We start from the raw sequence: 44,438 nt of genomic DNA on the forward strand, positions 1-44,438 counted from the left end.
GACAGCGAGTGCAGTACCATCGAGGAACGAACGAAACTGCGGAAAAGTGATAATTTCAGGCAGTATTTTAAAGAAATAGGGAAGCTTACAGAAAAACATTTCGAAATCATTTCTGAAAGCGAGTCCCCCAAAGGGATATATACGGAAAAATTCATTAAAGCGGTCAAGTACTCTCACAATCAGTGGGAAAAATTCACCAGAATCCTGGAGGACGGCTCTATTCCTCTGGATAACTCGGCCGCCGAGAGAGCTATTCGTGACTTTGCAGTGCTGAGACATTCAATGCCCAGCGGATTTGGCTCTATCGAGGGAGCGAAGTCCACGGCTGTGTTCTCATCATTTCACGAAACCTGCAAAACCCATGGAATCGACCTAGAAGATTACCTTGAATTTCTGTTCAGATATATGGGGATTCACAGAGACGAACTGAAAGATGAATCGCTGTCTGATGAAAGAAGAAATGCTATTCTTGAGCAGGCAATGCCGTGGAAATTTAAGAAGGCCTAAAGTACTGACTTTAGACCTAATACGAAAAATATTTTCGGGGTGGTTAAAAGTTGCACAGCGTTGTATCGAGACAAACGTCAAGGTATGCGGGCGGGAGTGTATGTAAGCGGGGAATTATCCGGCACAGAAGGGGAGTTTTGGGGGAGGGGACAAGGCAGCGTAAATGTCGCCTTGCTTTCTTTTTGACGGCCGGAAGAGTTTTGAATGGAACTGTTGTGTGAAAAGCTGCTGAGTGGCTTTTTGGCCAAACAGATCACAGAAGCAGCACTAAAAAGTGGTCAAAAAAATAAACAATTGTAAACTTGTCGCAAAATCTATGACTTTGAGTTGCCGGTCGAAAAAATTAAGGACATATCATGGGAATCAGACTCAGTTTGTTGGCATTACCTTTGGCATTAACACTATCAGGGTGCAGTAGCGTAATGAATGCTGCGGGTTTACCGTATCTAACGCATGAACAGTACGCATTATTCGACTCAATTTGCAAGGAAGCTGAAAAGAATGAAGGCAGAGCGAATGATATGCACGCAAATAAAACCGTTGTTTCAGCGCAAGGAGTCTTCAAATCTGAAAGATCTGTGGGAACAACTGAGTATAGACCATACCTTGCCTTTGAAACTTATTATTACAATGTGAACTTGTTTATAGGCACTGAAGATGACAGCTGGAAGCAATATGATAACGGCAAGCTTGTCGATTCAGGTGATCGGTTAGTCAAAAGCATACGCATAAATACTTCGTTTCGCACTGTGACTGGCAGCAGAAGGGCGATTTGTGACATAGAAACTACACCTGTGGCCAAATAAGCAGTAATTTTAAAATCATGACACTAGCCGACAGCCCCAAACTGCCGGCTCTTTTTATTTCTACACTCCCAGTTTGTCATTAACCTCGTCCGCCAAACTGCCCATTCTTTCAAATAGCCAGTTTCCCGGACAACTCTTTCTAGCAAACCACCTGTGAACGGTCGTATGTTTCCTAGATATCCGGGGATTGCAATTGAAAAAGAAAATGTTCATTTTGATTCCGCAAAGAGGACATCTCTGCTCTTCAGGATGTACCTTATCAGGGATATCAATTTTCTTAATGAGGGGATTGTTCTCAAGGTCGTCAAGATTCATGACGTTACGGCTTCCGGTGTTACGGCCTTTTTTGGGAGTTGTATTACCAGAAACCCCGGCATTGGTACTACCATTACTGGAAGCATGATGATCAGACAGCTTCGTTTTTTCCCCATTATCAGATGTTTCTCCTAAGTTCCCATCTTTGTCAGAAGAATTAAGACCCTGTATTTCATTATCCATTCCGGCAAACAAATCGATAACACCGTAATCGTCCGGCAGTTCTTTCAGATTGATACCCAGGGCTTTTTTCAGTACTTTTTGAAGCCGTTCGCTATTACCAACTTTGAAATACTTTCTGATCATCATGTTGATGCGTGTTACAGCATGATCCCAATCATCTCTGACCTCGCCGGCATATTCAAGAAGCTCCAGAAACAGTGTAATTATCTGAACATTGCCGTTTTGCGCGGTCAGGATAGTCTTGAGAATCTCTGCCCGGGATTCTCTGGACTCCGCTCTAATAAGTTCAAGTAATGCAAATGACAATTCCATATAACACCGGATATCTGGATGAGACATTGCAGCGCCTTTAATTATATAATCTTTTACGCAAAATTGATATAGATATTCTACGATACAGGATGTATGCAAATCTATTATCTATAGATTTAATGTATCCAGCTCTTTGGTGTAATGCTTTGGATCGATTGTAAGACCGTTCAAAAGCCATCTAAGCTGTCTGGAAGTAATTTCTCTGGCTTCGTCGGCATCTTTGGGCCATTTCAGGGATCCGTCTTCAAATCTTTGTATTAGGTCTAAAGTGCTGACTTTAGACCTAATACGAAAAAAATTTTTCCGAAGGCCGGGAAGCGAACAAAATGAGGGGGAGTCTGAAAAGGTCAGGGAATCAGCAACTTGAATTCCAGAGAGCGATCTGGTGAAGCGTATATATTTTTGGTGGCTTATGGAAAATTTATGCTTTAATCCATATCAAAGAGTAAGATGCCGGCGGTTGACGATCAATCAGGTTGTGGGATAATGACGATGACAGAGCCTTTCTGCGCTTCAATAGCGAACCGGGGAAAGGCCTTTTAGAGGTGATGGTCAGATTCAAAGGTGGAGCAGAATGCTGAAGTCTATAGGTATTGGAACGGAATTATTTCACGAATTAGTTGAAAGCAACAGTTATTACGTGGACAAGACTCCTTTTATCAGAACTGTTTTTAAAGACAATACCTCGAAAGTCATGCTTATCACCAGACCGAGGCGTTTCGGTAAAACGCTAACCATGTCCACCTTCTATGACTTTCTGTCTCTGAATACCGACAATCCCGGCGATGTATCACTTCAGGAAAAATGGTTCAAAGACACCAAAATCTTTGAGGATAGGGAATTCTGCAGTAAGTACATGGGGAAGTTTCCGGTTATTTTCATTTCACTGAAGTCCGTGTCAGGAAGCGAGTTTGAACAAGCTTATTACCAGCTGGGCTGTGTCGTTTTTGACTTATACAGTACATTCAGCTATCTGGCCAAAAGTTCTAAACTCAGTGATGCAGATAAGAAAATTTTTAACGAGATCGCCTCTGATAAAAATTTTATCTGTAATGTCGGCAATAAAAATAAAATAACCGATTCACTGAAAAACCTGCTGAGGTTTCTTTACACACATCACGGCATTAAGCCCATTTTGCTTATTGACGAATATGACGTTCCGATTGCCAAAGCGGCCCATAACGGCTACTACAAGGAAATGATTGACATCATAAGTCCGTTCTTAAGCAATGCCTTAAAAACAAATACGTATTTGGACAGAGCCGTGCTTACCGGCTGTTTAAGAGCTGCCAAGGAAAGCATTTTTACCGGGCTCAATAATCTTCTGGTCTGCTCGGTTCTTGAGGCCGGAAAAAAGGATATTTCAGAGGGAATAGGGTTTACCAAGGAGGAAACCCAGAAAGTTCTTTCATACTACGGACTTTCAGACTATTACGAAGATGTGAAAAACAATTATGACGGGTACCATTTTGGAACCACTCATATGTACTGCCCGTGGGATGTCATGAACTTCTGTGATGACAACCACAGAAAACTGAGTAAAGACAGAAATCTCATTCAGACCGGCAACTACTGGATAAATACCAGCGGTAACGATGTTATCGAAGAATTTATGGGTTTTATAGAGCCGGATGACGTTGACAAGATGCAAAGCCTTCTGGACGGGGAATCCATTACCGCGGAGGTAAGAGCGGCGCTGTGCTACGGAGATTTAGAGAAACACGACATCAATGATTTCTGGACTCTGCTGCTTTATACCGGCTATCTCACCTTTGATCCGCAGTACAGATCCGCTAACAAACATGAGTGCCGGCTGTATATTCCGAATGAAGAAATCAGGGATTGCTTCAAGTCGAAAATCATGGATTTCTATAAAAATGACAGCGTTATGAGGAATAGCACCGGCAATCTGATAAAAGGATTTTTCTCGGGGGACGCCGGATCTGTCGAGGACTGCCTTAACGAGCTTCTGGCCAAATATGTGTCCATAAGAGACTTCTCCGTCAATGCTCCGAAGGAAAACTATTACCACGGCTTCATGAACGGATTACTGGCAAACGGCACATCGCTCATTGAAGAGCAGAAATCCAATTTTGAGTCAGGAAACGGCTATATCGATTTGATAATCAAGTCTCTGAAGAACAGAGGCGTTATCGTAATTCTGGAACTTAAACAGACTGCTGATGAAAATGAAGACAAGTTTCTGATTGCCGAGGATGCCATCGCTCAGATAATCAGAAAGAAATATGCCGACCCGTATGTCAAAAGAAAGGATATTAAAGCAGTTCATTCCTACGGCATCTGTTTCTGTAAAAAGGAATGTACTGTTGCGGGCAAAAAACTGAAATAAAATGTTCAATCATGGCAACTGAATCAAAGCAACCTGATCAGTCAAAGACCGACCAAGCTGCCAAATGATTCAATCCTTCTTGTAATACGGCGACGTATATCCCGCAGCCTGCAAAATCAGCCCTTTAGCCCATGGCGGTGTACGTCCCATCTCTTCGCACAATGCTTCCAGGCTTTTGGGGTCGTAGCTCTCAATGCGTTCCCACCTCTTGGCGGTTCCCACTCCTTCGTAGGTAACACTCTCCCCGCCGAACTGGTTCATGCCGAGGCGAGGCTTCACGTAGGCAAGATTTCTGCCGGAAGGCAAAGTGATGAAGAGCATGCTGATTCTGCAGGTAAATGCAAGCTCGTGGGTTTCAGCGGTGGTGCGTTCAGTGATGGCCTTCATAACAGCATGGTCTACTGCCCACCAGAACTTCACGATATTAGGGTTGGAGTTCCGCCATGCGGTAACCAGGGGCTGCAGTTCGGAGGTTGTAGCGTTTGAACATCTCCCACTTGTCGGGAGCATGCCGGGGGAGATTGCGGGTTCTGCCGCCGTTGCTCTGAGTGGGAGCGCAGGGCTTACAGAACCTTTGTTCCGCAACTGATCCCTGTAATTCTTAAGATTCAATGAGCGATACGTTCAATTCACATAAGTCTTGAACGTTTTTTTTACCTTTGAAAACTATTTAGAAATTCACTATGCATACACATGGATATGAGGTATAATGTAAATCATGTGATGGCAATGCATAGGCACAGCTATGTTTCTGACGGAAAAGAAAAACTCTAACGGGCTTTATTACCTCTATTTGATGGATAGCTCATGGGATCCTGCGGCAAAACGGACAAAAATCAGGATTGTTGAAAGTTTCGGGAAGGTTGATGATTTTAAAAGGGAAAAACCGGCACAATATGCGGAACTTGTTGAAAAGTACGGAAACAAGAAGAATCGTTATCAGGCTGAAAAGGAACATGCTCTCAGAAAGTTTATAAAAGATGGAGAGCAGGCATCCGAAAGCCTGGATCTGCTGTCAGGGGTAAAATATCTGATGCCTCAGAGAATCGCCCATTTGGTTATCAGAAGACTGTGGACAGACACGCTGCAAATGCCCAAATTCTTTGATTACCTGATCAGTTACCAATCTATTGCAGCCGAGTACAGCATTTCGGATATTGCTTTGTATTTTTCCATGCTGAAAATGGTTTATCCCTCGTCGTATCTGGAAGGCATGGAGATCAGTCCGCGGTTCCTCGGAGATCCGATGTCAGATACTTCAATGGACGACGTATACCGTTGTCTGCATTTGCTTTCCGACTACAAAGACAGCATCATGAGGCATTTGAACAAAAGGATTGATGAAGAAGTGCCAAGAAAAAAGTCCCTGCTGTTCTTTGATTGCACGAACTGTTATTTTGAGACCCCGTACAATGATATTTTCTGGAATCGCAGAAAAGCCCAGCGTATCCTGCGAAAACTTCTCAGAAAGGAAGACAATTCATTGAAGGATCTTTCAAATAAAGATCTGAACCAAATTATTGATAATGATCCCTGTTTAACGGCAAGGCTTGAACAGATCATAGATTCCTTCGGAGAACCTGTGAGAATGCACGGGCCAAGCAAGGAAAAACGGAATGACCTTCCCCTTGTATCCATTGCTCTTGTGGTGGATGAGCATGCCATTCCCATTGATTTCAAGGTGTTTCCGGGCAATGTGGCAGAAACCTCGACTATGATTGATATTGTCCGGGCTCTGAAAGAGAAGCATGGCATCAGCAATGCCATCCTGATAGCGGACAGCGCGCTGAACGGAACCAAAAACCTGAGCAAGCTGCTTGACGAAAAGATCGGATTTTCTGTTGCAAAATCAGCGCTGTCGTTCAGCAAAGACATAAGGAATTCAGAACTCAATCTCGGAACCTTTAAGCCTATAAAAGACGAAGCCGGAAACGATACTTCCGCGCTTTACAAAATAATCGACTATCACAATGTTAAATATGATCCCTCTGAAAGAGGTCAGAACGGAAGATGCGCTAAATACGCCATTGACTGCAAGATGATGATCACTTTCAGCGAAGACCGAAGGAAACGGGATCTGGCAGTGCTGGAAGAAAATATCAGCAGAGCTGTGTTAGCTGTGGACAGACATGAACAGATACAGCTTGCCACAAGCGGCTGGAAGCAGTTTGTCCTTACAGGCCCCTCTCAGCAAAATGATGAGACGAATAAGGGGACAAAACAGGATGAAACAGACAGCGGCAATCAAAACGGACAGAATGATTCAAAGGGAGGCTCAGATAAACAGGTATCGGCTGCCGCAAATAAACCGGATGCAGCCGATTCATCAAAAGATACGGACACTCATGATGAACAATCGGCAGAGACCCATTCAGACAAAAATGACAAACGTCAGAAAAAAAACAAACAGGGTGAGAAGGACAAAACAAAGAGCAAAGATAAATGTTCAGAAAAACAGATAGCTGCTGGGCCGCAGATAGCTGTTGCGTTGAATAAAGAATCCATAGAAAAACGCAGAAAGTGCGCCGGTTTTGCAGGGATTCTTTTCCATGAGCCGCCCGGAAGCAACATGAAATTAACAGCATCCTGCGTCAGCTCGCTCTATCATCAGCTGGTTCAAATTGAAGAATGCTTCAAAATCATGAAAAGCGACTTTGAAATCAGACCAGTCTATGTACGCGAGAAACAGAGCATTCAGGGACATGTGCTTCTGTGCATAATAGCTCTGATTATGATTCGGATAATCCAAAGAAAAATGGCCAAAGAAGGGTACAGCATGACTGCGCAGCAATTACAGAAACTTCTGCAGGAATTGCAGCTGATGGCATTGACATCAGACGGCCGGCATTTCATATATATGAACACAATGGAAGCTCATAAAAGAAATTGCCTGCGCAGCGCTGACAAGCCGGGCAAAAAAACTGCGGAGTATGATATCAGAAACAAACTCCTGAATATTCTGGGGTGTGAACTGGATGACATTAGCACACTGGAGCAGATCAGAAAGGGATTTAAAATTAAAAGCCTGAACAGATCTGAATATCAGAACGCTCTGATAAAAAAGTATTACTGCGCGACAGCTCCCTGACTGAGCTCTGATATGCATAGCAAAATTCTAATTTGATAATTGGACAGACTCCTTATCACATAAGGACTGTCCCTTCGTATTGTCGTCATTGGGTGCGGAACAAAGGTATTAGGGTTGGAGTTCCGCCATGCGGTAACCAGGGGCTGCAGTTCGGAGGTTGTAGCGTTTGAACATCTCCCACTTGTCGGGAGCATGCCGGGGGAGATTGCGGGTTCTGCCGCCGTTGCTCTGAGTGGGAGCGCAGGGCTTACAGAAGTAGCGGATGAGATCCTTTCCCTTGGTGAGTTTCTGCTTCTCAAGCCCCAGAACCGCGCCAACGCCTTCAAGGGACTGCGGGAGTCCCAGTGTTGCCGCCCACACCATGTCGCAGCGCCAGCCTTCCGGGCTGAGATAGGTACCTGAAGGAAGTCCGAGATACCGGGAGAGACAGATTCTCTCAAAGGACGCGTTGTAGCTGTGTTTGATGACCTTCTCGTCGGTGAGCGCCTTAAGAACCGGCACTTTCTCCCGTATCAAAATCTACATAGGCTCCGAGCGCACCCTGTGCCCGGAGAGCTTTTCTGTATCCCGGGTGCCGTCCGTTTCGGGGCGGAACCTTCAACCTTTGTACAGATAACGGAGAACCGGGAGGGCGGTTGCAGATTTTTTCAGGGAAAGTTCATGGGGGAGTTCAGGAATTTCAGGAACAGACTGTCAGGATGGGCGGAATGAGACATCGAAATACAGGTTTTGAGCGGATTCGCATGATGGAAACGCATTATTTCCGGGCAAACGCAAATACCAGGGAACTTCTCCGGTTTCGATATCAAAATATTGGGTAATCAGTTACCGCCCAAAAGACTGAGAATAGCCTGGGGCCTCTGATTTGCCTGAGCCAGTATGCTCTGAGATGCCTGCTGAATAATATTCTGCTGCGTCATGGAGGCTGTTTCGGCGGCAAAATCGGTATCCCGGATTCTGCTTCTGGCTTCGGACAGGTTTTCGGAAACGTTGCTTTGATTTCTGATGGCAGATTCGAGCCGGTTCTGTACGGCACCAAGCTCGGCCCTTTTGCTGTCAACAACTGCTATGAAGCTGTCCACCAGATCCAGAGTGCTTTGTGCGGATTCCGGAGTTTCAACAGAGAACAGGGTCTCAGGATCGACAGTGAGGGGTACAACACCAGAGGTGCCCAATGCGGTAATGTGCAATCCCCGATCCGGGTCATAAACCCGATTACCCGTTTTGTTGACAAAGGTATCACCGTCAACCTCGACCACGGTATCCTGGGCTTTGGAATAGAGATACCAGCCATCAGATCCGGTTGAGTGAACTCTGCTGTCTGAAGTAACACTGCAGTTAAATGCCCGGAGCTTTTCATCCCCGGTGGTGGTAATAGTGAATGGAGGGGCATAATCAGATCCTTTGGATGTTTTAAAGTATATTTCGGCTTTTCCACTGTAACTGTGTGTACCATTTCCATACATCCAGAAATTCAATGAAAGGCCTGGATGAGACGCAGACCGCAATTTACTATAAATATTATCGATGGTATCGCCTTCTTCTACCTGTATGGTTACATTTCTGGCGGAAGAACCGGAACCGTAGGAAACTGAAATGCTACCAGCTTCATAGGTAATCATTTCGTCTGTCAGTTCCCCGTTCTCATCCCTTTTCAGATACTCAATGTATTTACTGACATGAGTAATGTCACTCAGTGACTTTACCTTCACATCGTACTCACCTTCGGGGGCCAGCATATCGGCGTAAACAGAGAAAGCCGATGTTTGAGAACAGTCAACCTCTCTGACCAGTCCGCCTCTCAGAAGTCTGTCTTTTCCCAAATCATCAGCATTGTCGTAGAGCGTAAAAAAGACATCATCCAGTCTGAGTCCGGAAGTAAGATCCACGCTTACGGTCTCGTTGGCATTGGCACCTATCTGAAAAGCCGTGGGTTCGGTAAGAGTCTTGTTAAAGAGGTGAGTTCCCCCGTAGGTGGTATCCTCGCCAATTCTGGTGATTTCCCGGCACAGCTGGGTTACCTCCTCCTGAATGGCTTTTCTGTCAGCCTGGGAATTGGTGCCATTGGCAGATTGCAGAGCCAGCGTGCGGATGCGCTGGTACATACTGGTCATTTCCTCCATGGCTCCTTCGGCCGTCTGGCAGAAGGAGATCCCGTCCTGAGCGTTGCGGTTGCCCTGGTTAAGACCGTTTATCTGCGATGTGAGCCGGTCTGATATCTGAAGCCCTGCGGCATCATCGCCGGCGCTGTTGATCCGGAGACCGGATGCCAGACGCTTGTAGGCAGTATCCAGTGTTCCTGATGATTTGGAAAGATTTCTCCTGGCATTCAGCGATGAAACATTGGTATTTACAAACAAGCCCATTACTCAATCCCTCTCTTCGGAAAGATCCGCTTTGTTATCTGTTCATGCGGTTACGGATCTTGCAGTTTTTTTATAGTGTGATTTTCAGCCCGGGTATTTCTGAAATCCGTATTTCCATTCCCGGGGAACAGCAGAGCATATCTCCTGCGTTGTTTTTTATCAGGATTTTGCCGGAAATTGCACATGCCACGCGATACATGCAATCTTACCTGATCTGCGGACAAAAAGAGGAAAACTTTACCGTCTGTTAAAATATAGTTGATCGGCTTTGTGATTTTTTACAAACTTTGAAGGATATCTATCACCTTATACACTCTGATTTAGGTGATGTAAATGCAAGCTATAATGTTTTCTTGCGAGGTGTGTGTCTGCGATTTAATCCTTTTTATATCAGGAAGTCATGAGGTTTGTAAATTTTTGTGCTGTTGTGCATGTTAAATCATATCGGAAGTACCTTCGTAAAAATGCAGAACAGTCAGCAGTGTCTGAAAAAGATCGTAAAACGCTGTGTACAGGCTATGGTGACACTGTCTTGAATGATATTTAAAAAGACTGATGACATGCTGTCTGCCGGGAAGAGCACGGAATGATCTCGTCGTGGCCGGATGCCGGTGCTCCGGATTCCGGTAAAGAATCTCCGGCCGAACAGAACGGTAGAACAGAACGGTAGAACAGAAAAAGACAGATCGTTTTTGCAATCTGTCTTTTTCCCGAGTCATGTTTATCAGCATCCGGAGGCCGGAGTTCCGGTCCTCAGGATTTATTCGTCTCAGGCGTTTTCAACCTGGTTAAAGGCTGCTTCCACCGCACCGTCCTTGGTGTTGTCGGCCTTGATGGCGGTGTACTTCCAGGTGATCTTGCCGGCCACGATGTCCACGGTCTCGGTCGGGGCGGCGGCGTTGTCGGCAAGGGGAAGCACCACGTCACCTGCGGTTCCCGGCACCACGGTTTCCACCTCGGCTCTTACGATCTTGCAGTTTTCCATGGTTACCTTGTAAACGGGAACCTGGACTCCGGCAATGGCGCGGCAGACATTGAAGGTGACCTTTGCAATCTTCTGGCCGTTCATGCAGAACTGCTGGATCTTCGGGGAAGCCTTGTCAAGCAGGTGCACAAAGGTAAAGGGAGTGAAAGAACCTCTTCCGGAAACGTCCGTGGTACGGCCTTGGGTTACGTTCTGCCGAGAACCGTGCTTGAAGTTAACCACCTCAATCCATTTTGCGTGTCCCTTGTCAGCAGATTCGCCATCGATGCCGTCGAGTTTAATGAAGAAATCGGAAGCCATAACAGTATCTCCTCTGAATGAATGCTCTGAGAGCCGTCAGCCAGTAAGGCAGGTTTTATCAAAAACGTAGCGGCCTGTCAGAAAATCCCGCAAATCCGTGGTGATCCCCGGGAGACCGGGCAGATCCGGGACTGCGGCAGCCAGTGCGGCCAGGGCGGTCTCCGAAAGCTGACTCCGGTCCGTGGTGCTGAAATCCGGACAGCGGTTCAGAATGAAATCGGCAAATTCCGGAGAGGTTTCCCGGAGCAGTGCCGCCGTCAGAAGCTCCTGGCGGCTGTCAGCACCGCGGTGCTGTCCACTCCCGGAAGCTCCGGAGGCATGCGGTTTCAGGATCTCCGGAATCAGGGACAGCGGAATCCGGGACAGCCAGTGCTCCTTCATGGGATTTATGGCCACGCCCCGGGCTCCCGATACCAGATCAGTGCGGTTTTCCGGAGAGGCCAGATAAAGATGTCCTGAGGTTCTCTGGCCGTCATTAACCGGGTAGTTATCCCAGATAAAGGGCTTTCTGCCGATAATATCCCGGGCTCTTTCCAGGGACGCCAGAGAATAGCCGGAGCTCATTACCCGGTCACCGGTCCAGAAGATATCGGCTCTTGCGGGAAGATCCCGGGCGAAGTCCTCAAAATAGGTTTCGGGCATTTTTCCGAAAATCTTCTCAAGAATGGGATCCAGACTGTAGAAGCTGGGACAGGTGATAATGCGGACATTCTCCGGAAGCTCGGCGAGAATGCGTCTCAGTATGCGGTTCTGGGTTTTGCCGGCTTCCCGGGAGTCGATTCTGAGGTCGTCAAAGAGCACTGCCACGATATCCGGGGCAACAGTCTCAAAAAGCTCCCGGATGCGGGCGGATACAAGTCTGAGAACGTGCTCCTCGCCGGCCGCTCCGGAAGCCCGGAGCTCCGGGGGGCAGGTTCCGGAATCCATGGACACGGCATTGAGAGGGGTGAAGCCGATGCCGAAGGAAAGCCCGATGCTCCGGGCGCGGGCGGCGAGATCCCTGAGACTCTCAAGATATCCGGGAGGGTATTCCCGGAACCACTGTCTCCGGAGACAGGAATCCCCCTTCGGGGCATAGATATAGAAATCATAGCCCCGGCTTTTCAGCCAAGGGATAAAGCTCCGCCGGTCCTCCATGGTCCAGAAGGCGCCGTACATGCCTTCAATGACTCCCAGGGGGAAATCATCACCGGATGCGGAAAGCAGATTTTCGGATATGCTGGCAGAAGAGGGAGCGGCAGGGCCGGCAGCGGTTTGGGGTTTCATGAAGGATTCCTGCTATTTGTCAGAAGGGCTGGCCGGAGCCTGGGCGATGCGGTATTTCCGGGACAGTTCCACGGAAACCCGGTGAAACATGTTGAACACGGCATTGGTTTTCGGGGTGGGCAGGCCCTGTGCGTCGAGGAAGAACTCTCCCCGGAGCACAATTGCCTCGTCCCGCTGCAGGGCGTCGTTCACCTCCATGCCGTCCATGTATTCCCAGTCCTTTTTGATCATCTCATTGGCCATTCTGATGATTTCCTCCCGGGATACCGGGGCTTTCTGGGGGCGGGCGCTTCCGAAGATGCCGGTGCATTCCGTGTTTTCAGAAAAGTCTTCTTCATAAAGTGACTGTTCGCAGTCAGGGGTGTCAGTCATAGGAATTGTCCTTAAATTCAGTCCGGCACTGCTAAAAAACGGCCGGGGTGGAAAGATTATCCGGTCTGCCCCTGTCCGGGTCCGATCCGGTACCGCACAGGACTGAACAGGGCGGACGGAAAGGGGTGCCCTGGGGCTGATTCTATCACATTGCCGGCACCGTAAAGTGATTCCGGGAACAAATTCGGCAGTGTTTCAGTCCGGACTGTCCCGGGGGCGCCGTCACTATCAGTGTGAAAACTGGGTGTACAGCTTTCTCTCGATTTTCAGAAAGTGGCGGACGGCGTCGCTGTAGGCGTCGTCGATTCGCGGAAGCCCCTTTTCCTTGATGTCGATGAGAAGACTGCGATCGTCCTCAGAGAGGGCGTCCCTGGCGGCAATATACTGGGAAAGGTAGTGTCTTCCCAGATAGGTGTCGTACGGGAATACGGTGGCAATGGATCTCAGGATCAGCATGCCGGCCACCGGCAGCGGGATGAACTTCAGGGTGTTCTCCTCAAGAATGTCGCAGAACCGGTCCAGAAGTCTGACATCCCGGTAGGTTTCCAGAATGTCCCGTCCCGGGAGATAGGTGCCGGGATCCCGCGTTTCCCTGCCGCCGGAAAAATGCCAGAGTGCATACTGCTCTTCGGAGCCGTTTTCACGGATCAGAAGATGAATGCGGAAGGCCGGGTGCTCTCCGGCCTTTTCTCTGACTGTATTCAGAAACGCGGGATCCTCGCAGAAGATGTAGAGAAACTGATCGCTGGCGGCCAGCAGGGCTCCCAGCTCGACAATTCCCGAAAAGTCTGTGCCGGACCGCATGCGCTGATCCGCGATCAGGAGAAAGCGTGCCTTCAGGCTGATAATTTTTCTGGCAGGTCTGAAATTTCCGTGGCTGCCGTCCTTGCAGTTGTGTTCTGTCATTAGTTCTGTCCGCTGTCAGGTGATAAAAGGAGTCGGATCCGGAGCGTTTTCCGCCGGACACTGAATCTTCCGGAGAGTCTCCGGCCCAGAATTCTAGCACACCGGGCGGTGCCGGCGGAAAGGGGATGTGATTATTGTTAAAAAATGCCGGTGATATTAACCCAATACGGGAATTTATGGTATTATTCACGCTGAACGGGAGACCCCCTCCCTAATTTCGGGGGGCGGATTTCCTGCCGCAGAGAACTTGAAGTTTTCTGGAATAGATTAATGCAGAGCTGCCAGCCGCAGTTTTTAACCAGTTGATTACAGATTATGGATAATACCGAGATAACCGAAAAGGAAAACAACAATAACGCCGCCCCGGTTCAGGAAGACAATGCCGTTCAGGCGGTTCCGGAGGAGAGCGCCACCCAGCAAGCTCAGGAGGGTAATGCTGCTCCGGCTTTGGAAACTCCGGAGGAGAAGTCCCGGAGACTGGAGTCCGAGGCCAGGGCCAGAAAGGCTCTGAAAATTGCCAAGGTTCGCAGCGATGTTGATTTTCTGTGCGAGCATTTTCCGGTCAGCTTCGTAAAGGAAGGCCGTGAGGATCTGGCACCCCGTCCGCTTAAGATTGGTATTTTCAATGATCTTGTAGAGCGCATTGCCGCCATTGATCCGGAGTTTTCCAAGAGCAGAATCCGGTCCGCACTCCGGGTTTACACCACCCGCTGGAGCTATCTTGAATGCGTGAAGGCGGGGGCCGACAGAATCGATCTGGACGGCAATACCGTTGATACCGTATCTGAGGAGCATGCCGCCTTTGCTGCCGAGAAGTACCGGGAATCCCGTGAAAAGTATGAAGCGGTGCTGGCTGAAAAGAAGAAGAACCGGAGACCGGCCTTCAAAAAGAAGAATAATGCCGAGACCGGCGCTGACGGTCAGGAGCGTGATGGACAGCGGGACAATGACAGAAGCTCCGGCAAAAACGGCGATCGGAAATTCCTCAGAAGAAATCACCGCAGTTCCGGAAATGGCGACAGATCCGGCCGCAGACCCTTCCGTCAGGCTGATGGCTTCTCCGGACAGCAGCAGAATAATGACAAGCCTGCGGGAGCCAGACCGCGCGAGGAGTTTGCTCCGCTGCCTCAGGACAGCATTGTTCCGGGACTTGAGGTACGGGTGCTCTGGGGGAGCGGCTCTGTTCCGGCCACTGTCAGGGAAGTGGTGCGCGACAAAGTAACAGTGGAGCTTTCCATGGGCATGGTAGTAAAGGTTTCCTGTGACCAGATCGGGCAGAAGTAGGCAAAATCATTTGCTGTTTTAGTTTCTGACATGCGAAAATCTGCTATTCATTATGAATACCGGGTTTTCGCATTGTTTTCGTTATAGTTGGCCTTAAATTTTAATTAAGGTCTTACCAGGTAAGATGTTAGAAGGGACACTGCATGCTGCTGAATAAAATTGCATTGGCCGTAATCTTGGGAGTCTCCCTGTCGGGGGCAGCTTTCGCTCAGCCCAAAACTCCCGTGGAAAGCGATATTCCGTCGCTGAAGCCGGAGTCCAGACAGGATACCTCCTGTTCCAGAGTCAGAGGCTATTTCCTGCGTTCCCACTACAAGGGCGTGCATCTGGATGACAGTTTTGTGGATCAGGTCTATGACATGTATTTTTATAATCTGGACCGCTATCGGACGCTTTTTACCGAGTCCGAGATCAGAGCCTTCAAGAGCGAAAAGAAAAAGCTTTTTTCCGCTCTTGACAGCTGCCGGCTTGACTACCCCTACGAGATGTATCAGGCCTACATGAAGAGGCGTTTTGAAAAGTATTCCTACTATCTCGAGGTACTGAAAACAGACAGGTTTGATTTTTCCGGCAATGATACGGTAGCGGTGGATACCAGCAAGCTTCCCTACCGCCAGAACCTCGACGAGCTTAAAAAGTACTGGCGGCAGGTGGTCAGAAGCGACTATCTTAACCTGAAGCTTTCCGGCTTCACCGACGAGCGCATCCGCAAGAATCTTGCCAAAAGGTATGCCAGCATTCTCCGGAATATCGTAAAGGCCAAAAACGAGGATGCCTTCAGCGCCTTCGAAAATGCCTTTGCCAATGCCATAGATCCCCATACCAGCTATCTCTCTCCTGATGATTCGGCCAATTTCGACAATTCCATGAATCTTGAAATGGAAGGAATCGGTGCGGTGCTGATAAGCAAGGACGAATACTGCGAGATCGTTTCCATTGTTCCAGGCTCTCCTTCTGAAAAGAGCGGCCGGCTGAAGCCCAAGGATCGGATTATCGGAGTGCAGCAGTACAAGAACGGCCGTCCCGAGGAGATGGTGGATGTGGTAGGCATGCTGCTTACCGATATCGTTCCCATGGTAAAGGGGCCCAAGGGGTCGAAGGTCACTCTGCAGATCATGAGAGGCGACGGAGCCAGCGCCTCCTTCTTCAATGTGGATATTGTCAGAGATCGCATTCATCTTGAGGACAGCGCCGCCAAGGGCACCGTCAATACCATTGACGGCCGCCGGGTGGGGGTGCTGACGGTAAAGAGCTTCTACATGGGCCTGGCAAAGGACATGAAGAAGGAAATCGAAAAGATGAAGAAGGAGAATATCGAGGCCCTGGTGGTGGATCTGCGCTACAACGGCGGCGGTTCTCTCCCTGAAGCCATTGATTCCAGCGGGCTCTTTTTCAAGTCCGGGCCGGTGGTGCAGGTACGTGATGCCGTGGGCTATGTATCTCTGAACCGCGATGAAGACAACGTCTCCTACTATGACGGTCCTCTGGTGGTGCTGACCAACCGGCTTTCCGCCTCCTCCTCCGAGATCTTCGCCGGTGTTCTTCAGGATTCCGGAAGAGCGGTGATTGTGGGCGATACCACCTTCGGGAAAGGAACCGTGCAGCAGAGCCGGCCTCTGGATCGCATTTATGATTTTTACGACAAGCCCCTGGGCAGCATTCATTACACCATTGCCAAATTCTATCGTATCAGCGGTCAGAGCACCCAGCTCCGGGGCGTAGAGCCGGATATCCAGTTCCCGTCCTTCAGCGATTATGCAGATTTCGGGGAAAACAATGAGCCCAATGCGCTGCCGTGGGACAAGATTAAGCCTGCCAGCTACACCAGACTTGGGGATCTCAGTGCCTATCTTCCGGATCTCAGGAAGAAGCACGAGGCACGTGTCAGAAATGATCCCTACTATAACAAGCTGACCAGCGATTATGAGAATTTCCGCAAAAAGCGCAAGGAGAACGTCATCAGCCTCAACTATGATGTTCGCAAGGCGGAACAGGAAAAGGACAAGGCTGAAGCGCTCCGGGATACCAATGATTATCTGAAGTCCCTGGGCAAGCCTCCGGTCAAGAGCCTGGATGATCTGCCCTCCGACTTCAAGGGACGTGATACCCTGCTCCTGGAGGCTCAGCATATAGCTTTGGACCTGGCTCAGGATATGAAGTCCTGAATGCCGCCGGTATGACCGGCTTTTAAGGAGTAATCCCTGTAAACAGAGAAAGAGGCTTTTAAAGCCTCTTTTTCCGTTTCAGGGAGTCTGTTTCCGGTCATAAAAACTGTCCCGGGGGGTAAAGCGGAGCAGGCGCGCAATGGGGCCGATTAATTTGTTGTCAGATGTAAAAAACAATTGTTAAAATGCCCTGGGCATCAGGCTTTGTCTATGATCTTCCGTACGTTTGCCATTATCGGCGGAACCGGGAAGTGTTTTTTGCCGGGCGGAGTCAGGGCTTTTCCTGTTTTATTACTTATTTTTAATAACGGGGTTATTATGAAATATTCTTTTTCCAAGCTTTCCCTGGCAGTGCTGCTGTCTATGGGGATTACAGCATGCGGAGGCAGCAGCAGTAGCGGCAGTACTCCTGATGATGACGGTTCCCTGGAACTCAGACTTCAGGTTATTGACGGTTATGTAGAAGGAGCGGTCTGTTTCGGGGATGTGAACCGGAATGGCACTCAGGAGTCCTCTGAAGCCTGGAAAACCGCAGATGCTTCAGGCCTGGCAGTTCTGGAGATTCCGTACAGGGATCTTAAGGATGCTTCCGGAAACCTGGCCGATCATGTTCGCGTTATCTGCAAGGCGGTACGTTCCAGTGCTACAGATCATATCTATGGTGTTCCTGCGGCCCTGGCTAATGATGCAGTGTTTTCCCGGGAGGTCTTTTTTGACCGTGACAATACAGCAGCTGTCTATACTGTTACTCCCTTCAGCACTCTGGCAGATCTGCTTATTGCCGCCGGCGATCATGGTTCTCTGAAATCCGAGACCTACACTGCTTCGCTGGAGAGGGTGACTGCCGCTGCCGGGGTCTCCCAGTCCATTATCGCTACTGATTACAATGCCGACATTAACAATGCGGATGCGCTTCGGGCGCTGGTGGCGGGGGAGCTTCTGGTTCGGAATAATGTTCTGCCGGGAGATGCTGCAGATCTGGAGAGCAGGCTGGAAAGCTCTGCTGCTGATACCGTTATAGCCGAAATTGTCAGCTATAAACCGCTGATTGATTCTGTATATGCCAGTCTGGAAAACAAGGAAGGCATTACCGGTGCTGATGTTATTTCAGCCCTGAACAGCGCTTCTGCCGATACTCCGGAAGACAAGCCTGAGGACAAGCCTGGCGACACCCCTGAGGACAAGCCCGGCGACACCCCTGAAGACAAGCCCAGCGACACCCCTGAAGACAAGCCTGGCGACACCCCTGAGGACAAGCCCGGCGACAACCCTGGGGACCAGCCCGGCGATAATCCTGAGGACCAGCCTGGTGACAATCCGGAAGATAATTCCGAGGATGAAAAAGAGGATCCTTCTGACGCCACCCCGGTAAGCAAGCATGATCTTTTCAGCACCTATACGGGAGAATACGGCAAGAATACTGCTGACCCGGAAGCTCCGGCATTTAATGTCGAGGTTTATGTAAATCTCACGGATGCCTCCATTTCCCTGGATGGCGGAAAGACGTACCATGAGCTTCATGACGGGGATTCCCTGTACGGCGTTTCTCTTAAAAATACTGTAGATGCCAGTAACCACAACTATGTTACCGTAGATCTTTCCGGCGTAGCATTTCCGGGAGTGCGGGAGGTTACTCCCAGGATTGTTCTTTCCGGAAAACTGGAGAACGGCACCATTGAGTTTGCCGGCAAGGATAATGCCCAGATCGGCCTTGTTCTTAACGGAGTTGATATTTCCAGCGGCAATTATCCGGCCATTGTAGTGAGCCCCAAGACCGTCACGGCCCATGTCATTCTGGAGGGGGATAATTATCTTACCGATGGCCGCGTTTTCGGTACCGGGTACAGTTCCGAGAACGGCGTTGATTTTTATGATGATGCTGCGGTGTCTCCTGATGTGAACGATGAGGATCTGGTCAGAACCGCCAGATGGGGGCTGGGATCCAGCGACAACGGCACCCTGACCACCAAAGGCACGCTGCGGTTCAGCGGCGACGGCAGGCTTACCGTCAGTACCGCCTACAAGCACGGCATCTATGCTAAAAACCGCATTTATGTCTACGGCGGCGCCATTGGTGTCTACAACGAGGGCCAGCACGGACTGGTGAGCAAGAACGGCTTTGATATGTACGGCGGCACGGTATATGTGGAAGGTGCCGGCAAGCATACCAACAAGCAGAGCCGCGGCATTATCGTGTCCGGTGATGAAAGCGAGGCGGGCGCCGGGCTTGGCGGCATGACCTTCGCTGGCGGTGCAGTGACCATTAATACTGTGGGGAAGGCCATCAGTGCCAAGTGGGACATTGAGGAGGATGCGGAAACCACGGATTCTGAAGATGATCCGCTGCCCCGGATTAACATTACCGGAGGTACCTTCAGCATCACTACCACGGGCGCGGTAATTGATTCCGATACCAGCAATTACATCACCTACTATGACGCGGACGGCGTGGAGACCTATGAAAAGAAATCCAGCTCTCCGGAGGGCATCGAGGGCAAGCTCGGGGTTGCTATTTCCGGCGGCCGTTTCGTTATCAATACTACCGATGATGCTCTTAATGCCAGCAGGGACGGAGATGGCTTTATCAGTATCTCCGGCGGCGAGCTGTTCCTGAACTCCTCCGGAGGAGATGCCATTGACTCCAACGGGGATATCAGCATTTCCGGAGGGACAGTGCTGGCAGTATCATCGCTGGGCAGTGAGGACGGTCTTGACTGCGACGGAAAGCTTACCGTAAGCGGCGGTATTCTGGCCGGTCTTAGCGGTTCCAGTCATGAATATGCCAGCTCCGGTGCGGAAGGTACCACCCAGAATGTCTTTGTCGTTGGTTCCTCCTATCTGGGATCCCGGGAATCCTCTGTCGCAGTTACCAATTCCGCCGGAACTCCGGTATTTGCGCTGACTCTGCCGGATTCGTCCTTCAGTCTGGCTACCATTTCGGCTCCCGGACTGGCTGAGACCGATACCTACAGCATTCATTCCGGTGTTACCCTTACCGGAGGTGAGAGCTTCTTCGGTCTTTATACGGAAATGCCGGCATTTACCGGCGGCTCGGTTACCGGCAGCATAGAGACTAATGACAGCACTCATGTGTACACCGGCCTTTCCGGTGCCAACTCCGGAAAAGAGCCTCCGGTGAAGCGCTAGCCGGAAGCTTCAGGTTATCCGCCGGATAACACTGAGCCTGACATGCCTATGGGGGAGCTTTCCCGGAAATAATTATTCTGAGGTGAGCTCTCCCCGTCCCGGACAGATTCCTGAAGTTCCGGGGCACTGCCGGATGTCCGGTTAAAGCTGATTCCTCCCAGGAAACCGGTCAAAAATACATAACCGGCCGGAAACAGGATCCCTGAAGGTTCCTGTTTCCGGCCATTTTTTATTATTATCAGTCCGGTCCGGAATGATGGAATATGTCTTCCCGGCTCTGTTTATGGGGCCGGCAGACTTTTCCGGGCGGGCCTGTCTTTTTCGGAAAATTCAGCGGTCAGGAATAACGGGATTCCCGGTTTTCTGAATGGAAAGCTGTACGGAGAGGCCCTTTTAGCCGAAGAACATGGTTCCGATAATGATGGCTGCCACCATGGCCGCGAAGTCCGCAATAAGCCCGCAGGTAACCGCGTGCCGCACCCGGACAATACCGACGGAGCCGAAATAAACTGCCAGCACATAGAAGGTGGTTTCCGTGGATCCCTGCATTACCGCAGCGATGTGTCCGGTGAGCGAATCCACGCCGCTGGTATTGAACACGTCCAGCATGAGTGCCCGGGAGGCACCTCCTGAGAACGGGTGCATGAAAGCCACCGGAAGCGCGTCCACAAAGTCAGTGGAAAGCCCGGCTTTCGCCACGATTTCCTTGATTCCGGAAAGGAGCAGTGACAGCACGCCGCCGGTCCGGAGAAAGGCTACGGCGGTCAGCATGGCTACCAGATAGGGCAGAATGTCGATGCATACCCGGAAGCCGTCCCGGGCACCGGCGATAAACTCCTCGTATACCTTAACCCTTTTCAGGAGCCCGTAGGTCAGAAGTCCGCCGATAAAAAGGATCACGGTGCCGTTGGCGGCCAGTGAGGCCTGTGCCGCCATGGCCGTTCCGGCACAGAGAGACCAGACAAACACTCCGGCAACGAGTCCGATAAGTCCCCCCAGTGCCAGCAGCGCCGGAAGCCGGAACAGGCTGATTTTCTGAAAGGCCGCCACGGCCAGAAATCCCGCCAGGGTGGAGCAGGAGGTGGCCATAAGCACCGGCAGAAAAATATCTACCGGATCCGCGGCGCCGAATTTGCTGCGGTACAGAAAAACCGAGATCGGAAAAATAGTTACCGAAGAGGTATTGATGACCAGAAACATAATTTCCGGATTGGAGGCAACTCCGGGATGCGGGTTCAGGGTTTCCAGCTCCTTCATGGCGCGGAGTCCCAGCGGAGTGGCAGCATTGTCCAGTCCCAGCATGTTTGCGGCCATGTTCATGGTGATGCTGCCGATGGCCGGATGTCCGGCTGGTACCTCCGGCATGATAACCCGGAACAGCGGCGTCAGCAGGGCTGCTATCCGGGCGGTAAGGCCCGAGGCATCCATAATGCGGGAGATTCCCAGCCAGAAGCACATCATTCCCGTCAGTCCGATGACGATGTCAGTGGCGGTTTCGGCGGATTTCAGAAATTCCTGCAGCAGATCTCCGAGCGGGTTTCCGGAACCCTCTCCGAAAATGCAGGCCGAAAGACTTCCCAGAATTCCCAGAATTATCATTGCGGCCCAAATGTGATTCATCATGGCGAAATTTTCTCCCGGAGCGATGGAAATATCAGTACAGGGTTTTCGGGAGATTTCTGTATTCGTCGAACAGCCTGAGGCAGGCCTCCCGGTCCAGCGGCGTCAGAAGCTCCCGGAAGGCCCGGCGGTCTCCGAACATCCGGTCAAAGATTTCATCCCGGAATCCGATAAGCGCATTGTCGTGAATGGTAGCCCCGAAATAGACCTTTCGGATATTGGCCCACATAATGGCTGCCAGACACATCGGGCAGGGTTCTCCGGTGGTATAGAGCTCGCAGCCGGAAAGATCGTGGGTTCCGAGGCGCTTTTCGGCATGGCGGATGGCGGAAATTTCCCCGTGGCAGGTGGAATCATGCGCGACCAGTACCATATTGTGTCCCCGGCCGATAACCGTCCCGTCCCTGACCACCACTGCGCCGAAGGGTCCGCCGTGGCCGAGGTGGATTCCGGTACGGGCTTCCGCTATCGCCAGATTCATGAACGGGTTTAAGGCCTGGTAGTCGCAGGCGGGAATTTCCGGGGCGTCTCCTGTGGAGCTGCCGGAGTCAGAGAGCTGCTGTCTGGTCATAGGATGTTTCCTTGAATAGCGGGATTGCCGCGGAAAATATAGCCAGCTGCAATTTTAAGAAAATTTTGCACGGGAGGCAATTTTTGGAACAGCCCCTGAAAGGAGGCGGATCCCCGGTGCTGTTTTCCGGAAATCAGCAGTGTCCGCTTCCGGCCGAAAAGTCCGGCTCCCAGGAAAGGCAGAAAGAAGTAAAATAGGGGAGAAAGGGCTTTTTGTTCAGGAGGTGCCATGAGCAGAATTCTGGTTTCCGGGCTTTTTAATATGGAGACAGCCGTACGGATTCGCGGTTTCCCCGTCAGCTACTATCCCATTGACTATGATTTCTTTGGCGTAACCAGCTCTCTTTCCGGAGTGGCCTTCAATCTGACAAAGGCTCTGACGGCCCTGGGGGACACCGTGGTTCCGGTTTCCATGACGGGACAGGATGCCGCCGGGGAGCTGTTTCTTGGGGATCTTCGCGCTATGGGACTCCAGACGGATTATGTGCTTCCGAAGCTTAAGGAGACTCCGGCCTCCGCAGTGCTTTATGATGAAACGGGGCGGCGGCAGATCTACTGCGATCTTAAGGATATTCAGGATACCGCGTACGATTTTGACCGGAGCATTCTGGACGGTGCGGATGCGGTGGCTGCCTGCAATATAAACTTTTCCCGGCCGCTTCTGGATCTGGCCCGGGACACCGGAAAGCTGATTGCCACGGATGTTCATGTGCTTTCCGGCATTGACGACGCGTACAACCGGAACTTTATGGAGCACGCAGATATCCTGTTTCTGAGCGATGAGGGCATTCCTTCCGGGAAGGAGGATTTTGTAAGAGCTCTTGGAGCCCGCTACCATAACAGGGTGATTGTGCTCGGTATGGGCGACCGGGGGGCGCTGCTCCATCTTCCGGCGGAGAACGTTCTTCTGGAGCAGCCGGCCTTCGCCATTGGCGGGGTGGTGAATACGGTGGGAGCCGGAGATGCCCTGTTTTCGGCATACCTGCATTTTCATCTGAAGGGGCTGTGTCCGGAGGAGGCTCTCAGAAGAGCCCAGCTTTTTGCAGCTCTTAAAATCCGTGAAAAGGGGGCTGCCCGGGGCTTTGTCAGCGAGAAGGAGCTGGAGGAATTCCTGCGGGGCTGAAGCTTTTCCGGGCTTTATTCCCAGCTAGAAGCCTTCCCCGGCGCTGCCGGAGAAGGCGGGGGAAGGTGGCTACCGGTCAAAGCGGCATTTGGATCCCCGGTTCTTAACCAGCTTGTAGGGGCTGGTATTGAAGTTTTCCACGGAACCGCCGGCAGAAAATGACGCGTCGACGATTTTAACCTTCATGGTTTCCGGATCCTGGGGGACAATAAATACCTCCATTACCTCCGCCACGTGCTCCAGATTGTCATCTCCGGGGGCGACCTCGGCCCAGTCCGGAGCAGTCCGGCAGTAGATAGCTCCCTCCCGGAGCGCACACTGCCGGTTTACCAGCACTTCGGCCCCGCGGTACATGGAAAAGCATCCCGCCACATGATAACCCCCGTCGTTTTTCCTAATGGTTAATTCTCCCCGGGGGAGATCGATGGTATCACCGCCGTTCCGGAGATCAAAGTAGACATCGGCTCCCAGAAGCTTCTTCCCGACTTTGATGACGTAGGTGCCTTCCTGGATTTCCGGTGTCTTCTGGGTGTCCGCAGCGATCCGGGGTTCCTCCCCGGCAGCGGAAACCCCGGTCAGAGAGGCCAGGGAAAGTGACAGAACCAGAAAAAAGTGCCTGAACTTAAAATGATATGACATGACTGCTCCCGATAATTGTCCTTTGTGGTCGCGCATCCCCGGGCCTCTGTGCTCTCCGGATATTTCCTGAGGGCGCATTTGCTGCCGGCAGGGCTGTTTCCGGAGGATGCCGGCGCTACTATACATGCGATGCGCTGTTCTGGCAACCGGCGGCAGCAGAAAGCGGAAGCCCGGTCAGGAATCCGTCAGGGACGTTTTGCGTAACTGCTGTTTCCGCATTAGAATGAGGGCATGTTTCTGAACTCCGGAGGCCGCTCCTGCCGGAGTTGGTCTTTCCTTGCATATTTTCGCTGACAGAGGCTCTCATGACTCATCCCAATGCCCGCCGCAATGATCCCCCGCCTTTCCGGAAGTCCGTAGCTGTTCCGGTGCTTTCGCGGGGCGTCCTGCCAGCCCTGGCGCTGGGGCTGGCGCTGACCGGCTGCGATTTTGAAAAGCACCAGGATTATGCCGGCTATACCGGCAGGGTGGTTCCCGATGCGGAGCTTCCCCAGCCCTTTACGGTGCTTCATCAGGGGGATATCGGGGAGGGGGATCCGGAATTTATCCTGATGCCCGGACCGGAGACGGCCGCGGCTAACGGAACAGATCCGGAAGCGGGAGAACTGGAGTTTCTTCCGGACGGCAGCATCCGCTATGTCTGGCCGGGAACCTGGACCCGGGAAACGCCGGACTGTTCAGTGCCGGTTTATTACCGGAACCGGAATGGCGAAGACCGGGTCTGGCAGCTCTGGCTGTACGGGGATCCCCTGCACTGCCGGAACTGGCATTACCGGAACACCGGCACCTTCCCGGGGGATCAGCATGCTCCGGGACTCCCGGGTTTTGATCTCAATCTCTGGCAGCTTTCCGGAGTCAGGGACGCTGTGGGGGAGCCGCTAACCGGCAAGGGGGTCCGGACGGTAGTGTTCGACACCGCTGTGGATTCCGGACATGAGGATCTCCGGGCGGGGATTGTTTCATTCAGCAATGTTTCTCCGGAGGTGTCCCGGGCGTTTTCATATCAGCTTCAGGATGCCGCATATACAGACATGAACGGGGAGATGTTCCGGCATGGCACAGGAGTGGCTGGCATTATCGGGGCCAGGGCCGGAAACGGTCTTGGAAGCCGGGGCATTGCTCCGGATTCCGAAATCGTCTCCCTGTTTCTGCCGGAGCTCAGCTATTACCAGTCCCAGAATCACGGCTTCAGCACGAATGTCTACAGTGAGGAGAATCTTCTGGCAGAGCTTGTGCGGCATCGGGATTCCTTCCGGGTGGTGAACGAAAGCTGGAGCATGTCCGGGGCGGCGCGGGTATCTCCGGCCTCTCTCATGTATCTGGAAGCCCTGGCGGATTCCGGGGTTTCCGTTTCCGCGTCCTCCGGGAATTCCTTCAGCCAGAACACCTATACAGTGGAGATCCGGGAAATCACCGGAAACGGTCCCATAAGCCTGGCAGGCCCCTGCCGGGCCTTCGGGGTGAACTGCGGCTTCTGGCCGGGAGGGAACAACGGCGTTTCTCCGCACGTGATCCGTTCCGGGGCAGTGACCGCCTCCGGGCATATTTCTTCCTACAGTCCCATGTGCTTCGGCATCTGGATTGCGGCTCCCGGCGGGGAGTACGGTATTCAGGATGCCGAGAGAGCGGTGGTTACCACGGATGTCTCCGGAGCAGGGGCCGGATTTGCCAACCGGGTCTCCCGCAGCGGGCATACCGAATATACGGACTTTAACCGGACGCTGGAGGAATTCAATGTCAACGGCAACTACACGGATATCATGAACGGCACCTCTGCTGCGGCTGCCATGACCAGCGGGCTGCTGACACTGATGTACCAGGCGTATCCGGAGCTCAATGTCTGGCAGGCCCGGTACCTTCTGGCCGCCACAGCCAGAAATGACAGGGATTTTCCGGAAATGGCGGATGAGCCGGCCAGTACCGGCACTCTGGGCATAAATCTCCGGAGACATTATGAAAGGGGGCCGGATATTGTCTGGAATCCCGGGTGGATTGAAAACGCCGCCGGCTACCGCTATCACGGACGGTTCGGCTTCGGAATTCCGGATGGCACCAGTGCGGTGTCCCGGGCGCTTTCCTGCGACCAGGATCCGGAATGTCTTCTGAGAAGGAACCCGCCGGAGGCCGGGGAAAGCTCCCGGGTGTCCTGCCAGGCCAGAGCGCCTCTTTTTCTGGGGGCCTACGGGAATACCTACGAATGCACGGCGGGGGATCTCAGAAGCGATTCCGGGGCCTCCCTGGCAGGAAGGGAGATCAGCATTGAAACCGCCGGCTTCAGTATTGATGCCCTGAAGTTTCAGGAGATCACCGGAGGCAGCAGCGTTTCGGAGCGTCCGGCACCGGAGGAAATGGCACGGGAGCTCCGGGATCGCGCAGTGCTGGATCCGGAGCTTTTCTGCCGTGACGCCACCATGTATTTTGCAGAAAGCCGGAACGGGGATATCACTCCCGACAAGTACCAGCAGAAGCTGACTTTGCAGATTGAACTTTATTCTCCGGCCGGAACCCCGGGGATTATTAAAAACTACTGGTCGAATTTCATGGGAATCCGGGGGTACCGCGACGAGACCGGACGGATTATTCCCTATGATTCCGGGGCGGGGCGGTATGATTTCCGGATCGCGAGCTTTTACGGAGAAAGGCTGACGGCACCTGAAAATGCATCCTGGCAGATTCGGATTCATTCCTTCTGTCCGCTGGATCTGGCGTATCTCCGTGATCATCTCCGGGTTGCCTTTGACTACTATGAGCGCTAACGGAGAGAGCGTTCCTATGAATACATGGCGGCATTAATGTGTTATAATCACAGGAATGGGGGATGCCCGGGCAGCCCTGAAGCGGAGTCCTGTCCTGGCAGGAATTCGGATTTGTTCCCCGAAGAATTTAGAGCGTTTCCCTGAAGAAACGCCTTCCCGGCTGCGGCGGGCTCCGGAAGCGGAGGTGTTCCCTGCAGCGGGGGAGAATAATTTTTTCCGGAGCCTTTGCTTCGGATCTATGTCCTGGATCTCCCTGACGGGAACTGTACAGGACTCAGAGAACAGAACCGGGAGGTTTTCGATGGCTGGTGTTTCCAGACCGTGTTATATTGTCGACTGGCGTGATCTTTCCGCCTCTGAGCTTATGGAAAAGCTTCAGCCTCTGATGTCGGACAGAGATTATTCCATTTTTATCGTTAATGACAGAAATTCCGAGGAGGAGCTGACCGGCCTGAAAAAGATTATCGGCCCTTACAAGCAGATAATTCTGATTCAGCGCGTTTCTGATTCCTCTCCCTATGCCGCCATCTGCGACGGTTTCCGCGAGGCCAATACCCGGGGCTTTTCGCATGCCTACCTCTGGGTTCCGGAATGTCAGCTGGTGCACGAGGATGTCATGGCTATGTGGAGTCTGGCCCAGGAGCATCCGGAGAACATTATTGCCGGAGTAACCCAGCTTTATATTGATCCCAGAACCAGAAGAGAAAGGATCAAGCTCAAGTGGTACAAGCGGGATCTCAAAGTTATCAAGAATTTTAATTTTGAGGCGCCGGTGCGCATCTACCCGGTGGGAATAGCCTATGAGTGCATGCAGAAGCATAATCTGGGCACGCTCATTAATTTCCATGCCGAGCTTTTTATCCGCCTCTGCTGGGCCGGAGTGCACTACTCCATGAAGGTGTCCAGAGCAGTGTATGTCAAGAAAACCGAACCGGAAGCTTCCCGTTTTGCCGATTGCGTTAAAGAGTTCCGCAATCAGTTTAACTTCTTCTATGAGAAGGTTGCTCACAAAAAGGATGTGAAGAACAAGGTTCTTTTCTGATCCGGTAACGACGGCGGCAGCCTGGCTGGCTACCGCTATTTTTTTCCCGCTTTTTTCCCACTGCCTCCTGATGATTTACTGCATAGACCTGGACGGGACTCTTATTCCCAATGACATGTCGGTGACCTCCTTTGTTTCCGTTATCAGAAAAAATCCCCTGATGCTGTTTCCTGCTTTGTGCTGGTTTCTCAGAGATGGCGGGAGACGGGCCTTTCTGAAATACCATATTGCGCAGCACTACAGCTTTGATCCTGCGGCTCTCCGCTGGAACCGGGAGCTTCTGGATTTTTTAAGAAAGGAGGCAGAGGTTCCCGGAAACGAGATCTATATTGTATCCGGCAGCACCGACGAAATTGTCAGAAAAATCACGGCCTATCACGGGTTCTTCAAAGGCGGCTTCGGTTCTACGGCCAGGGTGAATCTGGTGGGAAAAAACAAGCTGGCGTTCATAAAGGATAAATTCGCCGGACAGGAGATCTGCTATGCGGGCAATTCCCGGACGGATCTCCGTGTCTGGTGCGGTGTTCCCCGCGGGATTGTGGTTTCTGACAGCCAGCAGCTTATCAGTGAGGCCCGGGCTCTTACCGGGGTGCTGCGGGTGTTTCCGGGAAGCTGGCAGCAGACATCCCCGAACAGTACCGGGGACGCCGGTCAGAGATAGCTCCCCGGTTCGCATATAGCGTCAGGTGGTGTTTGCAGGAGAACCTTATGGCCCGACCAGGAATCTCTATTACTCTTCTTGAACGGCGGGGAGCCTGTCCCTGCCGGCATCGGCATCAGCCCGGAGACACCTTTGACTTTGATACCGAGAGAGGAAAGCTTTGTCCTCTGGCAATGCATGTGGCCTTTATCTATGCCGATATTCTCCGTTATGGCGGACGTGTCCCCGGCGAGCCTCCGGGAACTGCCAGGTTCTGCTGTCCCGATCCGGATACCATGAACGTGTTCAGACTGGAGATCCGGGAGGCGCACGCCCGGCCTCCTTCTTCCGAAAACGGCTGTCTGCCGGGGAAGAGAAATTCCCCGGATGATTAGCTGTTTCCGCTGATACCGGCATAATTTTCCCTGATATCTATCCTTAAGACTATTCCTGCTTTGACTGTCTGGAGCTGTTTTGTGATGGGGGCACCCTTGCCTGAGGAGCTCCATCAGACGCTATAGTTTGCTTTCCGGCAGATTTTTGTGCTGCGATTCGGGCTTTGAGACCGGAGTGTCCTTCGGGCAGGGACGAGAGTAAAAGTCCCGCAATGGTGAGGAGGCAGCCGGTGATTCCGATGGCGTTAAGCTGTTCCGCAAGGAAGAGCCAGGCGACAATCACGGTTATTGCCGGACCGCCGTAGATATAAACGCAGGTTTTTACCGGTCCCAGAACCCGGACAGCGTAATTCCAGGTGGCAAAGCACAGTGCCGAGGCTATCGTGCCGAGAAAGAAAAGATTGCCGAGAGCCTGAGGATTGGCGTAGCGGGAAAAATCGCTGAGGCAGATATCTGCCGGAAAAGCCCAGGGCGCCACGAACAGCAGTCCCCACAGAAAGATCCGGCGGGTGGCTGCCAGATTGCTGTAGCCGAAGGAAGCGATTTTCTTTACGGTCAGGGAATAGACCGCCCAGGCCAGACAGGCCGCTACCACCATGAGATCTCCGGCCGGGTGGATTTCCATATCGGAGCCGCCGGCACTGAGCATGATGATACCGCTCATGGACAGGAGGAATCCGGTGATAAAGCCGGGAGACAGCACCCGGCGGTCCCGGTATACCGGAAGAGCCAGAAGAGCGGTAAAAAGCGGTGCTGAGGAGACAATGATTCCTACATTGGTGGCCGTGGTGACGGTAAGGGCGGTGTTTTCCAGCACGAAGTAGAGGCAGATGCCGGAAAGCCCCGCCAGCGCAAAGTACTTTTCTTCTCCGGGGCGCGGTTTTATCCCGGGGGCGGCCAGGTGCAGCAGCACAGTGGCCAGTGTCAGCCGGAACAGCAATATCTCCACGGGATCAAAGCTGCCGGTCAGGTATTTGGTCGATACGTAGGTAATGCCCCAGACGGCAGTGGTGAATAATGCAGCCGCATGTCCCAGGAGCGGGGAATTACTCGGGATCATTATGATTTTCCCGGAAGCTGATCTCCCGCCGGTGTCCGGGAACGGTGCACCGCCTTCCGGTAAAGCGAGTCCGGGCACGGGATGGGGCGCAGGAGCTGAATCAGAAGGAGCCGCATAGCAGCAATCCGGCAGGGGGCGTAAAGAGGGAGGCTCAGGACTACCATTTTTTCTTCGGCATGAAAAGAACGTCGATGTCGCTTTCCTTGGCCTTTTCGTTGGCTATTTCCTGTTCGTGCTTTTTTTCAGCCTCGGCATTCAGATTGTCCAGGGTTTCCTGCAGGTGTGCCTTGACGCTTTCCAGCCAGGCATCGTGGAATTGCAGCTTATTAAGGGAATTAAGACCGCCGCGGATAAGCTCTCTTTCTGTGCCGGTCTGGGAGTTCATATGAGCCTCATCAATGTTCTTTATCAGGTTGCTGAACTGGATCTTGTAGATATTGATTTCCAGAATCTTGTCCTCGTCAACAAAGTCATTTTTGGAGATCCGGCCCCGGTTGAACTCGATGCGGATGATTTTTCTGAGACGGCGCATGATGCGGATCATTTTCAGGGACTGATCCGCATTTTCGGGAGGCATAAACAGGGAATCCCGGGAGGGCGAATTTTTGGAGATCTCAATCTGCGTGGTCATATCGTTGATACGCTGCTGCACCTGCATATTTGTCTGTACAGAGGCAATGATTTGCAGAGCGTTGAGAATCCGGTTCTGCAGAATGATGATCATCCGGTTTGAAAAGGGGATGTGGGTAACATTCATCAGAATGTCGTCACTCTCATCGATAATGTTTTTCTGCCTGGAAATAATGAGTTTTTTGTCCATCTCCTGCTGTACCTGATAATCGCTGTATATCATATAGGCGATGATTACAAACACCAGTATTATGATAACGAATACAATAACGGCAAAAATCATTGACAGTACCTCTGATGAAGCGGAATTCCTCCAATGCCCCGGCAGGAGGGCGGAAAACTGAAGAATTCTGTTCTCCTGATTTTATCACAGGTTATGGCTCCGGTTGTTCATTGTCATGTCCTATTTTTGATAAAACAGCAAAATTCCGGCCGGAAACGGGCATTAAAAGGGAGATATACCTGCGATTCCCGGGAGCAGGACGCGGAAATACTGAGGAACAGCTATGACGGAAAGAGGCAAAATGAGGGGTATCTGAAAGGAGTGCCGGTTTTGCGGCACTCAGCGCTGCGGTTCCCAGGAGTTTTCTGGGCGCTCAGGCACAGTCCAGGGTATTAAATGCTTCTTCGTTGGAAACGGGATGCCCGCCCAGCGCCTTTTCCGGAACCTTTTCCATAAGAGGCGGAGTCTTAACGTCAGTTTTCAGTCCGGCGGCCAGACTGGCGGAATCAGCTGTGCCGGCAGGCCGGAATTCGGAAGCGAGAGTTCTGAAAACATCATCGGAACCGGATTTTTCCGGAGCAGCACTGTCACTGCAGTCTTTAGCGGCTGCAAGATCAGCGCTGACGGCATTTGCGAAGGCATTTAGCGCTTCCGGGGCACCTCCGGTTCTGGTAACGGCCCTGAAGCTGCTCCAGACATTTGCGGCCCGGGGATCATTGTCTGCGGCGGCTGAAAAATAGCCGGCGCGGCTGCTGTCAGAAAGCTGGGGATCTGTCATCTTAAAATCAGTCATATTATTCTCAGTTATTGATAGGCAAAGGTTCCGGTCAGCGGCCTTCAGAATAGCATGCGGGTTCCGTCTAAAAAACTCAGCCGCTCAGGATGGTCCGGCTTTACAGAATCTGCATTTTATAGCTTAAAAAATAATTGGCAACCGAAATAACGCTTTCAGAGGAAAGGATTTTTAACTTTTTTTGCAAAACGGGACAGGGCTGGTAATTCTGAGGAAGATCATAAAGCCGTGCTCTGAAACGGGGTCAGGGAGTCTCATTTCTGGCCGGAGAAACGGTCCGGACTGGACGGAAAAGAATCCTGCTTTGTATGTGAAGCAGGAGCGCGGGAGGGAAAGGACTTTCCCGGCCCGGCAGAGGATTAGCTGCGGCGGCAGGCGGCAAGCTCTGTTTTTACAGCGGCGGCGGCATTGGCAAAGGCTACAATCTTCTGGCCCAGCACCCGGGCTGTCAGATCCTTAACGGGTACGGGTATCGAAAGCACCAGAGTGTCGTCAAACAGTCCCAGAAAATGCTGTCTGGTACCGCTGCCGTTATAGGACAGTTCCAAAGCCTTTCTGAGAAGCTCCTTTCCGGGCTCCCCGTCATCAGGATCTGTCACCGGGGCAAAAATCACGATGTCGTTCAGGTCGGCACGGTACAGCAATGTAATGTACAGATCGTCGGTGCTCAGGGCACAGGAATTGTTGCCATCAACCTCCAGTGACAGTCCGGAAAAGGCGGCAAGCTCGGAAATAAGCTTATCAAACTGGCTCATGAGTTATCCTACCTCCTGCAAGGCATAATGGAAACAGCCCGAGACACATAAAAACTCAGGCATCTGGTAATACGTTCTTACAATGTTACAGGATCTGCGGTGGTTTTGACCGGAGAACTCTAAAAAAATGTAAACAGGTTCTTAAAAAAATCCGGAGCTTCCGCAGGAGAGCGACTTTTTTGGGGGGATTTTTGAAAAAAACGCTGTGCCTGTGAATGTATTCCTCTCTTTAGGGGAGGTCCTGTCCATCAGGAAGACGGAGAGAACTGCGTGATATCTGAAAGAGCTGTCAGAGGATATCCCTGTCCCGAAACAGCAGCCAGTTTTTCTTTCCGGCGGAGCTGGAAAAATGTTCTGAGAATAAATCCGGAAGTCCCGGTGCGGGCAAGAAGGCGGCAGCGCTGGAGCGGTCAGAACAGGAACCGGTGTCCGGGCGGAGGCTGGAATGCTTCTTCTGTAAAGATGATGCCCGGTGATGGAGGCAGCGGGGCGGAGCGGGAGGAATATGGTTAGGTTTCCCGGAGGGGCGGTATCTTAGGGACGGAATTGCCGCCGGGAAGGGGAGGAACGGAGATTAATGCAGGATGAGAACAAATATATAAGGATGAACATAAACTGAAGGGAATGGAAAGAGAGAAAAAGAGGGGGAATGACCACCGGAATTTTTGGCGGGTTTTCCATGAATCCGGAAGAAGCTCCAGAGAAGCGAAAAGGGGAGCCGGAGAGCTTATCGTCCGAAAAGCTTTCCGGGGACGGGAGAAGGAATTTATCTATGGAGGAGAATGCCAGATTTTAATACATGCAAAATCAGAAATATGTATGTAAATAACTGAAAATATCTGAAAATATCTGAAAATATCTGAAAAATAGTGGTTTATGTTACATAACGGGAGGGGAAAGGGGAACTGCTCCAGGAGAGGGACAGGGTGATTATCGAAAAAATTTCCGGATATCCCGGAACCGGACGGCATTAAGGACAATGAAAGTCATGATCGAAAAGTGACTCCCTGATTTCAGGAAGAGCAGTACTTATGTGACTAAGGTCATATATGGTCAGAGGATCAGGAGATTAATGGCCGAGACTCAAAAACGTGTATAGTTTAAATAGGGTACTGAACGAATTTGGAAAAAATTAAACAAGCTGGTTAAAAAATGTACAATTTTAGGAAGCGGTAATTAAAAATCGTGAAGTAAATTGGATTTTAACCAAAGTTTATAAAATTCGTTTTGAATTATTAGCAGGAAGAACTAGAATTATAAATAACAAAGATGTTTTAGTTGTAGCTGTAAGAAATTCTGTAGTATGTGTTCTGAAAAGGTTCCCTCTCTTTCTTCCCCCAGTGGTTGGTCCTGGCATTTTAACGATGGCAAAAATCGTCTCTATGTTACAGTGAAGACCGCGGCTGGGCTGAGCTATGAAGGGGCGCTTCCTTTGGGCAGAGACTTGCTGGTAAAGAAGGTCTTGCAGGGTACTCATGCTTTTACCAGTGATGAGGTAAAGGATTACCTTAACTTCAGATCCTGTCTGTCGGACTTTTCCTTCGAGTCCCGTGAGGTAACCCTTCTGGCGCTTAATGCGACCGCACTGAAGCATTACGGAGTCGCTATTGCCAGGCTGGATCAGTGTTTTACATCTTTGATGCCGGAATCGGAAGCTCGCACACCGGAGATCGGGGAGGTGGTCACAATGTACCCCGGTTATAATCCGGAAAGCAGAGATAATGGCAGGAATTTTCAGGTTATCGGTGTGGATGAGAAGAGTAACGAGTGCTGCTGCATGCTTATAGGCAGGCCGTTCTTTATCAGGCCGAAGGTTCAGATGAACCGCGGTGCGTGCGTAAAGGTATCTTCCACCAGACTGGCAACCATTGGCTACATCAGGAGACATCCTGGTCTGTTTAACAGAAGGGTAGCACTTTAGTAACGGTTTTAAACTCTCAATATAGCTTATTTGGCTAGTCGTTTTGTCCTCTGCAGCTGGGTGGTTTTCTCCTGCAGAGGCTTTTTTTTTGCCTTCTCTGAAAGTGCGTCTGTTCCTGTGCATACACCGTAATACCTTCGTATTCTCTCCTCCCTTCTCCCAGATATCCTCTCCTCTTTCATAGTTCCCTAAAATCCCGGCTTGCGGTGGCGTGGTGGTGCGCGTGCCAGTAATCCAGTAGAGAGGGAGGCTTCGCACGCGCACGGCCGCCTCTTCTGGGGCACTTCCATGTTTATCTGTTTTTCTCTCCCTCCGCCAGGTCCCTCCCCCAATTCATTATGGTTCTGGGAAGCGAAGAAACAAGGAAAGAATGAAGACCTGCTGTGTGGGTAACTGGAGGCAGGTCCTTATTCTTTCCTGGATTATGAGGCGGTGGTGCGCAGTTCAAAAGACGTTCTGTCTGTCAGAGATGGGGGGAGAGAGAGGAGGGAGGTTAAGGTAATGGTCGGCTCTGAATAGGACTGAAGAGGGCAGGTATAGAGCTGTAATTACAGTTATGCTTATAAAAATGTAATAGGGTTATATAGCATTATAAAAGGGGTGATGCAAAACTGTAATTACATTTACAGTGTAAATTACAATACTATTACATATTACAGATTCCGTAGCGCCCTTTCCTGGCAGCTTGGCCCGCGAACAGGATATCAGAGAAGGATCAACGATAATTCATTAATAGAAATAGCTTACATTAATCTCATAAATCAGGAGCTGGTTATTTATATTTCTCTAGGTAATTAGAGGAGGAGAATAAATACGAAAACCGAGAGGGGTATTATTAAATTTGTCTAATCTGTTCTTAATTAAAATTTATGTAGTAAAAATGACAGCAGTAATTAATATTGAGTTATGAAAAATGTTAATAATCTGATTTATAGCAGTAATGATTGATTTATAGCGTAGAAAAATTGCTGATTAATGATGATGTATTGCTGTAAAGCCTTATTATATAAGGCTTTTTGACATGAAATTAAATTACGTACACATGTGCATGTTTACATTAATCGGTCTGTATCTTCAAAACATCAGCAAAATTAATCTTTATGAAAGTTTACTACATTCTATGCTGATTTATGCTGAATTTCAGTATGTAGTTTTCTTTCATAGAATATACTCAGATCGAAGCCTCCAGGAATTCTGTACCGAAAAGCAATTACATGCGTTACATTTTGTTGTCGCAAACAAACCCCGTCAGACCCCGTTATTCTGCAAAAATTGTGATTTTTGACATCTCTGGAGCATTAATCAGAAAATCCCTGCTCTGGCAGCAGATCAGCCCCTGGTACGGCCTCTCCTATGCTTCCGGCCTGAAAACTCGTTAGTGGGCGTTTATATGCGATTTAAAAGTACTGAAATGCCCTGGCAGTATTTCCTTGAAGCGGGGCTTGATTCGCTATGGTCTTCTCCTGCTTTAGTAATTCCGGATATGCGGTGGTGGTTCCTGAAATACCTTTCTCCGGAAATCTGAAATCTGGCAGAATCAGCTATGCTTCAGAACGGATATTCATAATCCGCGGGGCTCTCTGTTCCTGTTTTCTGTGCTGTCAGGAAAGCTTCTGCGCTGAATGGCAGCTCTTCCACGGCTCCGGTTCTTTCTGGGTATTTTCGTTCCTTTGCGGCTTCGCACCTGAGGAAGTCCGGTTTCTTAAAGTATACCTTCTCATTTTTCCCATGCGGGCAGCTCCGGTTTTCTATAGCTCCAAATTACGGAGGAGCTTCTTAGAGTGCGGTTTCTTTTTGCTATCCTGTCTGGCCTGAACCTGAAAGCTCTGAATAGTCCTTATTCTGGTGTTTCCGGATAAGTCTGCTGCTCCGGAGTGCTTTTCGGGAATGGCCAGGGTTTGGGAAATGCGATGCGGAAACGGCATCCTTCTGAGGATCGGGAAGTGCCGGCATGCTTTTTTCTGTCTTATGAACTGCCGCTATTCTATGTCTCCTGTTTTAGGCTTGTCTGTGATGATAACGGGAATGTACTGCCTGTCTCTGTTCTGGAGGTGGCTACAGCTTTCCGGGGGCCAGATTATTTCTAGGAAGGTCTCAGAATATCCGGAGTCCGGAGCAGGGCGGAGGAAAGGCGGTTTCAGGAGGGGCGGTTTCAGGAGGGGTTCTTTCTCGCGCAGGCCCGGTGCCTGGTACTATTTGGGGACTTTTTTCCCGGAAGGAAATGTCTTCTGGATTCCGGGCGGCTTCAGGAGCTACGGGAGACTTTTTCAGTCCTGATATCCGGAGGCGGATTTCCTTTCAGAGTCTGAGACCCTTAGGGCCACAGCTCAGGGAGTAAACTGCGGGGGCGCCCTGGAATAGCTGTGAAACGGCTTTGATTAGTGCGGAGCAAAGGTCTTGGCAGGGGACGGGTCCTTTTTTCCAGGAGTGAGGAAGAATACGGGAGGAAACAGGGGCTTATCTGAATAAAAAGGGGGAAATATTTATCGCAGGGCTTTCTGAAAGGGCGGGGGAGGGGGATTTGCCAGTTCAGGATCTCTTAAAGCCCGCATTTCTGCGAGCTTATAAGACCACGATTTTATGGAAAGCAGTTCAGAACATCTCTAGCCAGCTAGGCTACCCTGTAAGCCTCGGAGATGCTCGATACGTTTCCCCCGTCTTCTCCGGCATCTTCAGCAACAAGGGCGCGAATCCAGTTTTCAAGCATGGAATCCTCGTTGCCGGTCTGCTTGTCGATTACCACATAGTGGATCTGGAACGAATCAGCCTGGAAGCCGTTCTTGTCGTTGAAGTGGCTGATGGTGTGGAACTTGTTAGCCTTGACATCCATATCGGTTATCACAAAGGTCAGATAGCGGCGAACACCATCATTCACCTGGCTGTGCTGGCGGAAGAGCTTGTAGCTGAAGAAGCTCATGTCGTGCCAGAAAGTCAGATAGGACACGCCTTCGTTAATAAGGATAACCTCGGCAGGCTTTCCCTCGATTTTGCAGCTGAATACAACGCCGTTGATGTTGTCATACCCTTCGGCACAGCTGGCGGCGATGCGGCTGGAAGAAAGATCTCCAACCTGTACGTCGGAAATGGAGCTTACCTTGCTTTCAGGAAGGTCGTTAATTACCGACTCAACAAAATTCTGTGATGCAACCTCACTCTCAATGAGCTTACCCAGTACGTCTAGGTTTAATTTATATAATTTGGTAGCCATAATTACTTATCTCCTTCTCTTACTGCTTACCATTTTATGGTTGATGACCGGCGTGCAGTCAGTGGTCATTTTTCCCGCACGTCCACCATGATTGTACGCATCCGTTCGTACACATTCTTATTTTCCCCAATCCCGAATGCTATTGCAAATTTCTCACATAAGTTTTTTGCGTATCTGTGAAAACGTTCACAAAAGAGATTTTAACAAATGTTTAACAATTGTCCGGGCCTTATTTTATAAAGTCTTGTTGCACAATGACTGTTAAGGTGTTTTCAGAACCCTGAAAATGGTTAATTTTTTGTGCTTTTGATTAATATGTGATATTAATCCTGTTTAAGTCTTATCCATTAATCCAAATTAATGATTACGATCTGCATCCTGTTTTTTTGGTAAACACGGCTCCGGTTCTTTGTTTAAAAGGATCGCAGTGTTTTTGCAATTAGAATGCAAAAATGTGAATAATATCACATTTATTTATTAAAACCGTCCTGTTAGACTCTGGCTGCTGAGCAAAAAACGCTCAGATTTTTGAATATTTGCGAAGCGCCCTGCCATGATTCCTGGCCGGATCTCCGTCCCGCAATTTTTTCGGGGCCGGGAGTTTTCCGGCTGTTCATATTCTGTCCGGTGTCCCGCCAAAACTGTGTCGCCTTTAGCATTAGGCACGAAAGAACTTCTTATTAATGAGGCAACGGAGGGCAAGTATGCTATATTGTCCAAGATTTATGAAAGCCCTTCCGCGGGGCTTGTCTTCTTTATTTGCGCTTCAGGTTACGAGGTTTTTATTATGAGCAGTCAGAGCATGAGAACGGTAGTGGGCATTATCGAAAACAACCCCTTCAGCACCAATAACGGCAACAGATGTTCCTATGCGGATATAGGCTTTGAACGCTTTCCAGATGAGAAGAACCCTAAAAACGGCATTTACCGCCAGATCAATATGGGAACGTATTTCAGCCACTGCACAAAAGTGTTTCTGACGGCTGATGCTGACAACATTCTCAAAAAGCACGGAGGAATGCTGGTGGAGATGGATGTTGGTGAGTCTCCGGATCAGACCAAAGAATGCGAATATACAGTAGACAGCAAGAATATCAGGGATCTTCCCTCAGAACAGATAATTGAAATAATCCGCTCTCCGGTGCCCGATATGGCACAGCCTACAGTAAACAGCAGGGTCAGGCCGTCAACCCCGTACGTGATGCTCGAATCTGCGGTTTACGAGATCAACAGCTCTGATTTCTTCTTTATGAAGGATAACTACCGGCAGGTGTTTGAGTCCTTCGAGGAAGCCAAAGATGCACTCTGGCACAAGTACCGCGATTCCGGAATGATTCCGCCCTCGCTGGACTACCATGATTTTCTGTCTGAGGATGAGGAATGCAGTCTTATAGATGCCTTCACCGAACGCATGTATGGCGCTATTGATTCCTACATTAAGGAAGTCGGAATGGAAAATGAGTTCGATGAGGCCAGGCTGCGGGAATTTGCTACCCGCGGATTTTCAGAGAACAACGCTGACAATGCCCAGTATGTGAAAATGATGGTGCAGTTCATGCGCGAAGCCCGGAAGCGATGGCTTGAGGAAAAAAATCTCTATGACAAGCTCCAGAAGCGGAATGATTCCCCTGCCGGAGATACCGATTTTCAGGGGTTTGTGAAGAAAATCCGTACCAAGCAGGTGCTGGTGGGCCCTTTCCTGGTCAAAAACATCACGCAGTCCGCTGCGCCTGATTCCTGCTGCTTTACCATTGCCGTGCCGGATCGCGGTGCCTTCTGGATCAAGGAGGACTGCAACGCCACTACCAGAAGAATAGATCTTTCTACAGTGGAGGAATATATTGTCCCGTTTTCATTCGCGGGGCAGGAGCGCCGCTATGTCGTGCAGATGAAAAACTGGCAGATGAGCGGGGAAAAGCTGGATGTCATTGACGAGAAGAAGCTTATCGACAAATTCTGCAAGATCATACTGCAGAATTCCAGCATGCTGAAGGCCCAGAACATGACCATGTTCCGTAACAATATTTTTGGTACCAAGTTCCTGAAAGACAATCAGGAGCGTTCCCGGAGAGCCCTTGAGATAATTTCCGTTGCCGCTGATTATGATACCGAGCGTCAGAAGCTGTATGCGGATTTCAGCAAAAGCAAGGCCTGCAATGACTTTATCAGCACCTATGTTTCCGAAAACCGGGAGACCATTCTGGCGAAGTATGAGAAGTCAAAGCTTAAGGAAATCAATCAGAATACCGAAAAGCTGAAGCAGGAGCTGGAAAAGCTGGAAGGGCAGATTTCCGCCCGCAGGTCCGAGCTTTCCAAACTTAACAGGGATTACGAGAAGCTTTCGGATCCCGACTATCTGAAGCAGCTTAAAAAGCGGTCCGAGGTTCCTGCGGAGGATTATACCAATCTGAGCACCCGGTATCGGGAGCTCAGAAAGCAGCATGAGAATCTGGAGAAGGAGGTGGGCAGCCTCAGCAAGACCAGAGACAGCATCAGGGCGGATCTCACCTCGGATATTAAGGATCTGGACGCCCGGTACCTGGAAATGCATTCCATGCTCAAGGCCTTTACCTCCCAGCCCAAGTCGGCCGGTAAGGGGCTTAAGTTTGATTCTCCGGAGGTTTCCCAGATAAATCTGGACAATCTCTCCAAGAGCCGGAACCGTTATATCGAGGAGCTTCACAGAAGCCTCAGAAGCATGGATCGCCCCATCGACAAGGAAAAGCTCATTTCCATGGTTATTACCATTGCCCAGAATCAGTTTACCATCCTGGCAGGGCTTCCGGGATCCGGCAAGACCTCCTTTGTCAAGTGCATGGGCAAGGCTCTGAATCTGGGCAGCCGGCTGCATACTGTGCCTGTGGCCCGCGGCTGGACCTCGCAGCGTGATATTCTGGGGTACTGGAATTCTCTTGCGGGAACTTTTCAGAGGGCGCCTACCGGGCTCTGGGAGCTCATGACCACTCTGGACAGCGAGACCGACCCTTCCCGGGTGACTCCGGCCCTTCTTCTTCTTGATGAAATGAACCTCTCTTCCCCGGAGCACTATTTTTCATCATTCCTGGATCTGGCAGACGGGGAGTCCGAGCGCCGCATATTCACCGGAGTTCCGGAGAAGAGCTACCTCAATGTGCCGGAATACTTCCACTTCATCGGCACGGTTAACAGTGACGATACCGTTAATATTCTGTCCCCCCGCATGCTCGACCGGTCGGCAGTTATTCTGTTTGATGAAAAGCCGAGCCAGGCCGCCGATATGAGAAAGACCGCCGGGATGACCGATGTTATGAAGACCTACAGTGCGGCCAACTGGCTTGCCCTGTTCAGTCCTACTTCCGTGGTGGACAATCAGTTCTATCAGGCTCTTAACAGCATCGAGGAGACGCTTTACGATCCCTCTCACGAGATGGGACAGCGGGTGGTAATTTCGTACCGCAAGCATCAGCAGATCCTGAATTTCCTGTCAGTAGCCAAGGATATGATGGAATCGGACAGAGCCATGGATTATGCCGTGAAGCAGTTTGTGCTGCCGATGATTGCCGGAATGGGCGAGGGATTCCGCAAGCGGCTGGAAAATCTGGGAGCGGTGTTTGAAAGCAATAACCTGACTGATTCAAAGCATCTCCTGGATGACATGGTTACTGCCGGTGATGATCACATGAACAGCTATCAGTTCCTGGGCTAGCCTGCTGCTTTCGGATACAGCCTATGATTGATGCCGATATCTATGTGGCGCAGACGTCACTGTACAGCAGGGAGCTACTGACGGGAGAAAACGTCAAATGCTTTGCCCTGCTTGAGAACGGGGCACCGGTATGCTATTCAGCCAATCCTGAAGGGATTCTGCAGATTCCCGATGATTACTATATTCACATTGACTGCCGTCTGAGAGTTCCCGTGGCGGCAGGGCAGTCCGTGAACATTTCGGTGCATTTTAATGATGAGACCTACTATTTTGCCAAGACGGGGGTTCAGAACAATACAGACATCTGGGAGCCTGTGTGGGGCAGCAATGCCAAGCACCGGGGACGCCCCTTCTATAATCTTTCCGGACGTCATGAGCTGGTTTTCCGGGTCTCCCGGGGGGAGACGGTCAGCCGGTTCAGCGTGATGGTGGAGTTTCTGGCCTCCGGAAATACCGCCAACGAGATCCGGGAAATGCTGGAAACCATAAACAACAATTATGACGAGATTTCCAGCATGTGTCTGGACTCCGACATGAGCAAAAGCTCGCTTCTGAACCTTATTGACAGGTCGGAGGAGATTGTCGAGGATCTGACCGGGCTGTGGCAGCCCTTCCTGAAAAATCTGCGCCGGGTTCTCGGGCCCGAGCTTGCGGTTACGCCCAACGGCATTCCGAATTCCCCGGAGGCGATTCACTGGCTCTGCGAGAACCCCCGGGCTTTGAGCTACTGCCAGCCGGAGGAGCTGGATTTTGTGCTGCACGGCTTTCCGGTAAGGACGGACTATGCCGCCGAGGAGGTGGTGGTTCCCAAGTACGAGCTTTATGAAAACAAGGTCATTCTGGGATTCTTCGAGCATATTCAGACCAGAATGTCCGATGTTCTCAGCTTTATTGCCAAGAACAAGCATCAGGAAATCCGGATAAATTCGGCATATCCCGGATATATCAGATACGTGGACATCGTCCGGGAATTCGGGTTCGATCAGCTGAAAAAGCAGGAGAGCCGGATTGTGAAGCTGCAGGACCGGCTGTACCGCCTGTATTCGAGTTTCCGGAAAATTACCGGCCTCAGAGCGGGGGGGCGTCCGGCCATGCCAAAAATTACTCCGTTTGTGGCCCGGAACCGGATTTATCTGCATCTGTTTACCCTGATTAAGAACTGGTATGAAAACAGCCGTCAGGAGCTGACCCTTAACGATTTTGCCATGCACTTTATCAAGCTGGACAAGCTTTTTGAGTTCAAGGTGCTGACTACGGTGGTGGGGGTCATTAATGATCTTGGCGGTTCCAGCCAGGCGATGGAATGGCATGACATGTCCGACAATACCGCCCTTCAGGAACAGCCCTTTGGCGGCATTCCCGGAAAGCGTCCGGATGAGGAGCCCTTCAATTACTACCGCTGGATGGGGCCGGAAGGGGAATTTACTCTGGAGCTCTGGTATGAGCCGCGCATTCACATGGTGGAGAAGACCTGCGACGGGGATCTGGCGGTGGTGGAGAACTTTTCCAATGATCCGAACTATGTGCTGACCCCGGATTTTGTGTTCCGGGTCTGCTGGAAGGGGGATTCCCAGGTTCAGGACTGGCTGATTATGGATGCCAAGTACAGCTCTGATGAAACGGTCCGCAAGCAGTCACTGCCTCTTTTGCGGTCAAAGTATATGGTCTCCCTGAATCAGAAGCGTGGCTTCCCCTTCTATAACCCGGTTCAGGCGGTCTGGGCTCTTTATTCCCGGGGCGTGCAGGATCAGGTCCCGGTCTATGCCAGGGCGAATCATCTGGGCGGGGAGTACCCGGTCCTTCCTTCGCTGTGCGGCGTGAGACTGGGGCGGGCTGACGGGGATCGGGTGATCTTCAGGAATATGTTCTGCGATCTTCTGAATACCCTGAAAAAAATGCATGGCACCTTTACCTGTACCGGCGGAAAGGGAGGTGCGCAGTAGGGCGCGTTCCGGCGGCGGAAGCCGCTGCCTTCCCGTTTCAGACTTCAGAACAAAGGCCGGTGCCGACGAAGAGGCACCGGCCTTTATTCTTTTCAGCGGGCAAATATTGCCGGACTGCGGAAGCGAGGCGGACCGGATCAGGAATAATATAGCCGGGGCAGCGAAGCTGCTGCAAAAATGCAGAAAGCAGAATAACTCAGCGGAATAGCAGGAAACAGAAAAAAGAAAACTGGAAAAGAAAAAATAAAAGGGGATTCAATAAGACAAGGGAGAATTCAAATGGTCGGTGATAGAGGATTTGAACCTCCGACCTTCTCGTCCCTAACGAGACGCGCTAACCAGGCTGCGCTAATCACCGACACAGATGGATAGAAACTTCAACAGTGGTCGGTGATAGAGGATTTGAACCTCCGACCCCTTCGTCCCGAACGAAGTGCGCTACCGAACTGCGCTAATCACCGATTGTTTGTCTGTCTATCGTTTCGACAGGTGCTATTTTATTGATTCCTGATTTGATGTCAAGAAGAAATCCTTAAAATTCGCTATTTTTTTTTTAAAGTGGCCTGACTGCTGAAAAAAACAGCAGTTTTGGCTATTAAGTGAGCATTTGTCGGTGATCGGAGGGCGATTTTCAGGCCTCCGGCTCCCGGAAACGCCCTGTCTGGTATTCCTGAAAATGAGATGTCCGGTTCTCAGGGCCGGTTCTCTGCTGCGCTGAGGTGCTGCGGGAGCGGGAGACTGTGCTCTTGCGGAAAGCAGAAATGCAGGACCGAAAGGGCGTTTCAGATCCCGGTCTCTGTTTACAGCAGGGGGAACTGATCCGGAGACCTGATGTTTCGGGACCGGGAGCGATGACTGCCCTCTTTTAAAGGCAACATCTCAGGAAAGACCGGAGTATGTACGGGGCTGAAGGACTGATACTTCGGGAGCCAGGCTCTGAAAGGCCCTTTTCTGATGTTCCCAGGATAAGGAAGCCGCCTGCTCCTTTTTGGAGAGTTTCCGGAAGGTTTTTATTCAGGATGGGCGGCAGTTACAGCTTACATTTCGCAGTTGAGATTGCTTAATTACCACTTTTTATAATGG

General features: G+C 50.8%; 33 protein-coding genes, 2 tRNA genes and 2 pseudogenes. 16 read left to right on the forward strand and 21 right to left on the reverse strand.

Annotated elements, in window-relative coordinates; genetic code table 11:
• On the forward strand, positions 1-507 hold a 507-nt coding region (locus F557_RS21565; RefSeq protein ID WP_019003170.1), incomplete at its 5' end, for an IS66 family transposase.
• Positions 508-863: 356 nt separating this feature from the next.
• The gene (locus F557_RS0115745) at positions 864-1,313 is read left to right on the forward strand and encodes a hypothetical protein (RefSeq protein WP_157617926.1); all 450 of its coding nucleotides are present in this window, start codon (positions 864-866) and stop codon (positions 1,311-1,313) included.
• Between the two features lie 60 nt (positions 1,314-1,373).
• On the opposite strand, the gene F557_RS23390 is transcribed toward F557_RS0115745, so the two are convergent.
• On the reverse strand, positions 1,374-2,123 hold the full coding sequence (locus tag F557_RS23390; protein WP_019003173.1) for a hypothetical protein: 750 nt from the start codon (positions 2,121-2,123) through the stop codon (positions 1,374-1,376).
• A gap of 108 nt (positions 2,124-2,231) precedes the next feature.
• The gene (gene tnpB / locus F557_RS23715; RefSeq protein ID WP_157617939.1) at positions 2,232-2,537 is read right to left on the reverse strand and encodes an IS66 family insertion sequence element accessory protein TnpB; all 306 of its coding nucleotides are present in this window, start codon (positions 2,535-2,537) and stop codon (positions 2,232-2,234) included.
• Positions 2,538-2,697: 160 nt separating this feature from the next.
• On the opposite strand from tnpB, the gene F557_RS0115755 reads away from it, so the two are divergent.
• Entirely contained in the window at positions 2,698-4,473 is a 1,776-nt protein-coding gene (locus tag F557_RS0115755) for an AAA family ATPase (protein WP_019003174.1), read from the forward strand.
• A 69-nt stretch (positions 4,474-4,542) separates the two neighbouring features.
• Here F557_RS0115755 and F557_RS22405 read toward each other — a convergent pair whose 3' ends face one another.
• The gene (locus F557_RS22405; protein WP_044143725.1) at positions 4,543-4,983 is read right to left on the reverse strand and encodes a DNA polymerase family A protein; all 441 of its coding nucleotides are present in this window, start codon (positions 4,981-4,983) and stop codon (positions 4,543-4,545) included.
• Positions 4,984-5,218: 235 nt separating this feature from the next.
• Here F557_RS22405 and F557_RS0115765 point away from each other — a divergent pair, with 235 nt between their 5' ends.
• Positions 5,219-7,561, forward strand: coding sequence for an IS1634 family transposase (locus F557_RS0115765; protein WP_019003177.1), 2,343 nt, complete (start codon positions 5,219-5,221; stop codon positions 7,559-7,561).
• A 108-nt stretch (positions 7,562-7,669) separates the two neighbouring features.
• Here F557_RS0115765 and F557_RS0115770 read toward each other — a convergent pair whose 3' ends face one another.
• The 7 genes and pseudogenes from F557_RS0115770 to F557_RS0115820 all read right to left on the reverse strand — a co-directional run bounded on the left by F557_RS0115770 (position 7,670) and on the right by F557_RS0115820 (position 13,756).
• The gene (locus tag F557_RS0115770; protein WP_019003178.1) at positions 7,670-8,062 is read right to left on the reverse strand and encodes a hypothetical protein; all 393 of its coding nucleotides are present in this window, start codon (positions 8,060-8,062) and stop codon (positions 7,670-7,672) included.
• Positions 8,063-8,382: 320 nt separating this feature from the next.
• Positions 8,383-8,643 (reverse strand): annotated as a pseudogene (locus tag F557_RS23395) (flagellin); the annotation flags it as partial.
• 921 nt (positions 8,644-9,564) lie between these two features.
• Positions 9,565-9,927, reverse strand: a pseudogene (locus F557_RS23400) (flagellin N-terminal helical domain-containing protein); the annotation flags it as partial.
• Positions 9,928-10,696: 769 nt separating this feature from the next.
• On the reverse strand, positions 10,697-11,212 hold the full coding sequence (locus F557_RS0115800; RefSeq protein WP_019003184.1) for an Hcp family type VI secretion system effector: 516 nt from the start codon (positions 11,210-11,212) through the stop codon (positions 10,697-10,699).
• A 36-nt stretch (positions 11,213-11,248) separates the two neighbouring features.
• Entirely contained in the window at positions 11,249-12,478 is a 1,230-nt protein-coding gene (locus F557_RS20490) for a beta-N-acetylglucosaminidase domain-containing protein (RefSeq protein WP_019003185.1), read from the reverse strand.
• Between the two features lie 12 nt (positions 12,479-12,490).
• Complete coding sequence (locus F557_RS22000; protein WP_019003186.1) at positions 12,491-12,850, reverse strand: DUF2498 family protein; 360 nt, start codon at positions 12,848-12,850, stop codon at positions 12,491-12,493.
• A gap of 228 nt (positions 12,851-13,078) precedes the next feature.
• Positions 13,079-13,756: a hypothetical protein gene (locus F557_RS0115820; protein ID WP_019003188.1), complete on the reverse strand. Its 678-nt coding sequence runs from the start codon at positions 13,754-13,756 to the stop codon at positions 13,079-13,081.
• Positions 13,757-14,071: 315 nt separating this feature from the next.
• Between F557_RS0115820 and proQ the strand changes: the two genes are divergently transcribed.
• The 3 genes from proQ (at position 14,072) to F557_RS0115840 (ending at position 20,352) form a co-directional block, all read left to right on the forward strand.
• Entirely contained in the window at positions 14,072-15,040 is a 969-nt protein-coding gene (proQ, locus tag F557_RS0115825) for an RNA chaperone ProQ (protein WP_019003189.1), read from the forward strand.
• Positions 15,041-15,183: 143 nt separating this feature from the next.
• Positions 15,184-17,205 carry a carboxy terminal-processing peptidase gene (locus tag F557_RS0115830; protein ID WP_019003190.1) on the forward strand — a complete coding sequence of 674 codons (2,022 nt, stop codon included), beginning with the start codon at positions 15,184-15,186 and terminating at the stop codon, positions 17,203-17,205.
• A 318-nt stretch (positions 17,206-17,523) separates the two neighbouring features.
• Positions 17,524-20,352 carry a carbohydrate-binding domain-containing protein gene (locus tag F557_RS0115840; protein ID WP_169335221.1) on the forward strand — a complete coding sequence of 943 codons (2,829 nt, stop codon included), beginning with the start codon at positions 17,524-17,526 and terminating at the stop codon, positions 20,350-20,352.
• Between the two features lie 393 nt (positions 20,353-20,745).
• Here F557_RS0115840 and F557_RS0115855 read toward each other — a convergent pair whose 3' ends face one another.
• Complete coding sequence (locus tag F557_RS0115855; RefSeq protein ID WP_019003195.1) at positions 20,746-21,975, reverse strand: nucleoside recognition domain-containing protein; 1,230 nt, start codon at positions 21,973-21,975, stop codon at positions 20,746-20,748.
• A gap of 31 nt (positions 21,976-22,006) precedes the next feature.
• A complete protein-coding gene (locus F557_RS0115860) occupies positions 22,007-22,543 on the reverse strand; it encodes a nucleoside deaminase (RefSeq protein WP_019003196.1) in 537 nt (178 codons plus the stop codon).
• A gap of 228 nt (positions 22,544-22,771) precedes the next feature.
• On the opposite strand from F557_RS0115860, the gene F557_RS0115870 reads away from it, so the two are divergent.
• Positions 22,772-23,665: a carbohydrate kinase family protein gene (locus F557_RS0115870; protein ID WP_019003198.1), complete on the forward strand. Its 894-nt coding sequence runs from the start codon at positions 22,772-22,774 to the stop codon at positions 23,663-23,665.
• Positions 23,666-23,734: 69 nt separating this feature from the next.
• Here the strand turns inward: F557_RS0115870 and F557_RS0115875 are convergent, their stop codons facing one another.
• On the reverse strand, positions 23,735-24,304 hold the full coding sequence (locus F557_RS0115875; protein ID WP_157617927.1) for a hypothetical protein: 570 nt from the start codon (positions 24,302-24,304) through the stop codon (positions 23,735-23,737).
• Positions 24,305-24,609: 305 nt separating this feature from the next.
• Between F557_RS0115875 and F557_RS0115885 the strand changes: the two genes are divergently transcribed.
• The 4 genes from F557_RS0115885 (at position 24,610) to F557_RS0115900 (ending at position 29,137) form a co-directional block, all read left to right on the forward strand.
• A complete protein-coding gene (locus F557_RS0115885; protein WP_019003201.1) occupies positions 24,610-27,060 on the forward strand; it encodes a S8 family serine peptidase in 2,451 nt (816 codons plus the stop codon).
• Positions 27,061-27,361: 301 nt separating this feature from the next.
• Entirely contained in the window at positions 27,362-28,102 is a 741-nt protein-coding gene (locus F557_RS0115890) for a hypothetical protein (protein ID WP_157617928.1), read from the forward strand.
• A gap of 70 nt (positions 28,103-28,172) precedes the next feature.
• The gene (locus F557_RS0115895; protein WP_019003203.1) at positions 28,173-28,763 is read left to right on the forward strand and encodes a haloacid dehalogenase-like hydrolase; all 591 of its coding nucleotides are present in this window, start codon (positions 28,173-28,175) and stop codon (positions 28,761-28,763) included.
• 47 nt (positions 28,764-28,810) lie between these two features.
• On the forward strand, positions 28,811-29,137 hold the full coding sequence (locus tag F557_RS0115900; RefSeq protein WP_019003204.1) for a TIGR04076 family protein: 327 nt from the start codon (positions 28,811-28,813) through the stop codon (positions 29,135-29,137).
• 49 nt (positions 29,138-29,186) lie between these two features.
• Here F557_RS0115900 and F557_RS20500 read toward each other — a convergent pair whose 3' ends face one another.
• The 4 genes from F557_RS20500 to F557_RS0115930 all read right to left on the reverse strand — a co-directional run bounded on the left by F557_RS20500 (position 29,187) and on the right by F557_RS0115930 (position 32,598).
• Positions 29,187-30,197 (reverse strand): DMT family transporter, encoded by a 1,011-nt coding sequence (locus F557_RS20500; RefSeq protein WP_019003205.1) that lies wholly within the window; start codon positions 30,195-30,197, stop codon positions 29,187-29,189.
• Positions 30,198-30,354: 157 nt separating this feature from the next.
• Positions 30,355-31,110 (reverse strand): hypothetical protein, encoded by a 756-nt coding sequence (locus F557_RS0115915; RefSeq protein WP_019003207.1) that lies wholly within the window; start codon positions 31,108-31,110, stop codon positions 30,355-30,357.
• A gap of 313 nt (positions 31,111-31,423) precedes the next feature.
• The gene (locus F557_RS0115925; RefSeq protein WP_019003209.1) at positions 31,424-31,843 is read right to left on the reverse strand and encodes a hypothetical protein; all 420 of its coding nucleotides are present in this window, start codon (positions 31,841-31,843) and stop codon (positions 31,424-31,426) included.
• A 359-nt stretch (positions 31,844-32,202) separates the two neighbouring features.
• Complete coding sequence (locus F557_RS0115930) at positions 32,203-32,598, reverse strand: type III secretion system chaperone (protein WP_019003210.1); 396 nt, start codon at positions 32,596-32,598, stop codon at positions 32,203-32,205.
• 649 nt (positions 32,599-33,247) lie between these two features.
• On the opposite strand from F557_RS0115930, the gene F557_RS22410 reads away from it, so the two are divergent.
• Both F557_RS22410 and F557_RS0115950 read left to right on the forward strand, forming a co-directional pair.
• Positions 33,248-33,394, forward strand: a complete 147-nt coding sequence (locus F557_RS22410) for a hypothetical protein (RefSeq protein ID WP_157617929.1) — start codon at positions 33,248-33,250, stop codon at positions 33,392-33,394.
• 507 nt (positions 33,395-33,901) lie between these two features.
• On the forward strand, positions 33,902-34,519 hold the full coding sequence (locus F557_RS0115950; RefSeq protein WP_019003214.1) for a cell division protein ZapC domain-containing protein: 618 nt from the start codon (positions 33,902-33,904) through the stop codon (positions 34,517-34,519).
• A gap of 26 nt (positions 34,520-34,545) precedes the next feature.
• Here F557_RS0115950 and F557_RS22415 read toward each other — a convergent pair whose 3' ends face one another.
• Together F557_RS22415 and F557_RS0115975 are read right to left on the reverse strand one after the other, a co-directional pair.
• On the reverse strand, positions 34,546-34,701 hold the full coding sequence (locus tag F557_RS22415; RefSeq protein WP_019003215.1) for a hypothetical protein: 156 nt from the start codon (positions 34,699-34,701) through the stop codon (positions 34,546-34,548).
• Between the two features lie 2,429 nt (positions 34,702-37,130).
• Positions 37,131-37,727, reverse strand: coding sequence for a hypothetical protein (locus F557_RS0115975; protein WP_019003219.1), 597 nt, complete (start codon positions 37,725-37,727; stop codon positions 37,131-37,133).
• 787 nt (positions 37,728-38,514) lie between these two features.
• Between F557_RS0115975 and F557_RS0115985 the strand changes: the two genes are divergently transcribed.
• Both F557_RS0115985 and F557_RS0115990 read left to right on the forward strand, forming a co-directional pair.
• A complete protein-coding gene (locus F557_RS0115985) occupies positions 38,515-41,412 on the forward strand; it encodes an AAA family ATPase (protein WP_169335222.1) in 2,898 nt (965 codons plus the stop codon).
• Positions 41,413-41,435: 23 nt separating this feature from the next.
• Positions 41,436-43,355 (forward strand): hypothetical protein, encoded by a 1,920-nt coding sequence (locus tag F557_RS0115990; RefSeq protein ID WP_019003222.1) that lies wholly within the window; start codon positions 41,436-41,438, stop codon positions 43,353-43,355.
• A gap of 280 nt (positions 43,356-43,635) precedes the next feature.
• Here the strand turns inward: F557_RS0115990 and F557_RS0116000 are convergent.
• Together F557_RS0116000 and F557_RS0116005 are read right to left on the reverse strand one after the other, a co-directional pair.
• Positions 43,636-43,713, reverse strand: a tRNA-Pro gene (locus F557_RS0116000).
• Positions 43,714-43,739: 26 nt separating this feature from the next.
• A tRNA-Pro gene (locus F557_RS0116005) sits at positions 43,740-43,816 on the reverse strand.
• Positions 43,817-44,438 lie beyond the last annotated feature (622 nt).

The sequence above is a fragment of the Succinimonas amylolytica DSM 2873 genome, assembly GCF_000378405.1.
Taxonomy (GTDB): Bacteria; Pseudomonadota; Gammaproteobacteria; order Enterobacterales; family Succinivibrionaceae; genus Succinimonas; species Succinimonas amylolytica.

What these genes read in the sequence shown, in the direction of transcription:
- F557_RS0115840 (WP_169335221.1), top strand. Translation starts at nt 17,524, where the DNA reads ATGAAATATTCTTTTTCCAAGCTTTCCCTGGCAGTGCTGCTGTCTATG.
- F557_RS0115885 (WP_019003201.1), top strand. Translation starts at nt 24,610, where the DNA reads ATGACTCATCCCAATGCCCGCCGCAATGATCCCCCGCCTTTCCGGAAG.
- F557_RS0115875 (WP_157617927.1), bottom strand. Translation starts at nt 24,304, where the DNA reads ATGTCATATCATTTTAAGTTCAGGCACTTTTTTCTGGTTCTGTCACTT.
- F557_RS20500 (WP_019003205.1), bottom strand. Translation starts at nt 30,197, where the DNA reads ATGATCCCGAGTAATTCCCCGCTCCTGGGACATGCGGCTGCATTATTC.
- F557_RS22405 (WP_044143725.1), bottom strand. Translation starts at nt 4,983, where the DNA reads ATGCTCCCGACAAGTGGGAGATGTTCAAACGCTACAACCTCCGAACTG.
- F557_RS22410 (WP_157617929.1), top strand. Translation starts at nt 33,248, where the DNA reads ATGACCACCGGAATTTTTGGCGGGTTTTCCATGAATCCGGAAGAAGCT.
- F557_RS22415 (WP_019003215.1), bottom strand. Translation starts at nt 34,701, where the DNA reads ATGAAAGAGGAGAGGATATCTGGGAGAAGGGAGGAGAGAATACGAAGG.
- F557_RS0115950 (WP_019003214.1), top strand. Translation starts at nt 33,902, where the DNA reads ATGTGTTCTGAAAAGGTTCCCTCTCTTTCTTCCCCCAGTGGTTGGTCC.
- F557_RS0115985 (WP_169335222.1), top strand. Translation starts at nt 38,515, where the DNA reads ATGAGCAGTCAGAGCATGAGAACGGTAGTGGGCATTATCGAAAACAAC.
- F557_RS0115870 (WP_019003198.1), top strand. Translation starts at nt 22,772, where the DNA reads ATGAGCAGAATTCTGGTTTCCGGGCTTTTTAATATGGAGACAGCCGTA.
- F557_RS0115820 (WP_019003188.1), bottom strand. Translation starts at nt 13,756, where the DNA reads ATGACAGAACACAACTGCAAGGACGGCAGCCACGGAAATTTCAGACCT.
- F557_RS0115890 (WP_157617928.1), top strand. Translation starts at nt 27,362, where the DNA reads ATGGCTGGTGTTTCCAGACCGTGTTATATTGTCGACTGGCGTGATCTT.
- F557_RS0115830 (WP_019003190.1), top strand. Translation starts at nt 15,184, where the DNA reads ATGCTGCTGAATAAAATTGCATTGGCCGTAATCTTGGGAGTCTCCCTG.
- F557_RS0115975 (WP_019003219.1), bottom strand. Translation starts at nt 37,727, where the DNA reads ATGGCTACCAAATTATATAAATTAAACCTAGACGTACTGGGTAAGCTC.
- F557_RS0115860 (WP_019003196.1), bottom strand. Translation starts at nt 22,543, where the DNA reads ATGACCAGACAGCAGCTCTCTGACTCCGGCAGCTCCACAGGAGACGCC.
- F557_RS0115745 (WP_157617926.1), top strand. Translation starts at nt 864, where the DNA reads ATGGGAATCAGACTCAGTTTGTTGGCATTACCTTTGGCATTAACACTA.
- F557_RS0115990 (WP_019003222.1), top strand. Translation starts at nt 41,436, where the DNA reads ATGATTGATGCCGATATCTATGTGGCGCAGACGTCACTGTACAGCAGG.
- F557_RS23390 (WP_019003173.1), bottom strand. Translation starts at nt 2,123, where the DNA reads ATGGAATTGTCATTTGCATTACTTGAACTTATTAGAGCGGAGTCCAGA.
- F557_RS0115765 (WP_019003177.1), top strand. Translation starts at nt 5,219, where the DNA reads ATGTTTCTGACGGAAAAGAAAAACTCTAACGGGCTTTATTACCTCTAT.
- F557_RS0115855 (WP_019003195.1), bottom strand. Translation starts at nt 21,975, where the DNA reads ATGATGAATCACATTTGGGCCGCAATGATAATTCTGGGAATTCTGGGA.
- proQ (WP_019003189.1), top strand. Translation starts at nt 14,072, where the DNA reads ATGGATAATACCGAGATAACCGAAAAGGAAAACAACAATAACGCCGCC.
- F557_RS20490 (WP_019003185.1), bottom strand. Translation starts at nt 12,478, where the DNA reads ATGAAACCCCAAACCGCTGCCGGCCCTGCCGCTCCCTCTTCTGCCAGC.
- F557_RS0115925 (WP_019003209.1), bottom strand. Translation starts at nt 31,843, where the DNA reads ATGACTGATTTTAAGATGACAGATCCCCAGCTTTCTGACAGCAGCCGC.
- F557_RS0115895 (WP_019003203.1), top strand. Translation starts at nt 28,173, where the DNA reads ATGATTTACTGCATAGACCTGGACGGGACTCTTATTCCCAATGACATG.
- F557_RS0115755 (WP_019003174.1), top strand. Translation starts at nt 2,698, where the DNA reads ATGCTGAAGTCTATAGGTATTGGAACGGAATTATTTCACGAATTAGTT.
- F557_RS0115930 (WP_019003210.1), bottom strand. Translation starts at nt 32,598, where the DNA reads ATGAGCCAGTTTGATAAGCTTATTTCCGAGCTTGCCGCCTTTTCCGGA.
- F557_RS0115900 (WP_019003204.1), top strand. Translation starts at nt 28,811, where the DNA reads ATGGCCCGACCAGGAATCTCTATTACTCTTCTTGAACGGCGGGGAGCC.
- F557_RS22000 (WP_019003186.1), bottom strand. Translation starts at nt 12,850, where the DNA reads ATGACTGACACCCCTGACTGCGAACAGTCACTTTATGAAGAAGACTTT.
- F557_RS0115800 (WP_019003184.1), bottom strand. Translation starts at nt 11,212, where the DNA reads ATGGCTTCCGATTTCTTCATTAAACTCGACGGCATCGATGGCGAATCT.
- F557_RS0115915 (WP_019003207.1), bottom strand. Translation starts at nt 31,110, where the DNA reads ATGATTTTTGCCGTTATTGTATTCGTTATCATAATACTGGTGTTTGTA.